This is a genomic window from Leifsonia sp. NPDC058194, assembly GCF_042883605.1.
GTDB lineage: Bacteria > Actinomycetota > Actinomycetes > Actinomycetales > Microbacteriaceae > Leifsonia.
In genome coordinates, this window is record NZ_JBHVVL010000001.1 from 98,431 (window position 1) to 142,711 (window position 44,281).

Annotated in this window: 37 protein-coding genes (1 of these 37 cut by a window edge); 14 read left to right on the forward strand and 23 right to left on the reverse strand. The window is 71.3% G+C overall.

Going from position 1 to position 44,281, the window contains the following annotated elements; genetic code table 11:
- From ACFVU2_RS00440 to ACFVU2_RS00470, 7 genes are all read right to left on the reverse strand, one after another.
- Positions 1-803, reverse strand: the 5' portion of a protein-coding gene (locus ACFVU2_RS00440; RefSeq protein ID WP_387869771.1) for a carbohydrate ABC transporter permease. It extends 154 nt beyond the left edge of the window; 803 of the gene's 957 nt are visible here — the first part of the coding sequence; it begins with the start codon at positions 801-803; its stop codon lies off the left edge, out of view.
- A 67-nt stretch (positions 804-870) separates the two neighbouring features.
- Positions 871-2,181 (reverse strand): ABC transporter substrate-binding protein, encoded by a 1,311-nt coding sequence (locus tag ACFVU2_RS00445; protein WP_387869773.1) that lies wholly within the window; start codon positions 2,179-2,181, stop codon positions 871-873.
- Positions 2,182-2,393: 212 nt separating this feature from the next.
- Positions 2,394-3,614: an ROK family protein gene (locus tag ACFVU2_RS00450; RefSeq protein WP_387869775.1), complete on the reverse strand. Its 1,221-nt coding sequence runs from the start codon at positions 3,612-3,614 to the stop codon at positions 2,394-2,396.
- Between the two features lie 19 nt (positions 3,615-3,633).
- Positions 3,634-4,731 carry a Gfo/Idh/MocA family protein gene (locus ACFVU2_RS00455; RefSeq protein WP_387869776.1) on the reverse strand — a complete coding sequence of 366 codons (1,098 nt, stop codon included), beginning with the start codon at positions 4,729-4,731 and terminating at the stop codon, positions 3,634-3,636.
- Complete coding sequence (locus ACFVU2_RS00460) at positions 4,716-5,408, reverse strand: ThuA domain-containing protein (RefSeq protein WP_387869778.1); 693 nt, start codon at positions 5,406-5,408, stop codon at positions 4,716-4,718. The genes ACFVU2_RS00455 and ACFVU2_RS00460 overlap by 16 nt, the downstream gene beginning before the upstream one ends.
- 22 nt (positions 5,409-5,430) lie before the next feature.
- On the reverse strand, positions 5,431-6,618 hold the full coding sequence (locus tag ACFVU2_RS00465; protein WP_387869780.1) for a Gfo/Idh/MocA family protein: 1,188 nt from the start codon (positions 6,616-6,618) through the stop codon (positions 5,431-5,433).
- Positions 6,619-6,713: 95 nt separating this feature from the next.
- Positions 6,714-7,736, reverse strand: coding sequence for a LacI family DNA-binding transcriptional regulator (locus ACFVU2_RS00470; RefSeq protein WP_387869782.1), 1,023 nt, complete (start codon positions 7,734-7,736; stop codon positions 6,714-6,716).
- A 26-nt stretch (positions 7,737-7,762) separates the two neighbouring features.
- Here ACFVU2_RS00470 and ACFVU2_RS00475 point away from each other — a divergent pair, with 26 nt between their 5' ends.
- Positions 7,763-8,737, forward strand: coding sequence for an acetylxylan esterase (locus tag ACFVU2_RS00475; protein ID WP_387869784.1), 975 nt, complete (start codon positions 7,763-7,765; stop codon positions 8,735-8,737).
- A gap of 301 nt (positions 8,738-9,038) precedes the next feature.
- On the opposite strand, the gene ACFVU2_RS00480 is transcribed toward ACFVU2_RS00475, so the two are convergent.
- Positions 9,039-10,034, reverse strand: coding sequence for a LacI family DNA-binding transcriptional regulator (locus ACFVU2_RS00480; RefSeq protein WP_387869786.1), 996 nt, complete (start codon positions 10,032-10,034; stop codon positions 9,039-9,041).
- A gap of 172 nt (positions 10,035-10,206) precedes the next feature.
- On the opposite strand from ACFVU2_RS00480, the gene ACFVU2_RS00485 reads away from it, so the two are divergent.
- The 6 genes from ACFVU2_RS00485 to ACFVU2_RS00510 all read left to right on the forward strand — a co-directional run bounded on the left by ACFVU2_RS00485 (position 10,207) and on the right by ACFVU2_RS00510 (position 18,574).
- Complete coding sequence (locus ACFVU2_RS00485; protein WP_387869788.1) at positions 10,207-11,493, forward strand: ABC transporter substrate-binding protein; 1,287 nt, start codon at positions 10,207-10,209, stop codon at positions 11,491-11,493.
- 10 nt (positions 11,494-11,503) lie between these two features.
- Entirely contained in the window at positions 11,504-12,544 is a 1,041-nt protein-coding gene (locus tag ACFVU2_RS00490) for a carbohydrate ABC transporter permease (RefSeq protein ID WP_387869790.1), read from the forward strand.
- Complete coding sequence (locus ACFVU2_RS00495; protein ID WP_387869792.1) at positions 12,541-13,407, forward strand: carbohydrate ABC transporter permease; 867 nt, start codon at positions 12,541-12,543, stop codon at positions 13,405-13,407. The genes ACFVU2_RS00490 and ACFVU2_RS00495 overlap by 4 nt, the downstream gene beginning before the upstream one ends.
- Before the next feature lie 72 nt (positions 13,408-13,479).
- The gene (locus ACFVU2_RS00500) at positions 13,480-15,792 is read left to right on the forward strand and encodes a beta-glucosidase (RefSeq protein WP_387869794.1); all 2,313 of its coding nucleotides are present in this window, start codon (positions 13,480-13,482) and stop codon (positions 15,790-15,792) included.
- 49 nt (positions 15,793-15,841) lie between these two features.
- Complete coding sequence (gene xylA / locus ACFVU2_RS00505) at positions 15,842-17,032, forward strand: xylose isomerase (protein ID WP_387869795.1); 1,191 nt, start codon at positions 15,842-15,844, stop codon at positions 17,030-17,032.
- 111 nt (positions 17,033-17,143) lie between these two features.
- Positions 17,144-18,574 (forward strand): xylulokinase, encoded by a 1,431-nt coding sequence (locus tag ACFVU2_RS00510; protein WP_387869797.1) that lies wholly within the window; start codon positions 17,144-17,146, stop codon positions 18,572-18,574.
- Positions 18,575-18,701: 127 nt separating this feature from the next.
- Here ACFVU2_RS00510 and ACFVU2_RS00515 read toward each other — a convergent pair whose 3' ends face one another.
- From ACFVU2_RS00515 to ACFVU2_RS00530, 4 genes are read right to left on the reverse strand one after another with little or no spacing between them, the layout of a single operon-like run.
- Positions 18,702-19,799 (reverse strand): glycerate kinase, encoded by a 1,098-nt coding sequence (locus ACFVU2_RS00515; protein ID WP_387869798.1) that lies wholly within the window; start codon positions 19,797-19,799, stop codon positions 18,702-18,704.
- Between the two features lie 5 nt (positions 19,800-19,804).
- Positions 19,805-20,674, reverse strand: coding sequence for a sugar phosphate isomerase/epimerase family protein (locus ACFVU2_RS00520; RefSeq protein WP_387869800.1), 870 nt, complete (start codon positions 20,672-20,674; stop codon positions 19,805-19,807).
- Positions 20,671-21,828 carry a DUF993 family protein gene (locus ACFVU2_RS00525; protein ID WP_387869802.1) on the reverse strand — a complete coding sequence of 386 codons (1,158 nt, stop codon included), beginning with the start codon at positions 21,826-21,828 and terminating at the stop codon, positions 20,671-20,673. Before ACFVU2_RS00525 ends, ACFVU2_RS00520 begins: the two co-directional genes overlap by 4 nt.
- On the reverse strand, positions 21,825-22,985 hold the full coding sequence (locus ACFVU2_RS00530) for a Gfo/Idh/MocA family protein (RefSeq protein WP_387869803.1): 1,161 nt from the start codon (positions 22,983-22,985) through the stop codon (positions 21,825-21,827). Before ACFVU2_RS00530 ends, ACFVU2_RS00525 begins: the two co-directional genes overlap by 4 nt.
- Positions 22,986-23,287: 302 nt before the next feature.
- Here ACFVU2_RS00530 and ACFVU2_RS00535 point away from each other — a divergent pair, with 302 nt between their 5' ends.
- The 6 genes from ACFVU2_RS00535 to ACFVU2_RS00560 all read left to right on the forward strand — a co-directional run bounded on the left by ACFVU2_RS00535 (position 23,288) and on the right by ACFVU2_RS00560 (position 30,276).
- The gene (locus ACFVU2_RS00535) at positions 23,288-23,956 is read left to right on the forward strand and encodes a ThuA domain-containing protein (protein ID WP_387869805.1); all 669 of its coding nucleotides are present in this window, start codon (positions 23,288-23,290) and stop codon (positions 23,954-23,956) included.
- 454 nt (positions 23,957-24,410) lie between these two features.
- Positions 24,411-25,421, forward strand: coding sequence for a hydroxyacid dehydrogenase (locus ACFVU2_RS00540; protein ID WP_387869807.1), 1,011 nt, complete (start codon positions 24,411-24,413; stop codon positions 25,419-25,421).
- Positions 25,422-25,473: 52 nt separating this feature from the next.
- On the forward strand, positions 25,474-26,895 hold the full coding sequence (locus tag ACFVU2_RS00545) for an aldehyde dehydrogenase family protein (RefSeq protein WP_387869809.1): 1,422 nt from the start codon (positions 25,474-25,476) through the stop codon (positions 26,893-26,895).
- 90 nt (positions 26,896-26,985) lie between these two features.
- Positions 26,986-28,299 (forward strand): ABC transporter substrate-binding protein, encoded by a 1,314-nt coding sequence (locus tag ACFVU2_RS00550; RefSeq protein WP_387869811.1) that lies wholly within the window; start codon positions 26,986-26,988, stop codon positions 28,297-28,299.
- 112 nt (positions 28,300-28,411) lie between these two features.
- A complete protein-coding gene (locus tag ACFVU2_RS00555; RefSeq protein WP_387869813.1) occupies positions 28,412-29,380 on the forward strand; it encodes a carbohydrate ABC transporter permease in 969 nt (322 codons plus the stop codon).
- On the forward strand, positions 29,377-30,276 hold the full coding sequence (locus ACFVU2_RS00560) for a carbohydrate ABC transporter permease (RefSeq protein ID WP_387869815.1): 900 nt from the start codon (positions 29,377-29,379) through the stop codon (positions 30,274-30,276). Before ACFVU2_RS00555 ends, ACFVU2_RS00560 begins: the two co-directional genes overlap by 4 nt.
- 281 nt (positions 30,277-30,557) lie before the next feature.
- On the opposite strand, the gene ACFVU2_RS00565 is transcribed toward ACFVU2_RS00560, so the two are convergent.
- From ACFVU2_RS00565 to ACFVU2_RS00615, 11 genes are all read right to left on the reverse strand, one after another.
- On the reverse strand, positions 30,558-31,538 hold the full coding sequence (locus ACFVU2_RS00565; protein WP_387869817.1) for a LacI family DNA-binding transcriptional regulator: 981 nt from the start codon (positions 31,536-31,538) through the stop codon (positions 30,558-30,560).
- Between the two features lie 9 nt (positions 31,539-31,547).
- Positions 31,548-32,576, reverse strand: coding sequence for a LacI family DNA-binding transcriptional regulator (locus ACFVU2_RS00570; protein WP_387869819.1), 1,029 nt, complete (start codon positions 32,574-32,576; stop codon positions 31,548-31,550).
- 74 nt (positions 32,577-32,650) lie between these two features.
- Positions 32,651-33,199 (reverse strand): hypothetical protein, encoded by a 549-nt coding sequence (locus ACFVU2_RS00575; protein ID WP_387869821.1) that lies wholly within the window; start codon positions 33,197-33,199, stop codon positions 32,651-32,653.
- Positions 33,196-34,572 carry an aldehyde dehydrogenase AldH gene (aldh, locus tag ACFVU2_RS00580; RefSeq protein ID WP_387869823.1) on the reverse strand — a complete coding sequence of 459 codons (1,377 nt, stop codon included), beginning with the start codon at positions 34,570-34,572 and terminating at the stop codon, positions 33,196-33,198. The genes ACFVU2_RS00575 and aldh overlap by 4 nt, the downstream gene beginning before the upstream one ends.
- 64 nt (positions 34,573-34,636) lie before the next feature.
- Entirely contained in the window at positions 34,637-35,626 is a 990-nt protein-coding gene (locus ACFVU2_RS00585; protein ID WP_387869825.1) for a BadF/BadG/BcrA/BcrD ATPase family protein, read from the reverse strand.
- Positions 35,623-36,642 carry an SIS domain-containing protein gene (locus ACFVU2_RS00590; RefSeq protein ID WP_387869826.1) on the reverse strand — a complete coding sequence of 340 codons (1,020 nt, stop codon included), beginning with the start codon at positions 36,640-36,642 and terminating at the stop codon, positions 35,623-35,625. The genes ACFVU2_RS00585 and ACFVU2_RS00590 overlap by 4 nt, the downstream gene beginning before the upstream one ends.
- Entirely contained in the window at positions 36,639-37,808 is a 1,170-nt protein-coding gene (locus ACFVU2_RS00595) for a Gfo/Idh/MocA family protein (RefSeq protein WP_387869828.1), read from the reverse strand. Before ACFVU2_RS00595 ends, ACFVU2_RS00590 begins: the two co-directional genes overlap by 4 nt.
- Positions 37,805-38,509 (reverse strand): sugar phosphate isomerase/epimerase family protein, encoded by a 705-nt coding sequence (locus tag ACFVU2_RS00600; protein WP_387869829.1) that lies wholly within the window; start codon positions 38,507-38,509, stop codon positions 37,805-37,807. The genes ACFVU2_RS00595 and ACFVU2_RS00600 overlap by 4 nt, the downstream gene beginning before the upstream one ends.
- Positions 38,506-40,500 (reverse strand): primary-amine oxidase, encoded by a 1,995-nt coding sequence (locus ACFVU2_RS00605; protein WP_387869830.1) that lies wholly within the window; start codon positions 40,498-40,500, stop codon positions 38,506-38,508. The genes ACFVU2_RS00600 and ACFVU2_RS00605 overlap by 4 nt, the downstream gene beginning before the upstream one ends.
- Positions 40,497-41,291 (reverse strand): GntR family transcriptional regulator, encoded by a 795-nt coding sequence (locus ACFVU2_RS00610; RefSeq protein WP_387869832.1) that lies wholly within the window; start codon positions 41,289-41,291, stop codon positions 40,497-40,499. Before ACFVU2_RS00610 ends, ACFVU2_RS00605 begins: the two co-directional genes overlap by 4 nt.
- Positions 41,288-42,328, reverse strand: a complete 1,041-nt coding sequence (locus tag ACFVU2_RS00615) for a Gfo/Idh/MocA family protein (protein WP_387869834.1) — start codon at positions 42,326-42,328, stop codon at positions 41,288-41,290. The genes ACFVU2_RS00610 and ACFVU2_RS00615 overlap by 4 nt, the downstream gene beginning before the upstream one ends.
- A gap of 166 nt (positions 42,329-42,494) precedes the next feature.
- Here ACFVU2_RS00615 and ACFVU2_RS00620 point away from each other — a divergent pair, with 166 nt between their 5' ends.
- Positions 42,495-44,171, forward strand: coding sequence for an ABC transporter substrate-binding protein (locus ACFVU2_RS00620; protein ID WP_387869836.1), 1,677 nt, complete (start codon positions 42,495-42,497; stop codon positions 44,169-44,171).
- Positions 44,172-44,281 lie beyond the last annotated feature (110 nt).

Genomic DNA, 44,281 nt, shown 5'->3' on the forward strand with positions numbered 1-44,281 from the left:
ACCATCGTCGCGGTGCCCGGACCTCCGCGGGTGAGGGTGTAGACCGGGCCGAACACCTTCAGGGCGGCGATGGTGCAGGTGAGGGTGACGACGAAGATCTCGGGGCGGATGATCGAGACGGTGATGGCGCGGAACCGCTGGAACCAGTTGGCGCCGTCGAGCTCCGCCGCCTCGTAGAGCTCCGGGTCGACCCGCTGCAGCGCTGCCATGAAGATCACGACGGGGTAGCCGAGCTGCACCCAGACCATCACCGCCATGATCGACGCCAGCGCCGTGTCGGGGCTGCCCAGCCAGTTGTGCTGGAGGTCGCCGAGTCCGATCGCGGCGAGGATGGTGTTGAGCGCGCCGTTGTCGGGCCGCAGGATCCAGCCGATCACGATGGCCGCGATGACCACGGGGAGGATCTGCGGGAGGTAGTAGGTGGCCCGCAGGAAGCTCGCGACCTTGCCGCCGAACTTCTTGCCGACCAGGTCGAACAGCATGGCGGCCAGGATGAGGCCGACGAGGGTGGGGATGACCACCATGGCGACGATCATCGCGATCGAGTTGCCGAACGAGGTCCAGAACTTGTCGTCGCCGAAGAGGCGCACCCAGTTGTTCAGGCCGATGAATTTGGGCGGGCGGATGCCGCGGTAGCTCGTGAAGCTGAGGTAGATGTTCCAGACCAGCGGGATCAGGACGATCACCGCCAGCAGGACGAACCCCGGCAGCAGGTACCACCAGAACGATCCGCGACCGCTGCTGGGCAGCAGCGAGTTCCCGCCGCGTTTCCGCGATGCTGCGCGCACGTCGACTGCGACCATGCGTTGCTCCTTGCTGTGGGCCGTCCGTGCCGGCCGCCGTCCCACGACGGCCGGCACGGACGGAGGGTTACTGGTTGACGATCTGGTCGACGCCGTCCTGGTACTCGCTGCCGAGCTCCTTGTTGACGGCGGCCGGGTCCTTCGTCCCGTTGATGAGCTCCTGCAGGCCGGCGTTCAGCTGGTCGTAGAAGGTCGGGGTGGGCCAGTCGGGGTAGTAGGCGATGCCGTCCTCACCGGTCAGGGTGTTGAAGTTGGCGATCAGCTCCTTCGACTTCTCGTCGGTGATGTCGCTCGTCTTCGCCGCGACGGGGACGCCGCCGTTGTTGCCGATGAGGGCCTGGATCTTGTCGCTCATCGTGATGTCGATGAACTTCTCGGCGAGTCCCTTGTTCTTGGCGTTCTCGGGGATGACCCACATGTTGCCGGCCGAGCCGGGCGACATCTTCGCACCGGGGTAGAGGAACGTGCCCCAGTCGTAGTTCGTGATCTCGGTCTGGAACCGGCCGTACCACCAGCTGCCCGAGAAGAAGATCGGGTACTTGCCCGCGATGAAGGCGGTGCCGGCGTCCTCGGCCTTCAGACCGGAGGCGTCCTTGGAGATGTAGCCCTTCTGGGTCCAGTCGTCGACGGTCTTCGTCGCGTACGAGAGCTCGCTGCCCTGCCAGTCGACCTTGCCCTTGTAGAGCTGGTAGTCGTCGACGAAGGAGCGGTCGGCCTTGGTCAGCGCGAGCTGGTACCAGAGCTGGCCGAGCGGGTACTCGGCCGCCGACTCCGCGAGCGGGGTGATGCCGTTGTCCTTGAACTTCTGGAGTGCGGCGACGAACTCGTCCTGCGTCTTCGGCACCTCGATGCCGTACTTCGCGAACATGTCCTTGTTGTAGTAGACCTCGACGTACTCGCCGTAGTTCGGGATGCCGTACCAGGAGCCGGAGCCCATGATGCCCTTGTCGTCGTACTTGGCGGTGGTCTGCAGGCTCGACGCGAGCTTCTTGTCCCAGCCGTACTTCTTCACGGCGTCGTCGAGGTTGGTGAGCAGGCCCTGGCTGGCGAGCAGGCCGGCCGTCGCGTTGCCCTTGTTGTACTCCAGGATGTCCGGGGCCTCGTTCGAGTTGAGGACCTGGGACGCGGTGGAGCGGATCTGCTCGAAGGCCTTCGCCTCGAACTTCACCTTCGCGCCCGTCTCCTTCTCGAAGTCGGCGATGGCCTGGGTCCAGGCCTTGCCCATGGCGGAGTCCTCGCCCTCGTAGTGCCAGAGGGTGAGGGTCTTGCCGGTTCCGTCGGTGCTGTCCGAGCCCGCGTCGGACGTGCCGGAGCAGCCCGCCAGCAGCAGTGCACCGGCGGCGAGAGCGGCGCCCAGTGCGAGGTGCCTCTTGCGCATCGTTTACCTCCTTGTAGTGGAGTGGACGCGCGTCTGCAGGTCTCGCAGCCACTCCGATGCATTTTGTTGACGAACACAACATAAGCGACCACGCGAGAGATTGCAAGCAGAATTCATCCCCGGAAACCAAGTTCCGCATGGGATCACGATTAGTTTTCGAGCACAACAATGGCGGCCCAGCGGGCTCCGGAAGTGCCGGCTCGCGCGCGCAGTCAGGCGGCGAGCGCGCGGGCCGGGTCCGCGATCAGCTCGGCGAACACCAGCTCGGCTGCCCCGATGAGCATCTGGTCGGTGCCGAGCAACGCCTCGCTGACGACGACGCCGTCGCGCGACGAGTGGATCACCTCGCCCAGGAGATCGGGCGCGCCGTGCGCCTGCGCTCCCCGGTACAGCGCGGCCAGGAAGCCGCCGAGCACGACCACCGACGGGTTGAAGACGTTGACGGCGCTGCGGGTCGCGACGCGCAGTGCCTCGTACTGCCGGGCGACCACACTGCGCGCGGCCGGATCGTCCGTCGCGGCCAGGCGGTCGCCCAGCTCGGCGGCGCGCGCCGAGTCGAGGTCGACCGCCGCCAGCAGCTCGGCCTGGGTCACCTCAGCCTCGAGGCAGCCGCGCGCCCCGCACGAGCAGGCGCGCCCGTCGGAACGGACGAACGTGTGCCCGAACTCGCCGGCGTAGCCCGACGCCCCCGTGAGCAGACGGCCGCCGCTGATCCCGCCGCCGCCGATGCCCGAGGCGCCGCCGATCATGTAGACGAGGTCGTCGATCCCGCGGCCGGCGCCGAACGCGCTCTCCGCGCGCAGGCCGAGGACGGCGGCGTTGGCGGCCCAGACCCGCAGGCCGGTCGCGTCGCCCAGCATGCGCGCGAGCGGTTCGTCGACCCAGCCGAAGTGGGTCGCCTCGCGCACCATGCCGTCCGACAGGCGCACCTGCCCCGGGACGGCGACGCCGATCCCGGCGACGCGGATTTCGGTCTCGCCGGCCAGCATCCCGGCGATCCCCGCCGAGGCGAGCGTCACCGTCTCGGCCACGCTGCGCGCCGAGGCGGTCTCGACCCGGATGCGCTTGAGCACGCGGCCGCCGAGCCCGACCAGACCGATGATGACCGCGTCCACCTCCGGGTTGACGGCGACCGCCGCCACCCGGTCCGACACCCGCACGAGCGGGCTCGGCCGGCCGCGGGGAGCACGGACACCCTCCACTCCGCCCGCCGGCGCCTCGTCGACCGCGACGAGCCCGTGCGCCGCCAGCTCACCGACCAGGTCGCCGACGGTCGAGCGGTTGAGCCCGGTCAGGCGGGTCAGGTCGCTGCGCGACAGCGCGCCCTCGCGGTGCACGAGCCCGAGCACCGTCGCAAGGTTGCTCCGGCGCAGCGCATCCGTCGCGCCGCCGCTGGCGTGGCGCACGGTGCTGAGCTCGGAGGCCGTCGACATGATCCGACAATAGCTCCGGTCACCAGCTTTCCGGGCGCACCCCCAGCGGCACCGCTTCCGGCCGCTCGACGGTCGAGGTCAGCTCCACGACCGCGTGGTCGCGGCCGGCGGAGACGATCGACTCCATGATCTCGAGCACATGGAAGGCGAGGTCGCCCGAGGCCCGGTGCGGGCGATCCGTCTCGATCGCACGGGCCAGGTCGGCCAGCCCGACCCCGCGACCGGCGTCGGCGTATCCGGCGGCGACCGGCACCTCCCGGAACTCGCGGTCGTCGGCAGTGGCGACGAGGACCGCGTCGGAGAACATGTTCGGGTCGGGCACGGCGATCGTGCCGGCGGTCCCCTGGACCTCGAACAGCGGGACCCGCGTCGCCCACACCTCGAACGACATCGTGACGGTCGAGACGACGCCCGAGGCGTGCTCCAGGATGGCCGTGACATGCGTGTCGACGGCCACGGGGACCGGGGTGCCGGCGAGCGCGCCGGTGGCGACGGTGCGTTCGCGTGCCGAGCGGCCGGTGACGCCGGAGACGCGCACCACGGGCCCGAAGAAGGTGACGAGGCTCGTGAGGTAGTACGGGCCCATGTCGAACAGGGGGCCGCCTCCCGGCTGGTAGTAGAAGGCGGGCGCGGGGTGCCACAGCTCGTGGCCGGGTGCGCTCCAGGAGACCGCCGCAGCGACCGGTGTCCCGATGCGTCCGGCGTCGATGAGGGCGCGCGCCGTCTGCACTCCCGTGCCGAGCACGGTGTCCGGCGCGCTGCCGACGCGCAGCCCGAGCTCGGCGGCGCGGGCCAGCACCGGGGCGGCCTCGGCCGTCGCGAGCGCGAGCGGCTTCTCGCCGTAGACGTGCTTGCCCGCCTCCAGCGCGCGCAGGGCGACCTCCGCATGCGCCTGCGGGATGGTGAGGTTCAGCACGGCGTCGATGGCCGGATCGGCGAGCAGCCCGTCCACGGTCAGCGCGCGAACGCCCTGCTCGTCGGCAACCGCAGCAGCACGCGCGAGGTCCAGGTCGGCGACCGCTTCCAGCTTCAGCCCGGGCAGCTTCGGGAACTCGGCGAAGTACTGTCGGCTGATGTTTCCGACGCCGATGACGCCGATGCTCAGCGGGCCGCCCACAGCAGTCCCCTCTCGATGATGGTGCGCACGGGCTCGCTCTCGACGATCTCGAGGCGATGGCCGGGCGCCGACACGAAGACGCGTCCACGGCCCCACTGGCGGGTCCAGATCGCGGGCGCGGTCACCGGGCGGTTCCACGCATCCCACGGCCGCGCCTCCTGCGTCGTGGTGGCGAGCACGTCGTTGTACTCGTCGGACAGCACCCAGTACTGCTCGGACACGAGGTCGAAGTCGTCGATGCCGGCCGTGATCGGGTGTGACGCGCCGAGCTCCGTGATGTGCACGGTGTACGGGATGTAGTTGTCGCTCTGCTCGCCGGTGCGCTCAGCCGGGTCCTTGCCTGCATGATGGGCGAACTGGCCGCCGATCATGTGCAGGTAGTCGGCGTCCGCCCGGTAGGCGTCGGCGATGCCGCCGTGCCAGCCGGCGAGCCCGGTGCCGTTCTGCACGGCGCGCTGCAGTCCGGCGGACTCGGCCGGCTCGATCGTGCTCATCGTGTTGATCTGGAGGATGAGGTCGACGGTGTCCATGAACGCCTCGTCGGTGTAGACGGCGGGCGAGCCCTCGACGCGCACGGTGAAGCCGTTCGCCTCGAGGAAGGGGATGAAGAGGTCCGTGGTCTCGACGGGCATGTGCCCGTCCCAGCCGCCGCGGACGACGAGTGCCTGTCTGGTCATGATTCCTTCCGTGCGCCGCGGGTCACGCGGTCGGGGTCCAGGTGCTGCCATCGGCGGCGCTGCGTTCGACGGCGTCCAGCACCCGCTGGATGTGCAGCCCGTCGGCGAACGACGGCTCCGGGTCGGTCCCGGTGGCGATGGCGGTGACGAAGTCGACGACCTCGTGACTGAAGGCGTGCTCGTAGCCGATCGCGTGCCCGGTCGGCCACCAGTTGGCCATGTACGGATGCTCGGGCTCGGTCACCAGGATGCGGGTGAAGCCCTGCTCGCCCGCCGGCGCGGTCGCGTCGTAGAACTGCAGCTCGTTCATCGCCTCGAGGTCGAAGGCGATCGCGCCGCGCGAGCCGGAGAGCTCGATGCGGAGGGCGTTCTTGCGGCCGGTGGCGTAGCGGGTGGCCTCGAAGGCCCCGATCGCGCCGTCGGCCGCTCCCCCGGTGAGGCGGCCGGTGAACCAGACCGCGTCATCCACCGTCACCCGGCCGCGCTCGGCGGAGGGGGTGCCCGAGAGGCCGACGGTCTCGCCCAGCAGCGGGCGCTCCTCGACGAACGTGGCGAGCGTGCCGGAGACGCGGGAGAGCCGCGACCCCGTCAGGTGCTCGACGAGGTCGACGGCGTGCGCACCGATGTCGCCGAGGGAGCCGGAGCCCGCCTGCTCCTTGTCCAGCCGCCAGGTCATCGGGCCCTCCTCGTCGGTGAGCCAGTCCTGCAGGTAGAGGGCGCGCAGCTGCCGGATCGTGCCGAGCCGGCCCTCCGCGATCAGCCGCCGCGCGAAACCGATCGCGGGCACGCGACGGTAGCTGAACCCCACCATCGAGCGGATGCCGCGCGCGGCCGCGCGCTCGGCGGCTGCGACCATGGCCTCGGCCTCCTCCACCGTGTTGGCGAGGGGCTTCTCGCACAGGACGTGCTTGCCCGCGTCGAGCGCCGCGATCGCGATCTGCGCGTGCGAGGCGCCGGGCGAGCAGATGTCGACGACATCGATCTCGGGGTCTTCGATCACGCGCCGCCAGTCGGTCTCCGCCTGCTCCCATCCGAACTTCACCCGCGCCGCCTCGACGCGCCCGGGATCGCGGCCGACGATCGTGCGCAGGACGGGCTGGGCCGGGAGGTCGAAGAACCGCGGGGCGACCCGCCACCCCTGCGAGTGGGCGGCGCCCATGAACCCGTAGCCGACCATCGCCACCCGCAGGCGGCCTGTCGCATCCGTCATCGTGTCCGCTCCCTCGCGCTCGGTTCGTGGCGACGCTAACGGCGCGTCGAAGCGACCCGCAAGTTTCCGCAGGTGGATTGGAAAACTTTCGTGGATCAGGCGGCGGGCGCGGCCGTCGAGCTGCGCACGACGAGAGAGGTCGCCAGCTCGATACGGGTGGCGTCGGTCTCGCCCGAGCGCATCCGGAGGGCCAGCCGGGTCGCCTCCTCCGCCATCTCCTGCAGGGGCTGGCGCACGGTGGTGAGGGGCGGTCGCGCCCAGAGCGCCGGCCGCACGTCGTCGAAGCCCACCACCGACACGTCCTCGGGCACACGGAGCCCGAGAGCGGCCGCCGCGTCGTAGACGCCGAGCGCCTGCGCGTCGTTCGCGGCGACGATCGCGGTCGGGCGCGCCGGCGAGCCGAGCAGTCGCCGCCCCTCCGCTTCGCCGGAGGCCTGGTCGAAGGCACCGACCGCTGCGAGCCCGGGATCGAACGCGATGCCCGCCGCGGCGAGCGCCGACTGGTACCCGGCGACCCGCGCGCGCGAGCACATCAGGTCCCGCGGACCCGAGATCACCCCGATGCGACTGTGGCCGAGGTCGATCAGGTGCCGGGTCGCCGCCACGCCGCCCGCCCAGTTGGTCGCCCCGACCGCCGGCATGTCCGGCGGCGGGTCGCCGGCGGGATCGACGACGACCACCGGGATGTTGCGGGTGCGCAGCTGCTTGCGGTGCGCTGCCGTCAGGTTCGAGAACTGCAGCACGACCGCGAGGGGTTTGCGCTGCAGCACGCCGGCGATCCACTCGTCGCCGAACCGGTGATGGTCGCCGAGCACGCTGAGCGTGAGCACCAGACCGTTCTCGCGGGTGATGCGCTCGACGCCGCGGAGGATCTCGATGGACCATTCGCTCTCGATGTTCTCGACCACGACCTCCACCGTGCCGCCGCGTTCCGGGTCGAGACCGCGCCGGGCGTACCCGGAGCGGTGCAGCAGGTCCTCGACGCGCTGACGCGTCGCAGCAGAGACGCCGGGTCGCCCGTTCAGCACCTTCGAGACGGTCGAGAGCGACACGGAGGCCTCGCCAGCGATCGCTTCCAGGGTGGGACGCGCGGAGGCGGAGGCCGTGCGATCGGGCATGCAGTCACTGTGCCACAATGTCGGCCATGCCTCTCTCCGACCTCACTCACGCCGAGCTGCTCGCCTACCGCCCGGAGGTCGACGAACCGGCCGACTTCGACGCGTTCTGGAGCGAGACGCTTGCCGGATCCCGGGCCGCCGGGGGCGCCGTCACCCTCGTCCCGGCGCAGACGCCGATCACGCAGCTGATCGTCGAAGACCTGACCTTCCCCGGCTTCGCGGGGGAACCGGTGAGCGCCTGGGTCACCCGCCCGAAGGACGCCGACGGGCCGCTGCCGACGGTCGTGCAGTACCAGGGCTACGGCGGCGGCCGCGGCCTGCCCGGCGACAACGCCCTGTGGGCGCTCGCGGGATACGTCCACGTGATGGTCGACACGCGCGGACAGGGCAGCCGCTGGGGTTCGGGAGGCGACACTCCCGACCCCCACGGCTCCGGCCCCTCGATCCCCGGATTCATGACGCGCGGCATCGAGGACCCGCGCGACTACTACTACCGCCGGGTGTTCACGGACGCGGTGCGTGCCGTCGACGCCGCACGCGAGCTGCCCTTCGTCGACCCGGAGCGCGTCGCCGTCACCGGCGGCAGCCAGGGCGGCGGCATCGCGATCGCGGCCGCCGCGCTGGCGGACGGCGTGAGCGCCGTGCTGCCCGATATCGCGTTCCTGTGCGCGTACCGCCGTGGTGCGGATGTGGCGGCCGACGGCCCGTTCATCGAGCTGGTCCAGTACCTGTCGGTGCACAGGGACCGGGTGGACCAGGTCTTCCGCACGCTCTCATACTTCGACGGCGTGAACTTCGCCCGCCGGATCCACGCGCCCGCGCTCTTCTCCATCGCCTTGATGGACACGATCGTCCCGCCGTCGACGACCTTCGCCGCCTACAACCACCTCGCGTCCACGGATCGCTCGGTCGAGGCCTACGCGTTCAACAACCACGAGGGCGGCGGCACCGTCCACTGGCAGAAGCAGGCCGTCTGGCTGGCGGAGCGCTTCGCCGCCTGAGCCGGTGGCCGCCGCGCGCGACGGCGGCGGCCGCTACTGCTGCGGTTCGGGACACCTGCGGACGGCACCGCTGCGGTTCGGGACGAATGCGGTCCGGCGCCGCACCGCAAACGTCCCGAGACACCGCAGTCGGCGGCACCCACGTACGGGGCCGCGCCGCGGCTGAGCGCCGTGCGCGACGGCGGCCGTTCGCGATCGGGACGTCCGCGGCCGTGACCGCTGCGGTTCGGGACGTTTGCCGCGCCGCGCCGCATCGCAAATGTCCCAAGGGACCGCAGTCGCAAGGTCGCGCGACAGGGGCTCAGCGCGGGGGCGCCGTCGTCCCGCGCTCGACGAGCCGGGTCGGGAGCACGAGATGCGTCTTCTCCAGCGGCTCGTCCGCCAGCAGGGTCGTCAGCAGCCCGACCGCGGCCGCGCCGAGCTGCTGGATGGGCTGGCGGACGGTCGTGAGGGGCGGAGTCGACTGCGCCGCCTCCGGCACGTCGTCGAAGCCGATCACCGAGAGGTCGCCCGGCACCGACAGCCCGAGCTCGCTCGCCACGTCGAGGACCGCGATCGCCGAGAGGTCGTTGGCCGCGAAGACCGCCGTCGGGCGGTCGGGACCGGCCAGCAGACGCTTCGCCGCGTCGCGGCCGGTGTCCTGCTCGTAGCGGCCCACGGCCACCAGTGCCGGGTCGAAGGCGATCCCGGCCTCCCCCAGCGCCCGGCGATAGCCCGCATCCCGCAGCCCCGACGAGCGCAGATCCGGGCGGCCGGCGACGAAGCCGATGCGCCGGTGCCCGAGTCCGACGAGGAACGCCGTGGCGTGGCGCGCGCCGCCGAAGCTGTCCGACTCCACGGTCGGCAGGTCGGCGCGGCCCGTGTGCGGGTCGATCGCCACGATCGGGACATCGGCCGACACGTTCACCACGGTCGGCGTCACCATGATCACCCCGTCGATCAGGGTCCCGCTCAGCCGGCTGAGCGAGCGACGCTCCCAGCCCTCCGGGGAGACCTGACGCGATCCGCTGTACGCCAGGAGGTCGTAGCGGGAGTCGTGCAGGGCCGCGCCGACCCCCTTCAGGATCTCGGCGCTGAACGGCTCGAAGTCGGCGACGAGGACGCCGATCACCCCGGTCTGCCGGGAGCGCATGCTGCTCGCGACCAGGCTGGACTCGTAGCCGAGCTCCTCGACGACCTGCAGAACGCGCTCGACGGTGGCGACGGCGACGCCGTAGCGGCCGTTCACCGCCTTGGACACGGTCGCCACCGACACCCCCGCCGCCGCGGCGACGTCGTTGATCGTGGGTCGGCTCATGGAGCGCGAGCCTAGCACCGGAAAACGGTATTGAAAACGATATTGAAAACGTTTGACACCCTCCGGGCCGATTGTCACACTGAGGACCGCCGGGATGCCCTCCCGGTCCCCTGACACCACCACGGCGCCCCCTCCACGGCGTCACTCAACGAAGAGAACGGGTTGGAATCACATGAAAGCCAAGAAACTCCTCATCGGGGCTTCTGTCGTCGCAGCCGGCGCGCTGGCGCTCAGCGGCTGCAGCGGCACCTCCGACAGCTCCGGTGACGGCAAGGTCGACATGACCCTCTGGCAGAACTCGACCACCGGTCCCGGCCAGGACTTCTGGAAGAACGCCGTGGCCGGGTTCGAGAAGGAGAACCCGAACGTCACGATCAAGATCCAGGCCATCCAGAACGAAGACCTCGACGGCAAGCTGCAGACGGCGCTGAACTCGGGCGACGCGCCGGACATCTTCCTGCAGCGCGGCGGCGGCAAGATGGCGGCGATGGTCCAGGCCGGTCAGCTCATGGACATCACCGACAAGGTGTCCGCCGACACGAAGAAGGTCATCTCCGACGGGTCGTTCAAGTCGGAGACCTACCAGGACAAGGTGTGGGCCATGCCCATCTCCGTGCTTCCCGGCGGGCTCTGGTACAGCAAGGACCTCTTCACCGCGGCCGGGATCACCGAGGCTCCCGCCACGATCGACGACCTCAACAGCGACGTCACGAAGCTGAAGGCCACGGGCGTCGCCCCGATCGCACTCGGCGCGAAGGACGCCTGGCCGGCCGCCCACTGGTTCTACTGGTTCGCGCTGCGCGAGTGCGCTCCGTCGACGATGGAGAAGACGGCCGACTCCAAGAGCTTCTCGGACCCGTGCTGGCTGAAGGCCGCCCAGGACCTGCAGGACTTCTCCGACACGAAGCCGTTCAACGACGGCTTCCTGACGACCTCCGCCCAGCAGGGTGCGTCGAGCTCGGCCGGGCTGCTCGCCAACCACAAGGCGGCGATGGAGCTGATGGGCGCCTGGGACCCGGGAGTGATCGCCTCCCTCACGCCCGACCAGAAGCCCCTCCCCGACCTCGGCTTCTACCCGTTCCCGGAGCTCTCCGGCGGCAAGGGCGAGCCCGGCTCGATCATGGGCGGCGTCGACGGTTACTCGTGCTCCGTGAAGGCGCCGAAGGAGTGCGCCGACTTCCTCAACTACCTCGCCACCACGCCGATCCAGACGGACTACTACAAGGCCTTCAACGCGCCGCCGGTCAACACCGACGCGCAGAAGGCGGTCACGGAGCCCTACCTCCAGGACGTCCTCGCGGCCTACAACAAGGCCCCGTACGTCTCGCAGTGGCTGGACACCGTGCTCGGCCAGAACATCGGCAACGCGCTCAACGTGGCGGTCGTCGACATGCTCGCGGGCAAGAGCGATGCCAAGGGTCTCGTCCAGGCCGCGAACGACGCCGCCAAGAAGGGCTGAGGACACGCCCGTGAGCAACACCCGCGAGAAGACCTCGGCCCCCGTGCCGCAGGCGGATCTCGCGCAGCACAGCGGGGGCGGCGCGGTCGCGGCGCCCCCGCTGTCGCCGCGCCGCCGCCGCGGCCTCGGCTGGGCCGGCCGCGCCGAGATCGCCCTGCTGGCCGGCCCGGCCGTCATCGTCTTCCTCGCCTTCGTGATCTTCCCGGTCGCGATGGCGGCGTACTACGGCTTCTTCCGCTGGGCGGGCTATGGGCCGCCCACCGACTTCGTCGGCCTGCAGAACTACATCGTCATCCTCACCGACCCCGCCTTCCTCGAGGCGCTCGGCCACAACGCGTTCATCGTCGTGATGTCGCTCGTGCTCCAGGGGCCGGTCGCGATCCTCCTGGCCCTGCTCCTCAACCGCCGGATGCGCGGGCAGTCGATCATCCGCATCCTGATCTTCGTCCCGTACGTGATCTCGGAGGTCGTGGTCGGCACCGGCTGGAGCCTCATGCTCCAGACGAACGGCGCGCTGAACGGCCTGCTGGACAACCTCGGTCTCGGCTGGGTGGCGCACGACTGGCTGTCCGACCCGGACATCGCGATCTGGACGCTGATGGGCATCCTGACGTGGAAGTACATCGGGTTCGCGGTGATCCTGTTCCTCGCCGGCCTGCAGGGCGTCCCGGAGGAGCTGTACGAGGCGGCCGCCCTGGACGGCGCGTCGTACTGGCAGATCCAGCGCCGGATCACCCTGCCGCTGCTGGCCCCGACGCTGCGCATCTGGGCGTTCCTCTCGGTCATCGGCGCGCTCCAGCTGTTCGACCTCGTCTACATCATCTGGGGCCAGTACGTGGCCTCGACGGCCGGCACCTCGACGATGGCGACGTACATGGTCGCCAACGGACGCAACGCCGGCAACTACGGCTACGGCAACGCGGTCGCCGTCGTCATCTTCCTCATCTCGCTCGTCGTCGCCCTCATCTACCAGCGCTTCGTCCTCCGTCGCGACACCGCCGGGGCGCTCACGGAGGCTCCGGCCCCCCGAACCGGAAGGAAGGTCCGATGACCGCCCTCACCGTCCCCCGCACCCGGCGTCGCGCCACACGCACCAGCCTGCCCTGGGGTTCCCCGACCGTGTACTTCGTCGCGTTGATCGTGATCGCCCTGATGCTGGCGCCGATCGCGTACATCGTCATCGGCGGCTTCCGCACCAACGCGCAGATCACCGTGGACCCCGCCGGTCTGCCGAACCCGTGGAACCCGGGGAACTACCTCAACGTGCTGACCGGCGGCGTCTTCTGGCGTCAGGTGCTGAACTCCACGATCGCCGCGCTCTCGACGACGATCGGCGCGGTGGGCCTCGGGCTGATGGCGAGCTACGTGCTCGCCCGCTACAGCTTCCGCGGCCGGGGCGTGCTCTACGCCCTGTTCGCGGCCGGGCTCATGTTCCCGATCACGGTCGCCATCACGCCGCTCTACATCGTGGTGCGCAACCTCGGGCTGATGAACTCGCTGGCGGGCGTCATCATCCCGCAGATCGCCTTCGCTCTGCCGACGACGATCATCATCCTGGTCCCGTTCCTCCGGGCGATCCCGGGCGAGATCCAGGAGGCCGCCTTCATCGACGGCTGCAGCAGGCTGGGCTTCTTCTTCCGCATGGTGCTCCGGCTCTCGCTGCCGGGCGTGATCACGACGGGCATCCTGGCCTTCATCGGCAGCTGGAACAGCTATCTGCTCCCGCTCTTCATCCTCAACAACGAGGCGACGTTCACCTTGCCGCTGGGAGTGCAGGCGTTCTCGTCGCAATACTCCGTCGACACCGCGAAGGTCCTCGCCTTCACCTCTCTCTCCATGATCCCGGCACTGATCTTCTTCAGCCTGTTCGAGCGTCGCATCGTCGGCGGCCTGACGGGTGCGGTCAAAGGCTGAACCTCCCCGCTGCCGGGCGCACCCGCTCTCGAGCGCGCCCGGTGCCACAGAAACAGAACTGCGAGTGATTCCATGACCGAACCCGCCCTCCCTCCCGTGTCGGAACGCGTCCGCGCGCTGCACGCGGAGATGACCCTCGACGAGAAGCTGGCGCAGCTGGTGGGGTACTGGGTCGACAAGGGCGACGAGCTCGTCGCCCCGATGTCCGGAGAGATGGGCAATCCGGGCCGCTACGAGGACGTCACCGCGCACGGCATCGGCCACCTCACCCGGGTCTATGGCACGCGGCCGGTGGAGCCGGTCGAGCGCGCGCGCTGGCTGTGGGCCGAGCAGCGCCGGCTGACGACGGAGACCCGGCTCGGCATCCCGGCCCTCGTGCACGAGGAGTGCCTGACGGGTCTCGCCGCGTGGAAGGCGGCCACCTTCCCGACACCGCTCGCCTGGGGCGCGTCGTTCGACCCCGAGCTGGTGGAGCGGATGGCGGCGACGATCGGCGGGTCGATGCGCGAGCTGGGCATCCACCAGGGTCTCGCACCGGTGCTCGACGTCGTGCGCGACCCGCGCTGGGGCCGGGTCGACGAGTGCATCGCGGAGGACCCGTACGTCGTGGGGACGATCGGCACCGCCTATGTGCAGGGTCTCCAGAGCGCCGGCGTGCACGCCACCCTGAAGCACTTCGTCGGCTACTCGGCCTCGCAGTCGGGTCGCAACCACGCCCCCGTGCACGCCGGGCCGCGGGAGGTCCGCGACACGTTGCTCCCTCCGTTCGAGATGGCGGTGCGCGACGGCGGTGTGCGGTCGGTGATGAACTCGTACGCCGAGATCGACGGGGTCCCGACGGCGGCCAATCCCGAGTACCTGACCGGAGTGCTCCGGGACGAGTGGGGCTTCGACGGCGTCGTCGTCGCGGACTACTTCTCCGTCGCGTTCCTCCACACGATGCACGGCGTCGCCTCCGACCTCGGCGAGGCGGCGGCCCTGGCGCTGAGCGCGGGGATCGACGTGGAGCTGCCGACGGGCGACGCCTTCCTCGCGCCCCTCGCCGCCGCCGTGCGCGCGGGATCGGTCGACATCGCCCTGGTCGACCGGGCGGTGCTCCGTGTGCTCGCGCAGAAGGAGGAGCTCGGGCTGCTCGACGCGTCGTTCGACGAGCCGCCCGCGGCCATCGACCTCGACACCCCCGCGCATCGTGAGATCGCACGGCGGATGGCGCAGGAGTCGGTGGTCCTGCTGACGAACGACGGCACGCTGCCGCTGGATCCTGCGACCTCCCGGATCGCCGTGGTCGGACCCAACGCCGACGCCGCCGAGGCCCTGATGGGCTGCTACTCCTTCGCGAACCATGTGCTGGCGCACCACCCCGAGGTGCCGCTCGGCTTCGAGATCCCCTCGGTGCTCGCGGGGCTGCGCGCCGAGTTGCCGGGCGCGCGCATCACCCATGAGCGCGGCTGCGACGTCGAAGGGGACGACCGCACGGGCATCCCGGCCGCCGTGGCCGCGGCTCAGGGCGCCGACGTGGCCATCGTGGTCGTCGGCGACCGGGCCGGGCTGTTCGGCCGGGGCACCGTCGGCGAGGGGAACGATGTGGAGAGCCTCGAGCTCCCCGGGGTGCAGCGCGAGCTGGTGGAGGCCGTCGTGCGCACGGGGACCCCGGTCGTCGTCGTCGTGCTCTCGGGACGCCCCTACGCGCTCGCGTGGGCGGTCGAGGGCACGAACGCCCCCGCCGCGGTCCTCCAGTCCTTCTTCCCCGGCGAGGAGGGGGCGGCCGCCATCGCCTCGATCCTGTCGGGGGCGGTGGCGCCCAGCGGACGGCTTCCCGTCTCGCTGCCGCGATCGGCGGGGGCGCAGCCGTACTCCTACCTCCATCCCGTGCTCGGCGGTCCGAACGAGATCACGAGCGCCGACAGCACCCCGGTGCTGCCGTTCGGGCACGGTCTCGGCTACACCGCCTTCGCCCACACCGGCCTGACGGTCGACGCCGAAGTGCGGGCCGGAGACGACTTCGCCGTGCGGGTGCGCGTGGCGAACACAGGCGACCGCGCCGGAACGGACGTCGTGCAGCTGTACGCGCGCGACGTGCAGGCGAGCGTGACCCGGCCGTTGGCGCAGCTGCTCGGCTACGCCCGTGTCGACCTGGCCGCAGGAGAGGAGGCCGAGGTGCGGTTCGACGTGCCGAGCGCGCGCCTCGCCTTCAGCGACCGCTCGCTGCGGCGGATCGTCGAGCCCGGCGCCGTCGAGCTGTGGGTGGGTCCGTCGTGCGCCGAGCGCGAGACCACGGCCGGATTCACCATCGCGGGCGATGTCCACTACGTCACGGCGGAGGATCGTCGTATCGTGACGACCGAGGTCGAGCACGCCGGGGTCGCGGTCGAGGCGAACTCCTGATATAAGTTTATCGAAACAACAAATCACCGACGACGTTGAAGGAAGAACCATGAGCCTCACCCCCACCCGCGCCGACAAGTTCTCGTTCGGACTGTGGACGATCGGCTACAACGGCACAGACCCGTTCGGCGGCCCCACCCGGCCCCAGCTCGACGTGGTGGAGGCGGTGACCAAGCTCAGCGAGCTCGGCGCCTACGGCCTCACGTTCCACGACGACGACCTCTTCGCGTTCGGCTCGACCGACGCCGAGCGCCAGACCCAGATCGACCGCCTCAAGCAGGCCCTCGCCGACACCGGGCTCATCGTGCCGATGGTCACCACGAACCTCTTCAGCGCCCCGGTGTTCAAGGACGGCGGCTTCACCTCCAACGACCGCGCCGTGCGCCGCTTCGCGCTGCGCAAGGTCCTGCGCAACATCGACCTCGCCGCCGAGCTCGGCGCCAAGACGTTCGTGATGTGGGGCGGCCGCGAAGGAGCCGAGTACGACTCCGCCAAGAACATCGGCGCCGCCCTCGAGCGCTACCGCGAGGCCGTCAACCTGCTCGGCGACTACGTCACCGACAAGGGCTACGACATCCGCTTCGCCATCGAGCCGAAGCCGAACGAGCCCCGCGGCGACATCCTGCTGCCGACCGTCGGCCACGCCCTCGCCTTCATCAACTCGCTGGAGCGCCCGGAGCTCGTCGGCCTCAACCCCGAGGTCGGCCACGAGCAGATGGCGGGACTGAACTTCGCCGCCGGCATCGCGCAGGCGCTGTACCACGGCAAGCTCTACCACATCGACCTCAACGGCCAGCGCGGCATCAAGTACGACCAGGACCTCGTGTTCGGCCACGGCGACCTCCAGAACGCCTTCGCGCTCGTCGACCTGCTCGAGAACGGCGGCCCGAACGGCGGCCAGGCCTACGAGGGCCCGCGCCACTTCGACTACAAGCCGTCGCGCACCGAGGACGCCACCGGCGTCTGGGACTCCGCCGCTGCGAACATGCGCACCTACCTGCTGCTCAAGGAGCGCGCGGCCGCCTTCCGCGCCGACTCCGAGGTGCAGGAGGCGCTGGAGGCCGCCAAGGTGAACGAGCTGTCGGTGACGACCCTCGGCACCGGCGAGAGCTACGACGACCTGCTCGCCGACCGCAGCGCGTACGAGGACTTCGACGCCGGGTCGTACTTCGGCGCGAAGGGCTTCGGGTTCGTGCGCCTGCAGCAGCTGGCGCTCGAGCACCTTCTCAACGCCCGCTGACCCCTCCCTCTCCCTCTCCGCTTCACCTGACGAGGTGCACGTCGTGGCGCTCATCCCCTCCCGGATGACGACCACGACGTGCACCTCGATCGATCGTTAGGACACAGTGACGTGACACTCGTCGCCGGCGTCGACTCCTCGACGCAGAGCTGCAAGGTGGTCGTACGCGACCTGGAGACCGGCGCCCTCGTGCGCAGCGGCCGGGCCGCGCATCCCGACGGCACCGAGGTCGCGCCCTCCGCGTGGTGGAACGCCCTACAGGCGGCGCTGTCCGCCGCCGGCGGTCTCGATGACGTGGCCGCGATCTCCATCGCCGGCCAGCAGCACGGGATGGTCGTGCTCGACGCCGACGGACGCGTCATCCGCGACGCCCTTCTCTGGAACGACACCCGGTCGGCGCAGGCTGCCCGGGACCTGATCGACGAGGTCGGCGCGGAGTCGTACGCCGAGCGGGTGGGAGTGGTGCCCGTCGCCTCCTTCACGGCCACCAAGCTCCGCTGGCTGCGGGAGGCGGAACCGGCGAACGCCGCCCGCGTCGCCGCCGTCGCCCTCCCCCACGACTGGCTGACCTGGCGCCTGCGCGGGTACGGCCCGGCCGGCGAGAGCCCGCTCGGACCGGACCTGGAGGCGCTCACCACCGACCGCTCGGACGCCAGCGGCACCGCATACTGGAGCGCGCGCACCGGCGCGTACGACCTGGACCTGTTCGAGCGCGCACTCGGTGCGCCGGGGCGGGAGGCCGGGTCGGCCGCGATCGCCGGGGCGGTCGTGCTGCCCCGCGTGCTCGGGCCGGGCGAGGCGGCGGGGCGCGCTCCGTCGGGCGCCCTGGTCGGCCCCGGCGCCGGCGACAACGCCGGCGCCGCTCTCGGACTCGGCGCGGCGGACGGCGACGTGGTCGTCTCCATCGGCACCAGCGGCACCGTCTTCGCGGTGACCGACGCGCCCGTCGCCGACCCCTCAGGCACGGTCGCCGGCTTCGCCGACGCGAGTGGACTCTCCCTCCCCCTCATCGCCACGCTCAACGCCGCCCGTGTGCTGGACGCGATCGCGCGACTGCTCGGCATCGACCACGACGGGCTCGCCGACCTGGCCCTGACGGCAGAGCCGGGCTCCGGCGGCGTGGTGCTCGTCCCGTACCTCGAGGGCGAGCGCACCCCGAACCTCCCGGATGCGAAGGCCGGCCTGCACGGGCTGACCCTCGCCTCCACCACCCCGGCGAACCTCGCCCGCGCGGCGATCGAGGGGATGCTGTGCGGTCTCGCCGACGGCCTCGACGCCGTGCGCGCGGTGAGCGTGGCCGAGCGGCGCATCCTGCTGATCGGCGGCGCGGCGCAGAACCCGGCCGTCGCCGCGGTCGCGTCCCAGGTGTTCGACGCACCCGTCGTCATCCCGGCGCCCGGCGAGTACGTCGCGGACGGCGGGGCCGTTCAGGCGGCCTGGGCGCTGACCGGCGCCCGCCCGGCGTGGACCGTCGAGTCGGCGGAGCCGCTCGCGGTCGACACGCGAGCGGTCATCCGCGAGCAGTACGCGGCCGCGCGGTAAGTCTTCCCGGTCGCGAACGGAGGGGATCCGGGCGACCGAGGAACGGTATGTCCGGTAGCGGAGGGGATGCGGGCGTTCGTGACGCCGATCTCCTCCGTTGCGTCGACCGGGACCGGTGGCGGTCGGGTCAGCCGGCCCGGGTCGCGAGGGCGGCGCCTGCGGCGCGGGCCCAGCGCAGCGGGTCCGCGATCGCGGCCGCGGAGTCGCCCGCGAGGGCGGCGAGCGCGACGGCGTCGGCGAAGCCGCTCGGCTCGGCCGCGATGGCGCCGGCGACGAGGAGGATCGGAACTCCAGCCCGGCGCGCCAGCTCGGCCACGTACTCAGGCGCCTTGCCCGACGCGGACTGGCTGTCGTATCGTCCCTCGCCCGTGATGACCAGGTCTGCCGCTGCGATCCGTGCGGCCAGGCCGAGCGCTTCGGCGACCGCGGGTGCACCCGGCGTCATGGTCGCACCCCAGACGCGCAGGCCGTACCCGGTCCCTCCGGCCGCGCCGGTCCCGGGCTCGTCGACCGCGACCTCCGCCCCCAGCACGTCGGCGAACCGTGCCAGTCCGGCATCCAGCAACGGCACGTCGCCCGGCGACGCCCCCTTCTGCGGTCCGAACACGGCGGCAGCACCACGCGCGCCGAGCAGCGGGTTGGTCACGTCGCTCAGGATGCGCACCCCGCCTGGGGGCAGCGGCCGCAGACCGGAGAGATCGGCACGGGCAAGCTCCTCCAGTCCGCGATTCCCGGGCGTGACGGGCAGCCCGTCGACGTCCGAGAACCGGGCGCCCAGTGCCGTCAGCGCTCCGGCACCGCCATCGGTCGACGCGCTCCCACCGATCGCGAGGAGCAGGGAGGTGGCTCCCGCGTCGAGCGCGGCGGCGATCGCCTGACCGAATCCGACCGTGTGCGCGTCGAAGGGTGCGGGGGTGCGCAGCAGCCCCAGCCCGCTGGTCTCGGCCAGCTCGACGAGCGCGGAGCCGTCGGGCAGCGCGAGCCAGGACGCATCCACCTCGTCGCCGGAGGGGCCGAGCACCCGCACGGGGCGTCGCTGCGCTCCCGGCACCGCGACGGCGAACGCCTCCAGCGTCCCCTCGCCGCCGTCGGCGGTCGGCGCGAGCACGACCGCATCCTCCGGCCGCACCTGCGCCCAGCCGGCGGCGATCGCCTCCGCCACGTCGGCGGCCGAGGCGGAGCCCTTGAACGAGTCCGGGGCGACGACGACGGTGCGGGCGGTCACGGCTCTCACACTGGCACAGACCGCAGCGGGATGCTGCGCTCGAACGCCCGGACGGTGCGGGCCACGACCTCCTCGGGATCGGCGGCCCAGATGTCGGCGTTGAAGATCTCCACCTCGACGTCGCCCGTGTACCCGGCGGCCGCCACGGCCTCGGTGAGGCTCGCGAAGTCGATGTGGCCGTCGCCCATCATCCCGCGTCCGAGCAGCGCGTCGGCGGGGATCGGGGTGAGGAAGTCGCAGACCTGGTAGCTCGCGATACGCCCGGCGGCGCCGGCGCGGGCGATCTGGTCGAGCACCTGCGGATCCCACCAGATGTGGAAGGTGTCCACGACGACCCCCACCGATTCCGGCGCGAACGACTCGGCGAGGTCGAGCGCCTGACCGAGCGTCGAGACGACCGCGCGGTCGGCGGCGTACATCGGGTGGAGCGGCTCGATGGCGAGCGTCACGCCCGCGGCCCGGGCATCCGGCTCCAACTCGGCCAGCGCGTCGGCGACGCGGCCGCGTGCCCCGACGAGATCCGTCGAGCCCGCGGGCAACCCGCCGGCGACGAGCACGAGAACCGCGGCCGAACCGGGAGCGCCGGCCGCGGCGAGCGCCGCCGTCTCCTCGATCGCGCGGCGGTTCTCGTCGATCGCCGCACGGCGCTCGGGACCCTCGGGCAGGGTGAAGAAGCCGCCGCGGCAGAGGCTCGACACGCGCAGCCCGCTGTCTGACACCATCCGTGCCGCCTCCGCGAGCCCGACCTCGGCGACCGGCTCGCGCCAGACGCCGATCGCCTCGATGCCCGCCGCAGCGGTCAGGCGCAGGGCGTCGGCGAGGTTCGCGTACTTGATCGTCGCCTGGTTGAGCGACAGCCGAGCCGGGGCGTTCACGCCTCCACCCCGTTCAGACGCAGCAGGTCGGACCAGCGCTGGGCGGCCAGGTCGGGCTTCTCCAGCGCCCCGCATGCCCCGGCGAGGCGGACGATCTGAGAGAGGTGCGGGAGGCTGCGCGCGGCGTGCAGACCGCCGACCATCGCGAAGGCGTCCTGGTGTCCGTTCAGCCAGGAGAGGAAGGCCACGCCCGTCTTGTAGTAATACGTGGGCGCCGAGAAGATCTGCCGGGAGAGCGCCTCCGTCGGCCCGAGGATCGCCCGGTAGCGCTCGAGGTCGTCCGCATCGAGCGCCTGGATGGCCGCGGAGGCGCTGGGAGCGAGGGCCGCGAACGCGCCGAGCAGCGCATCCGAGTGCACTCCGTCCGCGCCTTCGATCAGACCGACGTAGTTGAAGTCGTCACCGGTGAACATGCGCACGCCCCGGGGGAGCCGCGAGCGCAGCGCGATCTCGGCGTCGGCGTCGAGCAGGCTCATCTTGATGCCGGAGACCGTGTCGCCGGCGGCCTCCATGATGCGCAGCACTGTGTCCGCATCGCCGAAGTAGCCCGCGAGCGCCGGATCGAACGCCTCCCCCAGCCAGTGCAGGACGACGGGAGCACCGGCGGCGGCGAGCACCGCGCTGTACACACGCTCGTAGTCGGCCGGCGATTCCGCTGCCCGCGCGAGATGACGGCTCGCCATGAGCACCACCCCGGCGCCGGCGTCCTCGGTGAAGTGCAGCTGCTCGACGTAGGCATCGATCACGGCGTCGAGAGGGATGTGCTCGTCGGCGACGTGGTCCGTGTTCACCCCGGCGACCACCCGGCCGCCGACCGAGCGCGCCTCGGCGGCGCTGCGACGGATCAGCTCGCGCGTGGCGGCGGCATCGAGACCCATGTTGCGCTGCGCCGTGTCCATCGCGTCGGCGACGCCCAGCCCCCAGCCGTAGACGTGACGGCGGAACGCGAGGGTGGCATCCCAGTCGATGTCGGCCGGGGCGCCCGGCACGTTGTCGGCCCAGGGCTTCGGGATGACGTGGGCGGCCGCGTACGCGACCCGCGACCGCAACGGCGCGGCCGGGCGCTCGGTGACCGCGGGCGCGTGCAGGTCGGCGGTGGAGGTGCTGCCGTCGGCGTTCAGCAGGGTGACGGCGCGCACGGCGACGTCGGTCATCGGGCGATCTCCGGCAGGCGCACCTCGGCGAGGTCGACGCGGCGACCCTCGCGCGAGGAGCGCAGCCCCTCCTCCGCGAGCTGCACTCCGCGCGCCCCGGCGAGGAAGTCGTAGGCGTTCGGCCCGTCTTCGAGCACGTGGCGCAGGAACTCCTCCCACTGCGTCTTGAAGCCGTTCTCGAACACCTCGTTGGCCGGGGACTCGATCCAGTCGCCGTCGTAGTCGTGCGCGTCGGCGAGGTCGGGGTTCCACACCGGCTTCGGCGTCGCGTTGCGCGGCTGGATCTTGCAGCCGAAGAGCCCGACCACGGCGCTGCCGTGGGTGCCGTCCACCTGGAACTCGACCAGCTCGTCGCGGTTGACGCGGGTGGTCCAGCTGGAGTTGAGCTGGGCGGTCACGCCCCCGGCGAGCTGGAAGATCGCGTAGGCGGCGTCATCCGCGGTCGCCGGGTAGGGGTGACCCTGCTCGTCCACGCGCTCGGGGATCTCGGTGACGGCGTGCGCGTACACGGACTCGACCCGGCCGAAGAGGTTCTCGAGCACATAGCTCCAGTGCGGGAACATGTCGACGACAATCCCGCCGCCGTCCTCCGCGCGGTAGTTCCAGCTGGGGCGCTGGGCGGCCTGCCAGTCGCCCTCGAACACCCAGTAGCCGAACTCCCCGCGCACCGAGAGGATGCGGCCGAAGAATCCGGAGTCGATGAGCCGCTTGAGCTTGCGCATCCCGGGCAGGTAGAGCTTGTCGTGCACGACGCCGTTCTTGATGCCGGCCTCCTCGGCCAGGCGGGCGAGCTCCAGCGCCTCCTCGAACGACTCGGCGGTGGGCTTCTCGGTGTAGATCGCCTTGCCGGCCGCGATCGCCTTGCGGATCGCCGTGCTGCGCGCCTTGGTGACGAGGAAGTCCGCGTAGATCTGCCAGCGGTCGTCGGCGAGGGCGGCGTCGAGGTCGGTCGTGTAGTGCTCGATGCCGTGACGCTCGGCGAGCTCGGCGAGCTTCTGCTCGCTGCGGCCGACCAGGATCGGCTCGACCTGCACGCGGCTGCCGTCGGAGAGCAGCACGCCGCCCTGCTCGCGGATCGCGAGGATCGACCGCACCAGGTGCTGGCGGTAGCCCATGCGCCCGGAGACGCCGTTCATGATGATGCCGATCGACGACACGTGTACTCCTTTGTGCTCTGCGTGCGATGTCGCGCTGTCGTGGTGCGGAACGGGCGTTCTCACACGCAGGAAAGCGCTTACCACTACGCTACCCGCTCGATTTCCCCGCTGTCAACGACCAGCACCCGGCCGAGGTTCACGTCGTGGCGGTAATGGCGCCCCCGCACACCGCCACGTCGTGAACCTCGGCGTCTCGGAGGATGCGGGCGCGACCACGGAGGCAGGGCTGCGGCCGCTCGGCGCTGGCGGCGCCGAGCGGAGAGCGCTTACCATGCCGTAGCGTGAACGACGAGAGGACACCCATGCGAGCACTGATCCTGAGCGGCGCGGGGCGGTACGCCGACCCGTGGCACCCGTTCCCCGAGACCTCCAGCCGGCTGGCGGCCCTCCTGCACGGGCAGGGTCTCGACGTGGAGGTCTCCGAGGACGTCGACGCGCGCATGGCCGCGCTGACCGACGACGACCCGGACCTGCTGGTGCTCAACTTCGGCGACCCCGCCCACACCGGCACGCCCGACCCCGAGGCCGAAGCGCGCGGCCGCGCCGGGCTGCTGGCCCATCTTGCGCGCGGGCGCCCGCTGCTCGTCTCGCACGTCACCTCCACGTCGCTGCGCGGCATCCCGGAGTGGGAGGCCGTCCTGGGCGGGGTGTGGGTGCGCGACACGACCTTCCACCCGGACTACGGGCCGGCGACGATCCTGGTGCACCCGGAGCGTGACGCGATCGTCGCGGGGCTGGACGACTTCGCCGTGACGGACGAGCGCTACACGGACCTCCGCGTCGACCCGGCCGTGGTCGCCCTGGCCTCGCATGCGCACGACGGGCGTGAGCATCCCCTCATGTGGACACGGCGGTACGGCCCGGCGCAGGCGAAGGTCTTCTACGACGCGCTCGGCCACGATGCCGCGTCCTACGATGCGCCGACCCACCGGCAGATCCTCGAGCGCGCCGTGCGCTGGCTGACGGACTGAGCGGTACCGCCTCCGCCAGCTGGTCGTGTACCAGTGGTCGCGACATGCCGCTTGACCCTGCGGCGTCGCAGCCCGCGCCCGCAACGAGTGGTCACGACATGCCGCGCAGCCTTGCGCCGGGGGTGGCGCCCACAAACGAGTGGTCACGACATGCCGCGCGAATCCACACCCCAGCGAACGAATGGTCACGACACGCCGCATGCGGGCCTGTTCACGCGGCGTGTCTTGACCAACAGATGACAGGCGGGCGGCCGACAGGAGGCAGGCGGCGTGCCCGTCAGCGTGCCGGGCGGCGCGCCGACGGCGCGCCCGGGGCGAGCCGGGCGTCCGGGGCGGCACACACCGGCTCGACAGCCGCCCCGGAAATTCTTCTTGACGAACGGGGATGGAGGGACGCATACTCGGGAATGCGCATTCTGGGAATGCGCAATCCGCCCCACCCGAGGAGTCGACGATGACAGCACGACGCACGCCCGTCGCCGCATTCGCCATGCGGCCGGACCTGCCCGAGCTGCTGTTCGGCGCCGACGACCTGGCCGCGCTCACCCGCGTCGCCGATCTCGATCCGAGGCTCGCGATCACCGACTTCGCCGAGGCCCCGGCCGAACTCCTCGACGCGGTGGAGGTGCTCATCACCGGGTGGGGAGCCCCCCGCATCGGAGCCGCCGAGCTCGACCGCATGCCGCGACTGCGGGCCGTCGTCCACGCAGCGGGCACCGTGAAGGGCCACATCGACGACGCCGTCTGGGAGCGCGGGCTGCTCGTCACGAGCGCAGCGAGCGCGAACGCGTACCCGGTCGCCGAGTACACCCTCGCGATGATCCTGCTGGCGGGCAAGCGCGTCCCCGACTACATCCGCGGCTACGCCGCCGACCCGGACTCGTACGCGCAGGAGCCCGACCCGGCGATCGGCAACTTCGGGCGCACGGTCGGCATCGTCGGCGCCTCCCGCGTTGGCCGCCGGGTGATCGAGTTGCTCCAGCCGTTCGACATCGACGTGCTGCTCTACGACCCCTATCTCGCCGCCGGCGACCCGGTGCTGGGCCAGGCCCGCACGGTCGGGCTCGACGAGCTGTTCGCGCGATCGAGCATCGTCAGCGTCCACGCCCCCCTGCTTCCCGACACGATCGGGATGATCGGCGCCGCCCAGCTCGGCCTGCTGCCCGACGGCGCGACCCTCATCAACACGGCCCGGGCGCCGATCGTCGATCAGGAGGCCCTGACCGACGCCGTGCGCGACCGCGGCCTGCGCGCCGTGCTCGACGTCACCGACCCGGAGCCGCTGCCCGCCGACCACCCGCTGCGCTCGCTTCCCGGAGTCGTCCTGACCCCGCACGTCGCGGGAGCGCTCGGCACCGAGCTGCGCCGGCTCGGCGAATGCGCCCTGCACGAGGTCGAACGGTTCGCCGCGGGCGAGCCCGCCGAACATCCCGTCACGAAGGAAGCTCTGATCGCCGTTGCCTGAGACTGTCACCGTACCCACCCCGTCCCCTTCCCCCGCCCAGGAGGCACGCCCCATGCGCGAGCTGCGCGACTACGACGTCCAGGTGTTCATCGACGGCCGCTTCGAGCGGCCGGAGGCCGGCGACGGCCTGCCCGTTCTCGACAAGGCGGCCGGCATCCCGTTCGCCACGTACGGCAACGCATCCGCCGCCCAGGTCGACCGCGCCGTCGAGGCGGCCCGCCGCGCCCAGCCCGGCTGGGGCGAGGTGGACGCCAACACGCGGTCGGCGATCATCCGCCGCTTCGCCGAGGAGCTCGAGCGTCGCCGCGACGAGCTGCTCACCCTGATCATCCGCGAGACCGGCGGAACGCTCGAGAAGGCGGAGGAGGAGCTCGGCCAGTCGATCACCCAGCTGAACAACTCCGCGACGCAGCTGACCGAGAACGCCGGCAGCATCCTCCCGCCGTACAAGCAGGGCAAGCTCTCGATGTCCCGGGCCGTGCCGCTCGGCGTCATCGGGCTGATCGTCCCCTGGAACTACCCGATGAGCCTCGCGATGCGCGCCCTCGCGCCGGGGCTCGCCTACGGCAACGCCGTCGTGCTCAAGCCGGCCGAGCTCACACCGGTCGCGGGAGGCCAGATCCTGGCCGAAGCCGCGCTCGCGGCGGGCGTCCCCGCCGGCGTCTTCGCGGTCGTCCCCGGCGACGGGCCGACCACCGGACGCACGCTGAGCGAGCACCCGGGCCTGAACCTCATCCACTTCACCGGCTCGTTCGAAGTCGGCCACCAGATCGCGAACTTCGCCGCGCGCACCTTCACCCCGGTCGCCACGGAACTCGGCGGCGACAACGCGTTCGTCGTCCTCGACGACGCCGACATCGACCAGGCGGCCAGCTGCGCCGTGTGGTCCGCGCTCTGGTACCAGGGCCAGACCTGCATCAGCGCCGGACGGCACATCGTGCAGCGGGAGGTCGCCGACGCGTTCACGGAGGCCGTCGTGGAGCGCGTGCGCGCCCTCCGCGTCGGCGACCCGCTGCGCGCGGAGGTCGACCTCGGCCCGATCATCAGCGAGACGCAGCTGCGCCGCTTCGCCGACGGCCTCGTGGCCCCCTCGGTCACAGCCGGCGCGACCGTCGCGACGGGAGGGACCCACGACGGCCTCTTCTACGCACCCACCGTGCTCACCGGCGTCACCCCCGACATGCCGGTCTTCACGGAGGAGATCTTCGGCCCGGTGATGCCCATCACCGTCGTCGATTCCGAGGCGGAGGCGCTCGCCCTCGTCAACCGGCACCGCACGCTCATGAACTCCGTCTTCACCGGCGACCCGATGCGCGGGCTCGCTTTCGCGGAGCGGGTGCAGAGCAACGAGGTGCACGTGAACGACGGGTACGCCCGCCACGGCGGCGAGGGACAGCTCGCCGGCTTCACCCGCCGGCAGTGGATCGGCCTCCAGACCTCCCCCGTGCGGTACCCCGCATGGGCCGAGGGCTGAACCGCACGGCACGGACCACCTGCTCGACACAGCCCCACCGCTCGACACAGACCACCCGCACCACGAAAACCATCGAAGGAGATGCACACAGTGAGGAAGTCAACGCTGAGGACCATCGGCGCGATCGTCGGCGTCGCCGCCGCGACCACCGCGGTCCTGACCGGCTGCTCCAGCTCGCCGAGCGGAAGCTCGACGTCGGGCGGCAAGGTCACCCTGTCCTATGTCAACTGGGACGGCGGGATGCAGGCCGTCGTCGACGAGTGGAACAAGGCCAACCCGGACATCCAGGTCAAGCTGACCAAGCCGTCCGGCACGGGCTACACGCTCTACAACAAGCTCATCACCAACAACAAGGCCGGCACCAACCCGGACGTCACCGAGGTGGAGTACCAGGCGCTGCCCGCACTCATCGCCAACAAGGTCGTCATCCCGATCGACGAGTACGTGGGCGACCTCTCCAGCGACTTCTCCAAGTCGACGCTCGCCCAGGTGCAGTTCGAGGGCAAGACCTACGGCGTCCCGCAGAACGTCTGCCCGATGGTGTTCTTCTACCGCAAGGACATCTGGGACTCCCTGGGTCTCACCCCGCCGAAGACGTGGGACGAGTACGCGGCCGATGCCGCCAAGATCCACGCGGCCGACCCCTCCAAGTTCATCGGCAACTTCACCGCGGCCGACCCGGGCTGGTTCGCCGGGCTCGCGCAGCAGGCGGGCGCCAACTGGTGGAGCGCGTCGGGTGACACCTGGAGCGTGAACATCAACGACGCGGCCAGCAAGAAGGTCGCCGACTACTGGAGCGGCCTCGTCGATCAGGGCGTCGTCAGCCCCGAGCCGAACTGGTCGGCCCAGTGGAACACGGACATGAACAACGGCACCCTCGTCGGCTGGGTCGGCGCGCAGTGGGCGCCCAACCAGCTCCCGTCGATCGCGAAGGACACCGCGGGCAAGTGGGAGGCCGTCGCGCTCCCCGCGTGGACCGCCGGTGACACCACCGTCGGCATCTGGGGCGGCGAGACCGAGGCGGTCACGGCCAACTCGAAGCACCCCGCCGAGGCCGCGAAGTTCGTCAAGTGGATGAACTCCTCCAAGGAGGGCGTCGCGTCCCTGATCAAGAACGTGCAGGTCTTCCCCGCGAGCCTCTCGAACCAGTCGGCGCCCGAGCTGCAGACCCCGCCGCCGTTCATGTCGAACCAGCCCGACTACAACACCCTGATGGCGACCGTCGCCAAGGGGGTGCGGACCTTCGACATCTGGGGTCCGAACGCGAACGTCACTTTCGACTCGTACTCGAACGCGTTCGCGGCAGCCCTGCAGAACAAGACCGCGCTGTCGGCCGCGCTCGACACGATGCAGTCGGACACCGTGACCGACATGAAGAAGATCGGGTTCAAGGTCGCCGGCTGACCTCCCGGATCCGCCCCGGGCGGGGCCGACGCGATCATCCCGTCGTCCCCGCCCGGCACCACCCGCACCGCCCGCACCATCCGCTCCATCCCCGTCCGAGGAGAATCAGCACATGGCCGTCATCGGAGACAGCACCGCACCGCCGGCGCCGGCGCGCACCGGCCGCCGCGCCTCCCCCGCACCCACGGGCTCCCGTCGCCGTCGCCGCGGCCCCACCCTCCTGCCCGTGCTGCTGGTCACCCCGGCGGTCGTCCTGCTGCTGCTCTTCACGGTGGCGCCCGGCATCTACGCGGTCATCCTCAGCTTCCTGCAGCTCAAGGTCGGCGGCGGCCTGCTCGGCGGCGGCGCCCCGACCGAGGTGTTCGCCGGGTTCGCCAACTACATCAGCACCCTCGTGGACCCCGAGTTCTGGGCGAGCCTCGGCCGGATGCTGATCGTCGCCCTGATCGGGGTTCCGCTCACCATCGTGCTCGCGACCGTCTTCGCGCTCTGCCTCGACGCCAAGCGCGCCCGCCTCGTCGGCATCACGCGCCTCGCGATCTTCCTCCCGTACGCCGTGCCCGGCGTGGTCGCCTCCCTGCTCTGGGGCTTCATGTACCTGCCGGCCACCAGCCCCATCGGCGGCCGTGTCATCGACTACTTCGGCAGCACCGGCATCTTCTTCTCGGTGGCCAACGTCGCCGTCTGGGGCGTCGTCGGCTTCAACATGGTGATCCTCTACACGGCGGTCCGCAGCCTCCCGAAGGACCTCTTCGAGGCGGCGGAGCTCGACGGTGCGTCCGAGCTGCAGATCGCCCTGCGCATCAAGCTGCCGCTGATCGCCCCGGCCATCACGATGGTCGCGCTCTTCTCCGTGATCGGCGCGCTGCAGCTGTTCAACGAGCCGACCACCCTCAAGCCCCTCGCCAACGCGATCTCGTCGACCTGGGTGCCGCTGATGCGGGTCTACACCGACGCCTTCGTCAACAACAGCATCTACGAGGGCGCCGCGACCTCGTTCATCCTCATCCTCATGACGGTCGCCGCCACGGTGCTCGTCAACGTGATCGGCCGGCGTATCGCCCGGAGGGAGACCCGATGACCACCCTGACCGCCGACCGGGCCACGGCCCCGCGCGCCGGCAAGGCTCCGCTGCGCACCCGCTCGGGCCTGCGTATCGTCCCCACGCTCATCCTGATCGTCGGCGCGCTCTACTGCGTGCTCCCGGTGCTTTGGATCGTGATCGCCGCCACCAAGACCAACGACGAGCTGTTCTCCACCCCGCCGTTCGTCCCCTCCTTCACCGGCGGCTTCTGGACGAACATGGAGGCCCTCTTCACCTACAACAATGGCATCTTCGGCCGCTGGGCCCTCAACTCGGTCGTCTACGCGATCGGCGGCGGGATCCTCTCGACCGTCGTCGCCGGCGCCGCCGGCTACGCGCTCGGCAAGTACCGCTTCACCGGATCGAAGTGGATCTTCCGCCTCATCGTCGCCGCCGTGCTGCTGCCGCAGATCATGCTCGCCATCCCGCAGTTCCTGCTGATGGCCAAGTTCGGGATGACCAACAACTACGCGTCGGTCATCCTGCCCCAGCTGGTGTCGCCGTTCGCGATCTACCTCTGCAAGATCTACGCCGAGGCCTCGGTGCCCGACGAGATCATGGAGGCGGCCCGCATCGACGGCGGCAGCGAGTGGCGCATCTTCTGGTCGGTCGGCTCGCGCCTGATGATGCCCGCCCTCGTCACCGTGTTCCTCCTGCAGTTCATCGGCATCTGGAACAACTTCCTCCTGCCGTTCGTCATGCTGAACAACGACCAGCTGTACCCGCTGACGCTCGGCCTCTACGGGCTGATGATCATCACGGGAGGACAGGCGGCGCAGTACTCCATCGTCATCGCGGGCGTACTGGTGTCGATCGTGCCCCTGGCCATCCTCTTCCTGTCGCTGCAGCGGTACTGGAAGATCGACCTGATCTCGGGCGGGGTGAAGTTGTAGGCGCGAACGCAGTGCCGCCGCGGGGGCAGAGGTCCTGCGGCATCGGCGCACGGTCGTACGGAATGGTGCAGGGGTGCACAGCGTCGCACGGAGTGCACCGGATGCCCAGGGATCGCGAAACGTCGTTCCGGTACGACCGGAACGACGTTTTGCGTCCCCGCAGCTCTCCAGCCCGCGGATCCAGGTGTCGCAACACGCCGCGGACGCACATGCCCGCGCGGCGTGTCGTGACAGCTGGATCGGGTGCGCGGGCCGCGAGACGGCGTGTCGTGACGACAGGATCAGCGGCGCGGGGTGGAGGCCCTCAGCCGCACCTCGGCCGCGACGGGCACGGCCGGGAGCGGGTCGTCGGCCAGGGCCAGCTCGAGGGCGCGCGCGCCGATGTCGGCGAGCGGCAGTGCCACCGAGGTGAGGGCCGGCGTGACATCGGCCACGAGGGGGATGTCGTCGAAGCCGGCGACGGCGACCTCCGCGCCCGGGGCGATGCCGGCCTCCCGCAGCGCCGCCATCGCGCCGATCGCCATCACGTCGCTCACGGCGAAGACGCACTCGGGGCGGTCTCCGGACGCGATCAGTCCCGCCATCGCGCGGTGGCCTCCCGCCCGCGTGAACTCGGAGTGCACCACCCGGGCGGAGGGCACGACCGAGCGGAAGCCGTCGACGCGGTCGCGCACCGTCACGAGTTCACCCGGCCCGGCGAGCACGGCGAAGTCCGCGTAGCCGAGCGCCAGAAGCTCGCGCGCGAGCGCGGCGGCGCCGCCGTGGTTGTCGACGTCGACCGTGCGCAGACCCGGCGCACCGGTGCCGACGACGGCGACGCGATCGCGGGCGCCGACGCGGGTCTCGATGCCGGTCACCCGGCTGCCGGCGAGCACGACGGCACGGGGACGCTGGCCGCGCAGGGCGTCGAGGGCGGTCTCCTCCTTGGCCGTGGAGTCCGGCCCGGCATACGCTCCGGTGGCGGTGATGGTCACGATCAGTCCGCGCTCGTCCGCGACGCGCACGACCCCGGACGACAGGGAGGCGAAGTACGGGTCGGCGATGTCTCCGACGACGAGCGCCACCACGTTGCTCGTGCCGCGCGCGACGGCCTGCGCCTGAACGTTGGCGCTGTAGCCGAGCACGCGGGCGGAGGCGAGCACACGCTCCTGCAGCTCGGGATTGACCTTGCGCGCACTGCCGTTGAGCGCACGCGACGCCGTCGCCAGCGAGACGCCGGCGTGCGCGGCGACGTCGGACAGGGTCGGGGCGTTCTCGCTCACAGGCCCAACCTACCGGCGCACCGGCGGGGTGGAGGCGCGGATGATCGGGTGCGCCGGGACGGTGCGCCCTCCCCCGTCGGCGTCGAGCGCGCGGCGGACGGTCTCCTCCGCGACCTGGTCGAGCGGCACGTGGACCGTGGTCAGCGGCGGGACGACGTCGCGGAGGGTCGTGATGTCGTCGAAGCCGGCGACGGCGACGTCGTGCGGGATGCGCCGGCCCCGGTCGCGCAGGCCGGCGATCGCGCCGAGCGCCATGTCGTCGGTGATGGCGAAGATCAGCTCGAGGCCCGCGAGCTCATCGTCCGGGAGCGAGCGGACGAACTCGCGCGTCCCCTCCCACGAGAACTCCGGGTAGGCGACGGTCGTCTCGCCGCCGAAGCCCTCGACGAATCCGTCCACGCGCTGCTGCATCGACAGCAGGGGGGTGCCGCTGCCGAGCACCAGGGCCCGCCGGTAGCCGAGGGTCGCGAGCTCGGCGGCCAGCTCCCGCGCACCCTCATGGGTGTCGAAGGTGACGGTCTCGAACGGCAGATCGGTGCGGCTGATCAGCACGACCTTGCCCCCGGTCTCCTCGAAGCGGCGCAGCTCGGCGACGAGCTCGTCGCCGTTGGGCGGGTCGACGTAGCCGGTTCCGGCGAGCACGATCGCCCGCGGCTGCTGCCCGCGCAGCTCGCGCACGAGTTCGAGCTCGCGATCCACGCGGCGGTCGGTGACGGCGATCGAGACGCGCAGACCGTACGTCTCGGCCTGCTTCATCAGAGCGGCGGCCATCGCCGAGAAGTAGGGGTCCGAGATGCCGCCGATGACGAGCGCGATCGTGCCGGAGGTGCCACGGGCGATCGCCTGCGCCGCCAGGTTCGGGGTGTAGCCGAGCTCGCGGGCCGCTTCGAGCACGCGCTCGCGGTAGCCCTCGGCGACGGTGCGCGTGCTGCCGTTGAGCACCCGGGAGGCGGTCGGCTGCGAGACCCCGGCGCGGCGCGCGACGTCCGTGAGCGTCACCGGGCGGCGGGGTGCCGCATCGCTCTGTGCCTCGACCACAGAGTTACCCTACCGGGTCGCGCGAGACGTGGGAATGCGCATCCCCGCGGGTCGCGACGATCACGGCGACACGGTCACATCACGGCCATCGCCGCCAGCATCCCGCCGCAGACGACAGCGGAGACGACCGTGTGCGTCCGCACCGCGCGGCGGGCGAGCAGGAGGCGGACGACCAGCCAGCCTGCGACGGCGGCGGCCACGAGAGCGGCGGCGAGCGGCGCCGACGCGGCAGCCGTCATCAGATGGTGATGTCCCCCTGCCGTTGCGCCGACGCCGGCGACCGCGCCGGCCCCGGCCCCGGCATCCTCCGCGGTCCCGGCCGCTCCCGTGCCCCCTGCGTGCGCTCCCGCGAACGCCGCTCCGACCATCACGAGCACCATCGCCCACAGGTCGGCGATGTGCTCGCGCGCGAACGCCGACCGTCGCGCCGACCGGGCGTAGGCGACCGAGAGCAGGGCGAGCGCCACCGCCGCGCCGCACAGCGCCGCGGCGCCGCCCGCGAGGCACGCCCACACCATCAGTGCGGCCGGGGGCGCCTCGTGCGCGAGCGCGAGCACGAGGCCGTGCCGTCCCAGGCGACCCGTGACGGGCCGGGCGGACGGCACGGCCCCGGCCGAGCTCACGCGCGCCAGACGGTCTTGATGTTGGTGAACTCGCGGATGCCGAGGGCCGACAGCTCGCGGCCGTAGCCCGAGTCCTTCACGCCGCCGAACGGCAGCTGCGGGAAGGAGGCCGTCAGCCCGTTCACGAAGACGCCGCCGGCCTCGATGCCCCGCTGGAACAGGTCGGCCTCGACGTCGTCGTTGGTCCACACGCTCGAGCTGAGACCGAAGTCGGAGTCGTTGCTCCGTTCCACCGCCTCCTCGGCCGAGGCGACCTCGTAGAGGCAGGCGACCGGCCCGAAGCACTCCTCGCGGTAGATCCGCATCTCGGGGGTCACGTCGCGCAGCACCGTCGCGGGGTAGAACCAGCCCGGGCCGTCCGGCAGTTCGCCGCCCGCCAGCACGGTCGCGCCCTTGGCGATCGCGTCGGCGACCAGCTCGTGGGTGTCGCGCCGCACCTGCTCGGTGGCGAGCGGGCCGAACGACGTGGCCTCGTCGAACGGGTCGCCGGTGACCTGCGCGCGCATCCCGGCGACGAACGCCTCCTCGAAGGCTTCGTAGATATCGGCGTGCACGTAGTAGCGCTTGGCGGCGATGCAGCTCTGTCCCGAATTCTGGACGCGCGCGTTCACTCCCGCGGTCGCGGCCGCGGCGATGTCGGCGCTCGGCATCACGACGAACACATCGGTGCCGCCGAGCTCGAGCACGGACTTCTTGATGTTGCGGCCCGCGGCCTCCGCCACGGCCGAGCCCGCACCGACGGACCCGGTCAGGGTGACCGCGCGGATGCGTCGGTCGTCGATCAGCGGCGCGACCGCCCCGCCCTCGACCAGCACGGTCTGGAAGGCGCCCGCCGGGAACCCGGCGCGCTCGAACAGCGACCCGAGGTACAGGGCGCTCTGCGGCACGCTCGACGCATGCTTCAGGACGCCGGTGTTGCCTGCCATGAGCGCAGGACCCGCGAAGCGGATGACCTGCCAGAACGGGTAGTTCCACGGCATGACCGCGAGCACGGTGCCGATCGGCTGGTAGCGGACGCTGACCGCGGAGGCCCCCACGTCGCCGGCGGCCACCGGGTGCTCGTCAGCGAGGTACTCGGCGGCGTGGTCGGCGTACCAGCGCATCCCGCGCGCCGACTTCGCGACCTCGTACTTCGCGGTGCCGATGGTCTTGCCCATCTCGGTCGTCACGAGGGCGGAGACCTCGTCGAGCTCGGCGTCGAGCAGGTCCGCGGCGGCGTGCATCCACGCGCTCCGCTGCTCGAACGTGGTCGCGCCGAGCGCGCGGTACGCGGCCTCGGCGGCGGCGAGGACGCCCTCGAGCTGTTCGGGCGTGTGCGGCTCGAACGTCTTCAGGGTCTCGCCGGTGGCGGGATTGACGGTGGCGATGGCCATGTGCTGACTCCTTTGTTCTGCGTGAGGCGGTACGGCGTGGGACTGTTCGGGAGGGGTGCGGGGCTCAGCGCTCCAGGCGGCGGGCCAGCTCGACGGCGCCGGCGACCGGTGCGTCCGTGAGCGGCACGACGGCGAGGTCGGGATGCGCCTGCCGCAGGGCGCCGGTGAAGGCCGCGAGCAGGCGCGGCTGGTGGGCGAAGACACTTCCCGCGACCGCGACGTCGGATCCGACAGCGCCCCGGGCACGGAGGCGGTCGACCAGCTCGGAGAGGTGGCGGCCCGCGTGCTCGATCACGGAGACGGCGAGCGCCGAGCCGGCGTCCGCTGCAGCGAAGACGGCGACCGCGCGGGGGCCCCAGTTCTCGGGCGTCGGGTCGTCGTTGACGGCGCGGGCCAGCGCCGGAGCCGAGGCGACCCCGAAAGCGGTCAGCAGAGCGGTGAGCAGCCCGTCGTCCGCCGCACCCTCGTCGTCGGCGCGCAACGCCGCGACGGTGGCCTCGCGCACGATGGCGGGCGCCCCGCCCTCGTCGCCGAGCACCCACCCCCAGCCGCCGGCGAACAGCGTGCGCCCGGCCGCGTCGGCGCCCACGGCGATGGAGCCGGTGCCGGCGATGACGCCGATGCCCGACGACAGGCCGGCGGCCGGCACGAGCAGCTCGGCATCGTTCACGACGGCGCCCCGGTAGCCGAGACCGGCGAGCGCTTCCCGCAGCTCCTCGGCGTGCTCCACGGAATCGAGGCCCTGCGCCCCCACGCCGAGAGCGGCGACGGTCGCCCCCTCGGGGAGCACGCGCAGGATGCGCTCGTGCAACCACCGGGCGGCGTCGTCCGCCGGCGAAGCGCTCCATTCCTCCGCCGGCAGGACGACGTCGGCGACGCGGGAGCCGTCGAGGGCCTCCACGCGCACGCCGAGCTTGGTGCCTCCGGCATCCAAGCCCACGATCAATCCCGATTGGTGACTGCGACCGACGGGGGCATCCAAGCCCACGATCAAAGCACCGACACCGACACCGACACCGGCACCGGCACCGGCACCGGCACCCTCGTCCGTCACGCGATGCCTCCGGCGTCGGCGGGGACCTTGGTGTCCGCGTTGTGGAACACGAACTCCTCGATGTCGACGCCGCGCACCTCGGCGACGGCGCCCACGAGCAGCTGCATCACCAGCGCCTCCAGGATCGCCCGTTGCGGCGCGGGCAGTTTCGGCAGCAGCACAGGGTGCAGTGTCCGCGACCCGGTGATCCGCTCGCCGGTGATGAGGATGACGTGGTGACCCGCGTCGGCCAGAGTCGTCGCGAGGTCGAGCTCGCGGCTGTCTCCGAAGACGACGTGCACGCCGTCCCCGGCCGACTCCATCGAGCCGTGCAGGTACTGGCGCGTGCTCATGCCGGTGGCGGGGATGCGCGCCACCTCCCGGAACAGCAGGGCGCCCGCCTCGGCCGAGCCGACCGCGGGACCCGCCCCGACGAAGTCGCTCGACGAGACCGTGGCGAACAGCTCGGCGAGAGCGGCGACCGGGGCGGCGAGCCGCTCCTCGGCCTCCGCGAACGTAGAGGCGAGAGTGCGCCAGCCGTCGTCCGGGCGGCCGCCCTGCCAGCTGTCGGCGAGCATCCCGAGCGCGGCGATGGTGGCCGTGTATCCGAGCGTGGAGGCGTAGCTGTCGGCGAGGTTGCCGAGCGAGAGGGTGGAGGCGATGCGGCCGATCGGCGACGGCTCGCTGTTGACGACGGCGAAGCGCAGCGCCTCGGGCACCGACTCCAGTGCCGCCAGCGTCTCCGCGCTGCGCCCGCTCTGCGAGATCCCGACGATCGGATGCACGCTCTCGGGGAAAGGCAGCGGGTAGTCGCCGGCGCCCAGCCGCCAGGAGTGGATGCCGCGCGAGCGCAGCGACCACACGGGCGCGCAGGCCGCCGCGAGGCTGGCGCCGATGCCGACGAAGATCGGGCCCGGCCCGGACAGCTGGCCGAGCTCCGCTCGCGCGGCGATCTGGTCGGCGATCTGCGGGATCGCGCGCCCCAGCTCCTCGGCCTGCGTCGCACGGGCGGACGCGAAAGTGATGTACCCGTTCATCGGACTCCCCTTGCTGGTGCCGGGCGGTGCTCCCCCGGCGTGGATGGTGCGGACCCCGGAGGCGTCGCCCCCGTCGGGTCCCAGTCGGCCGGCAGCGGCTCCACCACCGGGGCGGTGCTGTCGATCGCGATCGCGGCGCCCGACGCGGCCGAGCGCTCGATCGCGAGCATGACCTCCAGGGCGTGCAGAGCGAGCTCTCCCGAGGCGCGGGGCGGCCGCCCGTCGCGCAGGGCGCGGGCCAGTTCGAGCACCCCGACGCCGCGTTCGCGGTGGACGCCCGGAGGCGCGACCTCGACCCACTCCGTGTCCCGGTCGTCGCCGGCGAGCACGCGGGTCGCGCCGTCGAATCCGCTGACCGGCACCTCCAGCACACCCTCCGAGCCGGTGATCTCGAACGCCTGGCGGCGGCGCGGCGAGTCGAAGCTGTAGACCGAGGTGCCGACGACACCGGACGCGAACCGGGTGAGCACGCTGAGGTGGGTGTCGACCTCGACCGGGAACCGCGTACCGGCGTCCGGGCCGGAGCCGACGACGCGTTCGGCGCGGGGCCGCTGCCCCACGGCCTCGACCGAGGCGATCGGGCCCAGCAGCTGGATCATCGTGCTGACGTAGTACGGCCCGATGTCGAACAGCGGGCCGGCGCCGCGGGCGAAGAGGAACTGCGGGCGCGGGTGCCACGAGTCCGGTCCCGGCCCCTGCATCAGCGTGAGCAGGGTGCGCGCCTCGCCGATCGCACCGTCTGCGAGGAGCCGGTGGGAGTTCTGGATGCCCTCGCCGAGGATCGTGTCCGGCGCGTTCGCGACGACGACCCCGGCCTCCGCGGCCGCGTCGAGCACGGCGCGAGCGCTCGGAAGATCGAGGGTCAGCGGCTTCTCGCCCCAGACGTGCTTGCCGGCCGCGATCGCGGCGAGTGCCACGTCCGCGTGGGCCGCCGGGATCGTCAGGTTGACGACGATCTCGACGTCGTCGCGGGCGAGCAGTTCGTCCACGGTGACGGCGTCCGGGACGTCGAAGCGCTCCGCCTGGGCGCGCGCACGGTCGAGGTCGAGGTCGGCGATGGCGACCACGCGCACGTCCGGGTACGTCGCGAGGGACCGCAGGTACTCGTCCGAGATGTTGCCGGCCCCGATGATGCCGACGCCGGTGGGAGCCGAGGCCGCGGTCATGCCCGCACCAGCCCGGTGAAGTAGGCGGCGTTGCGCTCGATCAGCGGGAACACGTCGCCCTCGTGCACGACCACCTCGACGACCGGCAGCTCGAGGGATGCGGCGAGGCCGATCGCCTCGGCGACGTCGAACGGGTTCGTGCCGTCCTCTTTCACATGCAGGAACCGCACGCGGTCGCCGAGCCGCGGGATGAGGGTGCGCACATCCTCCCCGCCCACGGCCGCCCAGTAGGTGTCGAGCTCCAGCACCACGGCGGGGTCGAGCGCGTCGACGAGCAGGTCGTAGGCCGTGCGGTCGCCGATGCGCTGCGCGAACTCGAAGTCGTGGTTGTGGTAGCCGAGCCGGATGCCGCGGTCGGCCGCGACCGGCACGAGGGCGTTGATCGCGTCCGCCAGGGCGAGCACGCCGTCGCGCTCGGCGATGCTCGCGGGCGGCACGAACGGCACGACGACCGTCCCGATGCCGAGCCGCTCGGCCGCGTCGAGCACGCGCACATGGTCGAGCTCGGTGATCTTGGCGTGGGCGGTGTCCGCCTGCAGGCCGGCCGCGTCGAGAGCCGCGTTCAGGCCCTCGGTGTCGCTCAGGATGTCGTAGGGCTCGACATGCGTGAAGCCCAGTCGGGCGAGTCGCTCCAGGGTGCCGGGCAGGGCCTCCGGGCCGATGTCGTCGCGGACGCTGTAGAGCTGGATGCCGAGGCTCATGCGCCGTGCCCTCCGTGATCGTGACCGTGGTGCCCGGGTGCGCAGTGATCGCTCACCGACTCCGGGATGTCCATGGTCGGGTTGGCGCCGAAGAAGCCGTGGGGCTTCAGGACGAAGCCGGCCGAGTCGACGGGCATGATCGGCCAGTCCTCGATGCGCGGGAAGTGCGTGAGCCCGAACGTGTGCCAGAGCACGACGTCGGCGTCCTCCACCGGGCGGTCGGCGGCCGTCCAGGCGGGAAGGCCCGCACCTCCCGGGTGCATGTTGACGAAGTCGCCGGCCGGGTACAGCTCGGCGGGCTCGTACGGCGTCACCCAGAGGTGCTTGGCGGAGTAGGTGGCGCGGGCGTGGATGTCCGACTCCTCGTCCGCCAGCAGCGCGGGCAGTCCTTCGGGGAAGAGCACGTAGCCGACGTCGCGGCCCAGCCGGTTCTGCTTGTGCGGGTTCGAGACGAGCCAGACCCGCCCGCGGGCGTTGTCGGCCATGCGCTGCGCCTCCTTCTCGGTGCGCAGGCGCGTGACCGTCTGGGTGATCCCGGTGCCGGTCGGGTTGGCCGGTCCGCGCGGCACGAGCGTCGCCTCCAGCTCGTCCACGTTGTTCTGCGCGCCGTCGACCATCATGTCGAGCCGGGCCGAGAAGAGGTGCTGGTGGTAGGGCGCGCCGAGGCCCGGGGCGAGCTCCGAGGCGTAGGCGTAGCCGGGGCCGGGATACGCGGAAGTGAACACGACGCCGGTGGCCTTCACCTCCAGCTCGATCGAGCCGTCGAGCGAGAAGTACCAGTAGAAGCCGTAGTCGTAGTTGCCGACCGTGACGAAGAAGCTGACGACCAGGCGGCGGTTGCGACGGGAGTCGCTGGAGCCGTTCCAGTTGTCGAAGTGCTTCCAGAGGATCCCGGTGTCCTCCTCGTGGATGCAGATGGCCTGAGGGATGACGCGCACGTTGCCCGCGTTGTCGGCCAGCGTCGCATCCAGGTAAGTGATGTCGCCGACGCAGTCGCAGCCCAGCTCCAGCGAGTTCGCGAAGCCTCCGAGCAGGTACTCGCCGCAGTCGAAGAAGTTCTGGAACCAGCGCTGCGGGCTCGGGTCGCCGTACGGCACCATCATCTCGGCGATGGAGGCGCGGTAGAGCACCGGTCGCTGCACGCCGTCGTCGTCGATCGACACGTTGTGGAAGACCAGGCCCTCGCGCTGGTCGAACGACACCTGCAACTGCCAGCCCGCCCACGAGAGCACGCCGTCGTCGTCGACGGTGAAGCTCGGGCCCTCCGGCTGGGTGATCTCGATCGGCTTCAGGCCGGCGCGCGGCGGCTTGCCGACCCAGTCCGGGAGGTGGAAGTTGCCGTCCTCCTGCGGCACCGGGAACTCGACGTAGTCGATGACGTCGAGCACCTCGCGCGTCACGACGTCGACCATCACGGTGACGCCGTCGACCGGGTGCGCCCAGCCGAGGTCGTCCGGCGTCTTCTGCACGAATGTGAAGCAGCGCTGGATGCGGCGACCACCCTCCTCCGGCGCGAGCACGCCGGCCGAGAGCGGGTTGACCCGCAGTGTGGACAGATCGGTGAGCCCGCGCTTGGCCATCGCGGCGATCCAGCGCGCGTCCTGGTGCACGATCTCCTCGACGAGGCCGAACTCGGCGAGCACGACCGGGACCTGCCCGTCGGCCGGGTCGAGCTCGACCGCGCTGACGATGCGGTCCTCTACCGGGCAGACCACGACGTCGTGCGAGGCGCCGGAGGCCAGGTCGACCAGCATCGCGCGGAAGCGGCGGGCGTCGGGGGCGCCGGTGGCGAGCAGCGTGCGCTTGTCCTGCTCGAGCAGGCCGAAGTACGCCACGTGGGTGTCCGGGCCGAGCAGCCCCTCGCGCTCGAGGATCGCGCGGGAGGCGGCGACCTCCTCCGGGCGGAGGGAGGCCAGTGCGGCCGCGACGGTGGTCGGCGCGCCGGTCGTCGGCGTGACGTCGGTCGTCGCGGGAGTGGCGGTGTCGGTCACAGTGTCTCCGTTCGGTTGTGGCGGGCGAAGTAGGTGCGCAGGCGGTAGCGGTCGCCTGCGTACTGCACGGTGGAGGCGAGCACCGCGCGCTCGGCGCGATTGCGCACCACCTGGTGCATGACGAGGGTGGGGGTGCCGGGCTCCACGCCGAGCTGGTCGGCGATGTCGGTGCCGGCCTCGCGGGCCTCGATGGTGGTCTCGGCGTTGGCGAGCTCGTTGCCGGCGGCGGTGAGCGCCTCGTAGAGGGAGTCGACCTCGAAGTCGTGCTCACCGGCGTCCGGCAGCAGGGCGGCGGGGATGAGCGCCCAGTCGAGCGCGATCGGCACGCCGCCGAGCATGCGCACGCGGCCGAGCCGGAACAGCGGCAGGCCGGGGGCGATCCCGAGCAGTTCGGCGTCGTCGATCGTGGAGGGGGCGATGCTCGCCTGGAGCACGCGCGAGGTGGCGTCCAGGCCCATCCGCTCGGCGGTCTCGCTGAACGACTCGAGGCTGTTGGGCCATTCGTTGCGCGTGTCGCCGCCGCCGGAGACGTACCAGCCGCGGCCGTGCGACGGGGCGAGAGCGCCGCCCTCGACCAGGGACTGGAGCGCCTTGCGCAGCGTCACCCGGCTGATGCCGAGCAGCAGGCACAGCTCGCGCTCCGGGGGGAGGCGGCTGCCGGCGCGCAGCTCGCCGCTCCCGATCCGCTCGCGGAGGGAGTCGGCCGCCTGCACCCAGAGGGGATCGGGGTAGTCGGTGCGCATGCCCACCTGGCCGAGGCCGAGGGGCGCCGCTTCGGGCGTCTGCGTCATCGCTGGAGGCTCACCGTCTCCCAGACGCCCGTGCGCATCGAGGTGTAGCAGGCGTCGAGGATGCAGTTGACGACGAAGCCGTCGTCGAAGGTCTCGTCGGGGGTCTCGCCGGCGGCGAACCGCTCGACGAAGTGCCGCATCTCCTGGCTGAAGCCGTACGCGCGGGCCTCCTCGGGGACCGGGTAGACCCATCCCGTCTCGGCGTCGGCCTTCTCGACCAGGTAGCCGGCGGGGTTCTCGATGAAGCCCCAGACCGGGGTGTGGGAGGTGTCGGTGACCAGGCGACCGGCCGTGCCGACCAGCTCGTGGCGCAGCTGCATGCCGCCCTTCTCGATCCACGACGACTCGATCTGGGCGAGCTGGCCCCCCGCGAACTTCAGGAGGGCGATCGCGGTGTCCTCGCCGGTGGTCTTGTCGGAGTGGACCATCGTCGCACCCCAGGCGAAGACCTCCGTGACCGGGTTGTCCGTGCCGAAGAAGTGCCGGGCCGACTCCACCGTGTGGCAGCCCATGTCGAGCAGGGCTCCCCCGCCGGCGGTCTCCGCGTCCCAGAAGTGCGGGGCGTGCGGCCCGGAGTGCGCCTCGCGGGCCCGCATCGTGAGCGGCTCCCCGATCGCGCCCGCGGTGACCATCTGGTGCGCCTTGGCGATGTTGGGCGAGAAGACCGAGCTCTCGGCGTAGCCGTGCCAGACACCGGCCTCGCGCACGATGCGGAGGATCTCGGCGGCCTCGGCGCCGGTGCGGGCGAGCGGCTTCGTGCACACGATGCCCTTGCCGGCCGCGGCGGCGATCCGCACCGCCTCCACGTGCGCCTCGTTGGGGAGGGCGATCACGACGAGATCGATCTCCGGGTCGGCGCAGAGCGCGGCCATGTCGTCGTACTGGCGGGCGATGGGGCCCCACTTCTCCGCGAACGCCTCGGCTCGGCCGAGGTCGCGGGAGTAGGTGGCGACGATCTCAGCTCCGCGGACGTCTTGCAGGGCGTCCGCGTAGGTGTCGGCGATGAAACCGGAACCGAGAAGACCGACTCGAATCACATTTCCTCCTGAGGGCGGTGGGTGTTTGTCATAGTAGCCATGTGGTACGCATTTGGTCTATATCAAACGCGGAAATCTTTCCGTAATAAAATACCTCTTGCTACCTCTATGGACCGCTATGTATGCTCTCGCTCAATCCATTCCCCGAACACCGAGGAGAAATGCAGTGCGACCACGCAAGTCGATGAAGATGCGAGTGGCTGCGGCTCTCGCGATCCTGGCGGCCACAACGCTCGCCGTGACCGGCTGCTCCGGCAGCGGCACCGCCTCCACCGCCCGCTACCTCAACGTCTATTCCGGCAACCCCGGCAACCTGACCGACAACTTCAACCCGTTCGTCGCCGACGTCGCCTACGGCGCCAACGGCGCGGTCCTCGGCGCCGTCTACGAGCCGCTCTTCTACTTCAACTCCGCCAAGAACGAGAAGCCGCAGCCGTGGCTCGGCACCGAGTACACCGTCTCCCCCGACGGACTCACCTACTCCGTCACCCTCCGCAGCGGCGTGAAATGGCAGGACGGCAAGCCGTTCACCGCGGCCGACGTCGCCTACACCTACACGCTGCTGAAGGAGAAGCCGGAGCTCAACCTCTACGGCCTCAAGATCGCCGATGCGAAGGCGGTGGACGACACCCACGTCGACATCACGCTCACCCAGCCGGACTACCCGAACGAGTACCGTCTGCTCGGGCTGACGTTCATCGTCCCGGAGCACATCTGGAAGAGCATCCCCGACCCGACGAAGACCACGAACCAGAAGCCCATCGGCACGGGCGCCTTCGACTTCGGCCAGTTCACGCCGCAGTCGGTCACGCTCACCGCCAACAAGGACTACTACCAGGACGGCCAGCCGGCCATCCCGGGCATCCGGCTCGTGACGTCGACGGGCAACGCCGCAGCCCTCAACTCGCTCAACGCGGGGCAGATCGACTGGGCCGGCATCGCGCTGCAGGACGTGCAGAAGTCGTTCGTCGACAAGGACCCGAAGTACAACAAGTACACATCGATCCCGGCCGACATCAAGGTGCTGATGCCCAACCTGAGCAAGGCGCCGTTCAACGACCTGGCCTTCCGTCAGGCGCTCAGCCTCTCGATCGACCGCGACGCGATCATCAAGCAGGCCTTCGGCGGCACGGACACCCCGGCCAACCCGACCAGCCTGCTGCAGCCCCGTGACGAGGCGTACATCCCGGCCGACTACAAGGGCAAGACCCTCGGTCAGGATGTCGCCCAGGCCAAGAAGATCCTGACCGGCGCGGGCTACAGCTACGACGGCTCGGGCAAGCTGATCGGCAAGGACGGCCAGCCGGTCGCCTTCAAGATCAGCACGGTCACGGGCTACACCGACACGATCACCGCCAACCAGCTGCTGGTGCAGGACTTCGCGAAGATCGGCGTCACGGCGACTCCCGAGGAGCTGTCGCTCGGCGCCTACTCGACCGCTCGCCAGAACGGCTCGTTCGACCTGCTCGACGACCGCATCCCGACCGGCCCGAACCCGTTCCAGCAGTTCAGCGACAGCCTGGACTCCGCGAAAAGCGCCCCGATCGGCAAGCCGGCCAACGCCAACTTCGTGCGGTTCGACGACCCGACGGTCGACGGTCTGATCGCGGAGGCCGGGGGCACGAACGACCCGGCGAAGCTGACCAGCGCCTACCAGGCGCTCGGCACCTACTTCGCCGAGAACCAGCCCTACATCATCCTGAGCCAGAACGGCGCGGTGACCACCTACCGCGACCAGTACTTCACCGGGATGCCGACCACGGACAACCTGTGGGCCACGCCCTCCAACTGGCTGTCCGGCAACATCGGCTACGTCGCCAAGTCGCTGAAGCCCGTCAAGTGAACCACCGGCGCGGGGGGGCCCACCCCGCCCCCCCCCGCCCCCACCCCCCCGGACCCGAACCAAGAGCCACAAAATCAAAAAAAAAGGCGAAAACCAGATAGCAAGCAGGA

Bases quoted from the DNA above. Each gene is read 5' to 3' on its own strand.
- ACFVU2_RS00445 (WP_387869773.1), bottom strand. From the start codon at position 2,181: ATGCGCAAGAGGCACCTCGCACTGGGCGCCGCTCTCGCCGCCGGTGCA.
- ACFVU2_RS00525 (WP_387869802.1), bottom strand. From the start codon at position 21,828: ATGACCGACGTCGCCGTGCGCGCCGTCACCCTGCTGAACGCCGACGGC.
- ACFVU2_RS00450 (WP_387869775.1), bottom strand. From the start codon at position 3,614: ATGTCGACGGCCTCCGAGCTCAGCACCGTGCGCCACGCCAGCGGCGGC.
- ACFVU2_RS00500 (WP_387869794.1), top strand. From the start codon at position 13,480: ATGACCGAACCCGCCCTCCCTCCCGTGTCGGAACGCGTCCGCGCGCTG.
- ACFVU2_RS00600 (WP_387869829.1), bottom strand. From the start codon at position 38,509: ATGAGCCTCGGCATCCAGCTCTACAGCGTCCGCGACGACATCGGCCCG.
- ACFVU2_RS00595 (WP_387869828.1), bottom strand. From the start codon at position 37,808: ATGACCGCGGCCTCGGCTCCCACCGGCGTCGGCATCATCGGGGCCGGC.
- ACFVU2_RS00460 (WP_387869778.1), bottom strand. From the start codon at position 5,408: ATGACCAGACAGGCACTCGTCGTCCGCGGCGGCTGGGACGGGCACATG.
- ACFVU2_RS00495 (WP_387869792.1), top strand. From the start codon at position 12,541: ATGACCGCCCTCACCGTCCCCCGCACCCGGCGTCGCGCCACACGCACC.
- ACFVU2_RS00535 (WP_387869805.1), top strand. From the start codon at position 23,288: ATGCGAGCACTGATCCTGAGCGGCGCGGGGCGGTACGCCGACCCGTGG.
- ACFVU2_RS00590 (WP_387869826.1), bottom strand. From the start codon at position 36,642: ATGAACGGGTACATCACTTTCGCGTCCGCCCGTGCGACGCAGGCCGAG.
- ACFVU2_RS00465 (WP_387869780.1), bottom strand. From the start codon at position 6,618: ATGACGGATGCGACAGGCCGCCTGCGGGTGGCGATGGTCGGCTACGGG.
- xylA (WP_387869795.1), top strand. From the start codon at position 15,842: ATGAGCCTCACCCCCACCCGCGCCGACAAGTTCTCGTTCGGACTGTGG.
- aldh (WP_387869823.1), bottom strand. From the start codon at position 34,572: ATGGCCATCGCCACCGTCAATCCCGCCACCGGCGAGACCCTGAAGACG.
- ACFVU2_RS00560 (WP_387869815.1), top strand. From the start codon at position 29,377: ATGACCACCCTGACCGCCGACCGGGCCACGGCCCCGCGCGCCGGCAAG.
- ACFVU2_RS00555 (WP_387869813.1), top strand. From the start codon at position 28,412: ATGGCCGTCATCGGAGACAGCACCGCACCGCCGGCGCCGGCGCGCACC.
- ACFVU2_RS00540 (WP_387869807.1), top strand. From the start codon at position 24,411: ATGACAGCACGACGCACGCCCGTCGCCGCATTCGCCATGCGGCCGGAC.
- ACFVU2_RS00610 (WP_387869832.1), bottom strand. From the start codon at position 41,291: ATGACGCAGACGCCCGAAGCGGCGCCCCTCGGCCTCGGCCAGGTGGGC.
- ACFVU2_RS00545 (WP_387869809.1), top strand. From the start codon at position 25,474: ATGCGCGAGCTGCGCGACTACGACGTCCAGGTGTTCATCGACGGCCGC.
- ACFVU2_RS00480 (WP_387869786.1), bottom strand. From the start codon at position 10,034: ATGAGCCGACCCACGATCAACGACGTCGCCGCGGCGGCGGGGGTGTCG.
- ACFVU2_RS00475 (WP_387869784.1), top strand. From the start codon at position 7,763: ATGCCTCTCTCCGACCTCACTCACGCCGAGCTGCTCGCCTACCGCCCG.
- ACFVU2_RS00485 (WP_387869788.1), top strand. From the start codon at position 10,207: ATGAAAGCCAAGAAACTCCTCATCGGGGCTTCTGTCGTCGCAGCCGGC.
- ACFVU2_RS00470 (WP_387869782.1), bottom strand. From the start codon at position 7,736: ATGCCCGATCGCACGGCCTCCGCCTCCGCGCGTCCCACCCTGGAAGCG.